The following is a 57,671-nucleotide window of genomic DNA, read 5'->3' on the forward strand; positions in this document are numbered from 1 at the left end:
GGGCCAGGGCCGAAGCCGCGGCCACCATCAGCACGGCTGCTCGTGCGCGGCCGCCGTCGAGGTAGCGGCGCAGGCGTCCCGAGACCAGGAAGCCGAGCACCATCGGCACGATCAGCACCGCCCCCGTCAGCAGGGCGCGGGCGGGTAGTTCGTCCACGTACGCGAGGATGGCCAGCGACTGGGCGGCGCTCAGGAAGAAGAACATCGCCAGCGTCGCCCGGATCTGCGGCCCCTTGGCGCTCTGATAGACGAGACCGATCGGCGGGCCGCCGATGCCCGTGGCGGTGCCGGTGACGCCGGAGACGAAGCCGGCCGAGGTGATCGTGAACCCGTTGCGCGGCACGCTCAGCGCCCGCGCGGTCAGCGCCACGGCGAGCAGCACCATGACCGCCACGAAGAGGCCCCTGGCCTGCACGGTGAAGGTGACGACGATGGCGCCCCCGATCACGCTGCCCGGCAGGCGGCCGAGCGCCGCGAACACGACCCCGCGCCAGTCCACCTTCCGCCATTCGACGGCCAGGGTGAACAGCGGGAGGACCAGGTTGACCACCTGCGCGGCGCCGGGCATGAGGTCGGGGACCAGCATAGTCAGCACCGGGACGGCGACCAGCCCGAGCCCGAAACCCACGCCGCCCTGCACGATCGCGCCCGCGAAAACCGCCAATCCTCCGACAACCAGGACCAACGCCACATCACCACCCATGCGGCAGAGTCAATCATCACACCGACCGCCGGCGTCTTCCGCCCTGTCACCGCTCCCGGTGTACGCCGCCCGTCCCAGGCTGAGGCCGCGTGTCCTGGGCAGGGTCGCGTCCCAGGCGGGCCCCGCGCGGGCGTTCTGCGACGATCGTGCGCCGCCTGGGCCGCTCGTGGGCGCGTCTGACGGCCGTACCGGGCGCCGGGGTGCCGGGAGGGCTTCCGCGCACCCCACGCGCGGCTGAGAGACACCTGTGCGACGCCGTACGCGACGAGAAAGCCGCCCCGCGGGGGTTGCCCACGGAGCGGCTCTCAGGTGTCGGGTGTTCCCCCGATACGGGCGCGTGAGGATCACGCCCAACCCCCAGCACGCAGGCCAAGGGCTTCCGGCTCCCGCCCGGCTCATGACCGGGCGGGAGCGAGGAAGACTCAGGTCACTTGGCGAGCAGCGAGCGCAGGACGTACTGCATGATGCCGCCGTGCCGGTAGTAGTCGGCCTCGCCGGGGGTGTCGATGCGGACGACCGCGTCGAACTCGACGTCGCCCGCCCTGACGTGCACCGTGCGCGGGATGCCGCCCTGGTTGAGCTCCTCGACGCCGGTGATGTCGAACGTCTCCTCGCCCGTCAGCCCCAGCGACTCGGCCGAGCCGCCCTCGGGGAACTGCAGCGGCAGCACGCCCATGCCGATCAGGTTGGAGCGGTGGATGCGCTCGTAGGACTCGGCGATGACCGCGCGCACGCCGAGCAGCGCCGTGCCCTTGGCCGCCCAGTCGCGCGAGGAGCCGGAGCCGTATTCCTTGCCCGCCAGCACCACCAGCGGGGTGCCGGCCGCGGCGTAGTTGACGGAGGCGTCGTAGATGAACGACACCGGCGCGTCGGGCTGGGTGAAGTCGCGGGTGTAGCCGCCCTCGGTGCCGGGCGCGATCTGGTTGCGCAGGCGGATGTTGGCGAACGTGCCCCTGATCATCACCTCGTGGTTGCCGCGCCGCGAGCCGTAGGAGTTGAAGTCCTTGACCTCGACGCCGTTGGCGCGCAGGTAGTCGGCGGCGGGGGTGCCGGGCTTGATGGAGCCGGCCGGGGAGATGTGGTCGGTGGTGACCGAGTCGCCGACCTTGACCAGGACGCGGGCGCCGGAGATGTCGGACACCGGCTCCGGCTTCTCCGGCATGCCGTCGAAGTAGGGGGCCTTGCGCACGTAGGTGGAGTCGGGGTCCCACTCGAAGGTGTCGCCGGTCGGGATCGGCAGCGAGCGCCAGTGGTCGTCGCCCTTGAACACGTCGGCGTAGTCGCGCTCGAACATGTCGCGGCCGATCGAGGAGTTGACCACCGCCGCGATCTCCTCGGGCGAGGGCCAGATGTCGCGCAGGTAGACGGGCTCGCCGTCGGCGCCGAGGCCGAGCGGCTCGGTGTCGAGGTCGAGGTCCATGGTGCCGGCCAGCGCGTACGCCACGACGAGCGGCGGCGAGGCCAGGTAGTTCATCTTGACGTCGGGGTTGATCCGGCCCTCGAAGTTGCGGTTGCCGGACAGCACCGCGGTGACCGCGAGGTCGTTGGCCTGGATGGCGTCGGAGATCTCCGGCAGCAGCGGGCCGGAGTTGCCGATGCAGGTGGTGCAGCCGTAGCCGACGAGGTTGAAGCCGATCTTGTCGAGGTACGGCTGGAGGCCGGAGCGCTCGAAGTAGCCGGTGACGACCTGCGAGCCGGGGGCGAGCGAGGTCTTGACCCACGGCTTGCGGTTGAGCCCCTTGTCGACGGCGTTGCGGGCGAGCAGGGCCGCGCCGAGCATGACGTAGGGGTTGGAGGTGTTGGTGCAGGAGGTGATCGCGGCGATGGAGACGATGCCGTGGTCGATCTCGAACGTGGTGCCGTCGGCCAGCGTGACGGGGACCGGCTTGTGCGGCCGGCCGCCGTTGGCGGTGGCGTTGGAGGCGGGCGCGTCGGAGGCGGGGAAGCTCTCCTCGACGGCCTCGTCGACGCCGTCGCTCACGTAGTTCTCGACGTCGTGGCGCCAGGCCCGCTTGGCGTCGGACAGCGCGATGCGGTCCTGCGGGCGCTTGGGGCCGGCGATCGACGGGACGACGGTGGCCAGGTCGAGCTCGATGTACTCGGAGAACACCGGCTCGGGCGAGGACGGGTCGAGCCAGAGGCCCTGCTCCTTGGCATAGGCCTCGACGAGGGCGATCTGCTCCTCGGAACGGCCGGTCAGGCGCAGGTAGTCGACGGTCTGGCCGTCGATCGGGAAGATCGCGCAGGTGGAGCCGAACTCGGGGCTCATGTTGCCGATCGTGGCCCGGTCGGCCAGCGGCACGGAGGAGACGCCCTCGCCGTAGAACTCGACGAACTTGCCGACCACGCCGTGCTTGCGCAGGATCTCGGTGATCGTCAGCACCAGGTCGGTGGCGGTGGCCCCGGCGGGCAGCTTGCCGCTGAGCTTGAAGCCGACCACGCGCGGGATGAGCATGGAGATCGGCTGGCCGAGCATCGCGGCCTCGGCCTCGATGCCGCCGACGCCCCAGCCGAGCACGCCGATGCCGTTCTCCATCGTGGTGTGGGAGTCGGTGCCGACGCAGGTGTCGGGGTAGGCCCTGGTGACGCCGTCGGCGTCGCGGGTCATGACCACGCGGGCCAGGTGCTCGATGTTGACCTGGTGCACGATGCCGGTGCCGGGCGGGACGACCTTGAACTCGTCGAAGGCGGTCTGGCCCCAGCGCAGGAACTGGTAGCGCTCGCGGTTGCGCTCGTATTCGCGCTCGACGTTGCGCTGGAAGGCGTCGGGGTGGCCGAAGTAGTCGACGATGACCGAGTGGTCGATGACCATCTCGGCCGGCGCCAGCGGGTTGATGCGGGCGGCGTCGCCGCCGAGGTCGCGCACGGCCTCGCGCATGGTGGCCAGGTCGACCACGCAGGGCACGCCGGTGAAGTCCTGCATGATGACGCGGCCGGGCGTGAACTGGATCTCCACGCTGGGCGCCGCCTTGGGGTCCCAGCCGCTCAGCGCACGGATGTGGTCGGCCGTGACGTTGGCGCCGTCCTCGGTGCGGAGAAGGTTTTCCAGCAGGATCTTCAGGCTGTACGGGAGGCGTGCGGCGCCTTCTACGGCATTCAGCCGGAAGATCTCGTATGCCGCGTCGCCGACGCGTAGCGTGTCACGGCTGCCGAAGCTGTTCGCGGACACGGTGATTCGCCTCCTCCATCAGACATGTGTTCAAACAGAATCCTGCCGCACTCCCTGACCGAGCAGGACGTTAGGTAAACCTAACTCACAGGTGGCGGCGGATCTCTCGACGTCAAGATATCTCTAGAGTATCTCGACATCAAGTTAAACGGGCGCCAGCCGCCAGAAGAGCAGTCCGATGATCGCCACGGACAGGATCGGGGCCAGGATCTTCTGCTCGAACGTCCGGCCCGTCTTGATGCCGATCTTCCACGGCAGCACGAACTTGGCCCCGAGCGGCCAGAGCACCGGACAGCCCCGCTCGGTCATGCAGTCGCCGACCACATGGATGAGGCAGCCGACCCCCACCGCCAGCCCCAGCCAGGCGTAACCCACGTCGAGGGAGCGGAAGACGGCGTAGAGCCCGGCGGTCATGCCGATGTTGATCATGGCGGACCCCATCTTGTTGCCCGGGATCCCCACACCGACCGCGCGCAGGGCCAGGCCGATGAGCAGCACGACCATGATGTCGCGGCCTAAGGGATAAGCGTCGGCCAGGAAGTGCGCGCCGACCCCGATCGCCACCGCGAAGAGCAGCGAGTGGGTGGCCCCGCGATGGCCGCCGGACAGCCAGGACACCACCTTGCTGAGCGCCCATGTCACGGGCCCGAACGTCTGCGCGATCGTCGCGCTCGGATGGTCGAGGTCGGGCAGCATCGCGGCGCCCGCGCAGATGATCGCCCCGGCGATCAGCTCGGCGGGACTGAGCGCGGTGGCCATGATCCCGGTTTCGATGAATCGTGACGACTCGTTGACCAGTGGCAGAGCGGCGAGAGGCGGAGCCAGCCCCAGCCAGGCGATGGCCCCGGTCATCGCGTGAGAGTGCCCCATCATGATCGGGACTGTACGGCAAAGAACCGCTTGACGCGCCGCGGCGGGCCGGAACGCTCCACGGCCGACAGGGGAATGTCGCGCAAACGCAGACGAGGTCGTCTCCGCGGCGACAGCACCCCCCAGCCCTGCCGACGCGGAACGACCTCGTCTGCTCTACACAACGAGCGTCTCCCCAATCCTGTTCCCGGATTCCGCAACTTTTTCGTGATCTGGCTCACGTCCGCAGCTCGCTTGCGAACGACATAGTATCGATATATCGTTGACGCATCGAGAACAGATCGCGATATGGGAGGAAGTAATGGTTCACAACATGACAGCAGGGTCACCTTGGCCCGGCGCACATGACTACAAGCGCGCGGCCCGCGAGGCGTTCCGGGCCATGGCCGATGCCTTCGAGCAGGTCGGCGGCCACCACCACGGCGGCCCCCACGAGCGGCGCCAGCGCGGCAGGAGGGGCGGGCCCGGCCCGTTCGACTTCGGGCGCGGAGGTCCGTTCGGGCCAGGAGGCCCGTTCGGTCCCGGCGGTCCGTTCGGCCCGGGCGGCGGCCCGTGGGGCGGCGGCCACCGAGGCTGGGGCGGCAGGGGCCGCAAGGCCAAGCGGGGCGACGTGCGCGCCGCGATCCTGGCCCTGCTCTCCGAGCAGCCGCGCAACGGCTACCAGATCATCCAGGAGATCGCCGAGCGCAGCGAGGGCGGCTGGAAGCCCAGCCCCGGCGCCGTCTACCCGGCGCTGCAGCAGCTCACGGACGAGGGCCTGGTCGTCTCGGAGGAGAACGAGGGCCGCAAGACCTTCCGGCTGACCGACGAGGGCCGTACCTACATCGAGGCGCACGCCGACGAGGTCCGCGCTCCCTGGGACGAGATGCGTCCGGACATCGACGACAACACCGCTGATCTCTGGCATATCGCCCGACAGTCGGCATTCGCCATGATGCAGGTTCTTCAGACCGGAAACGACGCACAAATCCGCGAAGCGCGTAAGACTCTGGTAGAGACCCGGCGCAAGCTCTACCAGATCCTGGCCGACGGCGACCCGGGCGAGGAGTGAGCGACCGCTCGGGAGGACGAGGAGCCCAGGCATGGACAGCAGCGAACTCCGCATCGGCGACGCCGAGCGCGAGCAGACCATGGCCGCTCTGCGCGAGAACTTCGCGCAGGGCCGCCTGACCCACGAGGAGCTCGACGAGCGCCTCGACCGGACGCTGGCCGCCAAGACGGCCCGCGACCTGGCCCAGGTGACGGCCGACCTGCCGGGTCAGCAGCCCGCCTACCGCGAGCAGGCCTCACCGTACGCGCCGCCGGCCGACCCGTACGGCATGGGCGACTGGCGGGCGGCGATGCACGCCCACCGGAACCAGATGCGGGCCGTGCACCACGACCACCGCGAGATGCACCGCGCCGCCCGGCAGGCCTGGCGCGACGGGATGCGCATGCATGGCCCGATGCGGGGGCCCATGAGAAGAGGGTACGGACCCCATCCCCTGGTGCCCGTGCTCTTCGTCCTCATGGTCCTCGGGCTGATCTTCGGCGGCTTCGGGGTGTTCAAGGCGCTGCTGGTGGTGTGGCTGGGGGCGCTGCTGTTCTCCCTGGTGCGCCGCCGTTTCCACCACCGCGGCTGACGGCCGCGCCCCGGTCGTTTTGGGCCTTGACCCGGTCAGAGGCTCACCTGATGATCTGGGCGGGTCTTCGACGCTAAGGGGAAATCCGCATGACCGAGCAGGGCACTCCGGTCCGCCAGACGAATCCGTTCGCCGCCGTCGCCGACGCCGACGGCCTCGTCCTGGACGTTCCGGAGTACCAGGCCTGGTTCGAACACGACCACGCGGCCTGCACGGAGCCGATGTGGAAGCTGGAGCGCGCGCAGGTCTTCTACGAGCCCGACGTGGCGAGCTGGCGGGCGATGATGGACGGCGACTGGGGGCGGTCGCTGGCGCTGATCGATCGGGTGGCCGGGCCGCTGGCCGACTATTTCCGGCACCGCCAGCCGGTCAGGCGGGTGCGGGTGGTCGAGTCACCCATCACCGCCTACCTGCAGTGGGAGATGCACATCCTGGCGTTACGGGCCCGCGCGGGCTCCCCCTGCCGGACGGTGCCGGCCGAGCGCGTCGCCGCCCTCGACCCCCTGCCCGAGCTGGTGATCTTCTCTCCGTCCCTCATGTACGAGGTCCTCTACGACCAGCACGGCGGAGGCAGGGGCGGCCGGCGGATCACCGACACGGAGGTCGTCGGCCCCTGCCTGCGGGCGGTGCGGGCGCTCTTCGACGAGGGCGAGGAGGTGGGCGCCTTCCACGAGCGCGAGGTCGTGCCGCTCCCGCCGCCGGTGATCACCGACGAGATGCGGGCCGCGCTGCCCGCCTACGCGCACCGTACCGAGGAGTTCAGGGTCTGACCGCACGACGCCGATGAGGGGGCGCTCCCGCAAGGAGCGCCCCCTCATCGGCGTCGACACGATTCTGCCAAGGGTGCATCCGTTGACCCAGATGTTGCAGTGTGACATTGTACTGCTTCAAGACAGCTTGTCACCTGCGGAAACATACGCACCATGAGATAGAGGTGCCTGTGAAATCACTGTCCATCCCCCGCCGGAGGCCGGCCATCGCCGCCGCCGCGCTCCTGAGCCTCGCTCTCGCGGGCTGCAACTCCGACGTCTCCCAGGTCTACTCCTCCAGCGCCCCGCCCAGCGGCAAGACGGGCCCGGTGCGCATCGCCCTGCTCGCCTCCTCCAGCCAGAACGGCTTCAACAAGGCCGTCTACGACGGCGCCGTGGCCAGGGCCAAGGAGTACGGCGACGTCGAGGTGACCGTCTTCGACGGCAAGTTCGACAGCCAGACCCAGTTCAACCAGGTCCAGAACGTCGCCAGTCAGGGCACCTACGACGGCATCGTGCTGGTGCCCAACGACAACGTCGGCATCGCGGCGGCGATCCCGGCCGCGGCCCAGGCCAAGATCCCGGTCGCCACCACGCTCTTCCCCGTCGGCCCCAAGCTGACCGAGCTGAAGCCGCAGGTCGAGGGCATCGTCTCCACGGTCGCGGCGAACACGGAGGAGAACTCCAAGAAGCTCGCGGAAGGCGTGGTGAAGTACTGCGAGGGCAAGGACCCGTGCCGGGTCGCGATCCTCATCGGCCAGCTCCAGTTCCCGTTCGACAACCTGCGCAACAAGGCGTACCGGTCGGTCCTGGACGGGCACGCCAACATCAAGGTCGTGGCCACGGGCCAGGGCAACTACGACCGCGACACCTCGCTCAAGGCCATGCAGAACATCCTCCAGGCCAACCCCAAGCTCGACGTGCTGCTGTCCAACGCCGACCAGCAGACCATCGGCGCGCAGGTCGCGCTGGAGAGCGCCGGCGTCGACCTGAGCAAGATGTACGTCACGGGCGGCGGCGGCAACCAGGAGGCCATCAAGCAGGTCCGCGCCGGCAAGTGGGCGGCCGACCAGGTCGACTTCCCCAACAGCATGGGCAAGGCCGCGCTTGAGCAGGTGGTGAACGCGGTGCGCGGCAAACCGGTCACGCCGGTCATCGACGCCAACACGCTGGGCCCCGTACCGGTGATCGTCACCAAGGAGATCCTGGGCGAGCACCCCGACTTCCAGGGCGAGTGGGCCGATTGATGCGGGGCGCGACCCCGGCGGTCACCGTACGCGACCTGTCCGTCCGCTTCGGCTCCACGCAGGCGCTCGACTCGGTGTCGCTGTCCCTCGCCGAGGGCGAGGTGCACGGCCTGGTCGGCGAGAACGGCGCCGGCAAGTCCACGCTCGGCAAGGTCATCGGCGGGCTCTACCAGCCGGACTCCGGCGAGCTTGAGGTGTTCGGCCGCCCGGTGCACCGCTGGGACACCAGGCGGGCGCAGGACGCCGGGTTGGTGATCATCGCCCAGGAGCTGTGCCTGGTCCCCGCCCTGACCGTGGCGGAGAACGTGTTCCTCGGCCGGGAGAGCCGCACGTTCGGCGTCCTGCACGCGGACCTGCGCGCCCGCTACCGGAAGCTGGAGGAGCTCTGCGGCTTCGGGCTCCCGCCCGACGCGCCGGTCGAGACGCTGCCGATCGCCGATCAGCAGAAGGTCGAGATCATGCGGGCCCTGGCCCGCGAGGCGCGGGTCATCGTGATGGACGAGCCGACGTCGTCGCTGACCGCCGACGAGAGCGAGCGCCTGCACGAGATCATGCGCTGGCTGCGCGAGCGCGGCACGACCGTCGTCTACGTCACCCACTTCCTGGACGACGTGCTCGGCAACTGCGACCGCGTCACGGTCATGCGGGACGGCCGGGTGATCAGGACGGCCCAGGCCGCGCGGGAGACCAAGGCGGGCCTGGTCGAGGCCATGCTCGGCGAGCCCGTCGACATGCTGCTGCCCGACCTGCCCGAAGCGCCGCCGCCGGAGACGGAGCCGGTGGCCGAGATGCGCGACGTGCGCGGCGCCGCCCTCAGGGGCGTGTCCCTGCGGGTCCGCCCCGGCGAGATCGTCGGCCTGGCCGGGCTGGTCGGAAGCGGGCGTACGGAGATCGCCCGGGCGCTGTTCGGCGGCGACCGGATCGAGTCGGGGCAGGTGCTGTTCCGCGGCGAGCCGGTCACGGACGCCTCGCCCCGGGCGTCGATCGCCCGCGGCATGGCCATGATCCCCGAGGACCGCCGCGCCCAGGGACTGGTGCTACCGCGCCCGGTCCTGGAGAACGTCACCCTGCCGCACCTGGGCCGCTTCACCCGCGCCGGGGTGCTGTCACGCCGGACCGAACGCGCCGCCGTGCGCGAGCTGGTCGAACGCCTCGGCGTCCGCCCGGCCGCGCTCGACGGCGACATCTCGGTCTACTCCGGCGGCAACCAGCAGAAGGTGCTGTTCGCCAAATGGCTGCTCGGCCGCCCGGAGTTCCTCATCCTCGACGAGCCCACGAGGGGCGTGGACGTGGGCGCCAAGTCCCGCATCTACCAGCTCATCGTGGAGATCGCCGCGGCCGGCACCGGCATCCTGCTCATCTCCTCCGAGCTGGAGGAGGTGGTCGGCCTCAGCCACCGGGTGCACCTCGTCCGCGGCGGCGCGGTCGTCGGCGAGGTGGCGGGGCCGGGCACGTCCGTGGACGAGATCCTGCAGCGCCTCTTCGAGGTCGAGCAGCCCCAGCCCCGGCAGTCGCCGACCGCCGGCGAAACGGAAACCGGAGGAAGGCCATGACCGCCACCGCATCGGCGCGAGCGGGATCCGGCGTCAACGTGCCGGCCCTGGTCCGCCACCACGCCGTCCTGATCATGCTCGTGGCGCTGTTCGTGGTGCTGAGCGTCTCGACGTCGTCGTTCCTCACACTCACGAACCTGCTCAACATCCTCAACCAGAACGCCCCGCTGGCGATCATCGCGGTGGCCGGGACGCTGGTCGTCATCTGCGGCGGCTTCGACCTGTCCACCGGGGCGATCTTCAGCGTCGCGAACGTGGTGGCCGCCTGGGTGGCGCTGCGCCTGAACAGCCCCGTGCTCGGCCTGATCGCCGCGCCGCTGGCCGGCGCCGCGCTGGGCCTGGTGAACGGGGTGGCGATCACCAGGCTGCGGATCCACTCGTTCCTGGCGACGCTGGCCTCCAGCCTCGTGTACGCCGGGCTGGCGGTGCTGATCACCGGCGGGTTCCTGATCAGCGTCCAGGCCACCGGGTTCACCGCGCTCGGGCGCGGCGGGATCGGCCCGGTCTACTACGCGATCGTCATCCTGGCGCTCTTCGCCCTGCTGTCAGGATTTCTGCTGAATCGCACTGCTTTCGGGAGGTACGTCCTGTCCGTCGGTGGCAACGCCGAAGCCGCCGAGCTGTCCGGCATCCGGGTGAACCGGATCAAGCTCTACACGTTCCTCTACAGCGGCCTGGCCGCCGGCATCGCGGCCGCCATCGGGGTGTCGCGGATCGGCACCGGACAGCCGCAGGCGGGCGACGGCATGCAACTGCTGGCCATCGCGGCGGTCATCCTCGGCGGCACCAGCATCTACGGCGGCGTCGGCGCGATCTGGCGCTCGGTCTGCGGCGTGTACCTGCTGGCGCTGATCGACAACGGGTTCGACATCCTCAACGCGAACCCGTTCTTCAAGGACCTGACGACCGGCGTGGTCATCCTGGCCGCGGTCGCGCTCAGCGTGGCGAGCAAACGCCGATGATCGAGCTGTCGGTCCTGGTGCTGCCCGACCGCGATCCCGCCGCCTTCGTGGCCGACGTACGGGCCGCGGAGGCGCTGGGCGTGCGCACCGTGTGGACCTACGACCATCTGACCTGGACCCCGCTGAAGGACCGGCCCTGGCACGCGGCCGTGCCGATGCTGGCGGCGGCGGCCGTGTCCACCTCCCGGGTACGCCTGGGCACGCAGGTGGCCACGCCCAACTACCGCCATCCGGTCACGTTCGCCAAGGAGATCATGACCCTCGACCACCTGAGCGGCGGCCGGCTGGAGATCGGCGTCGGGGCCGGCGCGGAGGGCGCGGACGCCGCCGTGCTCGGCGACCCGCCGCGATCGCCGCCGGAGCGGGCCGAGCGCTTCGCGGAGTGGCTCGGCCTGCTCGACCACCTGCTCACCCACGACGTCAGCACCGTGCACGGGCCGCGCTACAGCGCCGTCGAGGCCCGCCAGATCCCCGGCTGCCTCCAGCGCCCGCGCGTGCCCCTGACCGTGGCCGCGACCGGGCCCCGCGCGATGGCGCTGGCCGCCAGGCACGGCCAGTCCTGGGTGACCTACGGCGCCTACCGCCGGCGGGACGAGGCGGAGGACTGGTTCGCCGCGTTGGAGAAACAGGGGCGCGGGCTGGACGCGGCGCTCGACGCCGCCGGCCGGCCGCGGTCGGCGCCGCGCCGGATCGCACAGGTGGCGCTGGACATGACCTGGCCCTTCGAGAGCCCTGGCCGCTACGCCGACTTCACCGGCCGGTTGCGCGACACGGGCTTCCACGAGCTCACCCTGCACTGGCCGCGACCGGACGACGCGAGGGGGATGCCGTCCGGCGCTCTGGACCTCGTCGCGGCCACGCACCAATCATCCAGAAGGCCATCGAGGAAGGCGGAACGATGAGCAGGCTTGCGATCGACGTCGGCGGCACCTTCACCGACGTGGTGGAGCTGAACCCCGACACGGGCGCGCTCAGCTTCGGCAAGGTCCCCACCACGCCGGACGCGCCGGCCCGGGGCGTCATGGACGCCTTCGGCCTGGCCGAGTCCGGCACGCCGGCCATCACGATGTTCACGCACGGCACCACGCTGGGACTGAACGCGCTGCTCACCAGGACGGGAGCGCGCACCGCCGTCATCGGGACGAGGGGGTTCCGTGACGTCTACCTGCTCGGGCGCACCGACCGCAGGACCAATTATGACATCACCTACCGCAAGCCGCCCGCGCTGCTCGACCGGTACGACACCTTCGAGGTGCGCGAGCGGTGCCGGTTCGACGGGAGCGTGCACACGCCGTTCGACGACGAGGACGCCCGCCGGGTGGCCACGATCGTGGCGGAACGCGGGTACGGCTCGGTCGCGGTGGCGTTCCTGCACTCGTACGCGAACCCTGAGCACGAGCTGCGCATGCGCGAGGTGCTGGCCGAGGTCGCGCCCGGCGTGGCGGTCACGCTGTCGCACGAGCTGTCCAGGGAGTACCGCGAGTACGAGCGGACCAGCACCGCCGTGCTGGACGCGTACGTCAAGCCGATCGTGCACCGCTACCTGCGCGAGCTGGAGGGCGAGCTGGAAGGCGGCGGCTTCCGGGGCCGGTTCCTGATGACCCGCTCCGGCGGCGGCGCGATGACCGCGCAGGCGGCCCGCGAGCAGCCGGTGAGCCTCATCCTGTCCGGCCCGGCGGGCGGCGTGATCGGCGCGGCGGCGCTGTCGAGACTGCTGGACGAGCCCAACCTGATCACCATCGACATGGGCGGCACCAGCCTCGACGCCTCGCTGATCCTCGACCACGAACCTGTCCTCTACCAGGGCGCGGAGTTCGAGGGGCTGCCGATCAACACCCCGTCGCTCTACATCCACACCATCGGCGCCGGCGGCGGCTCCATCGCCTGGCTGGACGAGGCGGACGCGCTGCAGGTCGGCCCGCAGAGCGCGGGCGCGGCGCCGGGACCGGCCTCGTACGGCAGGGGCGGCACCGCGCCCACGTTCACCGACGCCGCCCTCGTGCTGGGCCACCTCGGCTCGGACAGCCCGCTGGGCGGCAAGCTCGCCCTGGACCGCGAGCTGGCCGACAAGGCGCTGCAGCCCATCGCCACCCGGCTCGGCCTGGCCCCCGAGGCGCTGGCCCGCGGCGTCGTGCAGATCTCCACCATGAAGATCATGGGCGCCGTCCGCGCGATCACGGTGGAGCTCGGGCGCGACCCGAAGGACTTCGCGCTGCTGTCCTTCGGCGGCGGAGGCGGCCTGGTGGCCGTCGAGGTCGCCAGGGAGCTGGGCATCTCGACCGTGATCGTGCCGCCGGGGCAGGGCGCGTTCTCCGCGTTCGGCATGCTGCTGGCGGACGTGCAGCACGACTTCGCCCGCACCGCCGTCACACCGCTGGCCGCGCTCGACGAGGCCGCCGCCGGCGCCGTCTACCGGGAGATGGAGGCGGCGGCGGTCGAGCAACTGGAGTCGGAGGGCTTCGGGCCGGACCGGCGCGCGCTGGCGCGCACGCTCGACGTGCGCTACCAGGGGCAGGAGCACTCGGTCACGGTCGCCTTCCCCGACGACCCGGCCACCTTCGCCGCCGCCGTGGAGTCCGCCTTCGCCGAGCTGCACGAGCGGCAGTACGGCCACACGATGGACGACCCGGTCGAGGTCACGACCCTGCGGCTGCGCGCCACCGGCACGGTCGATAAGCCCGAGCTCCCGACCGTGGCGGAGCGCACCTCCGGCGGGCCGCGGCCGGCCGGGACCCGCCCGGTCTACCTCTCACCGGACGAGCCGGCCGTCGAATACCGCGTCTACACGCGCGAGGAACTGCTGGCGGGCGACCGCGTCGCCGGACCCGCCGTGATCACCGAGCACACGGCCACGTCCGTCATCCACGCCGGCGACAGCCTGAGCGTCGGCCGCTACGGCGAACTGGTCATTTCCGTCAGCGACCGGACCGGGGGACAACAGTGAGCGAAACGACCACCACCGACTCGATCACCACGGACTCGATCACGACCGAGATCATCCGGCACGGCCTGCTCGCCGCCGCCGACGAGATGGCCCGCAACCTGTGCCGCACCGCGTACAACACGGTGGTGTACGAGATCCACGACTACGGCATCGGCATCCACGACGCCCAGGGTGACGTGGTGGCCGACGCGCCGGGCATCGCGGTGTTCACCCGCGGCAACGACCACGGCATCAAGCGGGCGGTCGAGTTCCTCGGCCGCGACGCGCTGGAGCCCGGCGACGTCTTCATCCTCAACTATCCGTACTGGGCCTCGGCCCACACCCTGGACCCGCTGGTCTTCGCGCCCATCCACCACGAGGACGAGCTGATCGGGTTCGCCTCCTGCCGGATCCACGTGCTGGACCTGAAGCAGAAGGACCCGGGATACGTCCTGGACTCCACCGACATGTACCAGGAGGGCCTGTTCTTCCCGTGCTCGAGGCTCTACCGGCGCGGGGTGCAGAACGACGACGTGTTCAACATCGTCCGGTTCAACAGCCGGATGCCCGAGCGCACCATCGGCGACATCCAGGCGCAGGTCTCCGCGTGCGTGACCGGAGTGCGCCGCACCCAGCAGATCGCCGCCAAGTACGGCGCCGGCGTGCTGAGCGCCGCGATGGACGCCATCAACGACCACGGTGAGCGGCTGGCCCGGCTGGCCCTGGCCAAGCTGCCGAAGGGCACCTGGACCGCGCACGACTTCGTGGACAGCGACGGCGTGGACGCCGACCGCCTGATCAGGATGAACGTCACCGTGACCATCGGCGACGACGAGATGGTGATCGACTGGACCGGCAGCGAGCGCGACGTCAAGGGCCCGATCAACCTGCCCGTCGGCCAGACCGAGGCGTTCTGCAGCCTCGTCTTCAAGGCGCTGACCACGCCGGACACCCCGGTCGTCGCGGGCAACTTCCGGCCGCTGCGGGTGGTCACCGAGCCAGGGTCGGTGATGCACGCCGTGCCGCCGATGCCGACGTTCACGCTGTGGACCGGGCTGCTCGGCGGCGAGGTCGTGCTGAAGGCGCTGGCCCAGGGCATGCCGGACCGCGTGCCCGCCTGCTCGGGCGGCGACGTGTGCTCGATGATGGGCCTCGGCGTCAACCCGCGCACCGGCGAGGCGTGGCTGGAGGCCACCAACGAGGCCGTCGGCTTCGGCGGGCACGCGGGCGGCGACGGCGAGGACGGCATCATGCACCTGTCGGAGCCCGGCTGCCGCAACAACCCGGTGGAGGTGCTGGAGACCAAGTCGCCGATGTTCATCGAGTCGTACGGCTACCGCCCCGACAGCAGCGGCCCCGGCCGGCACCGGGGTGGCGTCGGCGTCGGCCGTACGTACCGCTTCACCGCCCCCTCGACCGGCATCTGCCTGGTCTACAAGACCAGGACCAGGCCGTGGGCCATCGGCGACGGGATGCCCGGCGAGAGCAACCACGTCATCCTCAACCCCGGCACCGGCCGCGAGGTGGTGCAGGGCGGCAGCTACAACCGGCTGGAGGCGGACGAGGTGCTGGTCAACAACGCCGGCGGCGGGGGCGGGTACGGCGACCCGTTCGAGCGCGAGCCGGGCCGGGTGGCCGCGGACGTCCGCAACGGGTTCGTCAGCGTGGCGGGCGCGGCCCGCGACTACGGCGTGGCGGTGGACCCGGACACGTTCGAGGTGGACGCGGAGGCCACCGGACGGCTGCGCGCCGGCCGCTGAGGGCGCGCGCGTAAGGCGGGCCGGACGCCGGGAACCTCCCGGCGACCGGCCTCCTCAGCAGGTGTCCAGCCGGGCACAGGCCACGAAGTGGCCAGGTTCGGCCTCGGCCAGGCCGCCCGCGCCGCCGCCCCGCTCGTGGTAGAGGCAGGTCTCCACGGGCACGGCGTCGTCCCAGGTCTCGTGCAGGCGCGGCACCGCCGACAGCAGCTCGCGCGTGTACGGGTGCAGCGGGTCGCCGAAGACGCGCTCGGTCGGCCCCATCTCCACCACGCTCCCCCGCCGCAGCACCACCGTGCGCTCGGCGAGGTAGTTGCCGAGTGACAGGTCGTGCGTGATGTAGAGCACGCTCAGACCCCTGATCTTCAGCTCGGCGAGCAGGTTGAGCACGTCGATCCGGGTGGAGGCGTCGAGCATGCTGGTGATCTCGTCGGCGACCAGCAGCTTGATGTCCAGCAGCAGCGCGCGGGCGATGAGCAGCCGCTGGAGCTGGCCGCCGCTGAGCTGGTGCGGATACTTGCCGAGCACCTGCCCGGGGTTGAGGCGCACGTCGCGCAGCGACTCCTCGACCTTGGCCGTCCACTCCGGCCCGGAGACGGACGGGTAGTACGCCTCCTTGATCATGGTGAACACCCGGTCGGCCTTGAAGACGGGGTTGAAGGAGCTGAACGGGTCCTGGAAGATGCCCTGGACCCGCCGGTAGTACTCCTTGCCCGCCCGCACCGGCAGCCCGTCGAAGGTGATGGAGCCGCTGGTGACCGGGTTCAGGCCGAGGATCATCCGGCCGATGGTGCTCTTGCCGCTGCCGCTCTCGCCGATCAGGGAGACGACCTCGCCGGGGACGACCTCGAAGCTCACCCCCTGCACGGCCGCGACGCTCTTGCCGCCGAAGGCGCCGATCCGGAACTCCTTGGTGACGTCGTCGAGTCTCAGCATCAGGCCTTCCAGCAGGCTACGTGGTGGTCGGGGGCGAGCTCGGCCACCGGCGGCTCCTGCGCGCACTCCTCGCCCGCGATCGGGCAGCGGTCGCGGAACCGGCAGCCCGTGGGCGGGTCGAGCAACGACGGCGGGCTGCCGGCGATGCCTTCGAGCCTGCGCTCGGCGTAGCGGACGCCGACCTCGGGCAGGGAGTCGAGCAGCAGCCGCGTGTACGGGTGCCGCGGCGCCTTGACGATCACGTCGGCCGGGGCCTTCTCGGCGAGCTTGCCCGCGTACATGACCATGATCGTGTCGGCGATGTGGTGGGTGAGCGCGATGTCGTGGGTGACGAAGATCATGCTCTTGACGTAGCCGCTGTCGCGGAAGCCGAGCAGGGCGCGGGCCACGGCCTTCTGCGTGGAGACGTCGAGCGCGGAGGTGACCTCGTCGGCGATCAACAGGGACGGGTCGAGCAGGGTGGAGATGACCATCACCATGCGCTGCTTCATGCCGCCCGACAGCTCGATCGGGTAGCGGTCGAGCACCTCGCGGGGCAGGTCGACCTGGTCCATCCGGCGCTCCAGCTCGGCCGTGTCCAGGGTGGTGCCCCGGGATCTGAGCAGCTCGGTGACCATCCTGCGGATCTTGCGGGTGGGGTTGAGCGCGCTCATGGCGTACTGCGGGATGAGGGACACCTCGCGGAAGCGGAAGTCGTTCATCCGGCGGTCGTCGTCGATCGGCAGCTCGTGGCCGTCGAGCGTGACCGTGCCGCCGACGCGGCGCATGCGCCCGTCCATCCGGATGAGCGACTTGCCCAGCGTGCTCTTGCCGCAGCCGGACTCGCCGACCAGGCCGAGTATCTCGCCGTCGCCGAGTTCGAAGGTCATGCCGTCGAGGGCGCGCACATCCCCCTTGAGCGTCCTGTAGTACACCCTCAGCTCGCTGACCTGCAGACTCATGTCTCCCTCAGTTTCGGGTTGAAGACCTCGTCGAGCCCGACGTTGGCCACGTACAGGGCGCCCACGATGGCGGTGATGGCCGCTCCCGGCGGCACGAACCACCACCACATGCCGAGCTGGAGCGCGCTCCACTGGTTGGCGTTCTGCAACATCAGGCCGAGCGAGACCCCCTCGGTGGGTCCGAGGCCGATGAAGTCCAGCGAGGAGGCGATGAGCACGGATCCGCCGAACAGCAGGATGAACGTCATGAACAGGTAGGAGCTCATGTTCGGCGCGATCTCCCTGGCGATGATCTTGCCGGTGCCGGAGCCGCTCATCCTGGCCAGATCCACGAACTCGCGCGTACGCAGCGAGAACGTCTGCGCCCTGATCGCCCGCGCCGCCCACGGCCACTGCGTCAGCCCGATGAACAGGCCCTGCACGGCCACGCTGCGGATGCCCAGGTAGGCGTTGATGATCAGCAGCACGGCCAGCGTCGGGATGACCAGGATGACGTTGGTCAGCATGTTGAGCACCTCGTCCACGATCCCGCCGCGGTAGCCGGCCACGAAGCCGACGGACATGCCGATGACCGCCGCGATGCCGCCGCCGATCACGCCCACCACGAACGTGCTGCGCAGCCCGTGCACGAACTGCAGGAACACGTCCTGGCCGAACGTGGTCGTGCCGAACCAGTGCTCGCCCGACGGCGGGCTCATGGGCCGGGTGCCGTAGTCGTTGGGCACCCCCTCGAACAGCAGCGGGCCGAACAGGCCGAGCAACAGCAGCACGAGCACGATCCCGAACCCGGCCATCAGCTTGCCGTTGCGCACCGCGAAGTAGAGCGCCTCGCGGCGCACGCCCGCCGGCTCGCGCGGGGCGACTTCCTGGATCGTCGTCATGCCTGCGCACCCGCCATTCCCGCCCTGGTACGCGGATCGACCACGACGTAGACGATGTCGATGATGAAGTTGGCGATCAGCACGCCGAGCACGATGAACAGGAACGTGCCCTGCAGCAGGAAGAAGTCCTTGTTCTGGATGGCCTTCAGGATCAAGCTGCCGAGACCCGGATAGGCGAAGACGATCTCGGTGACCAGCGCCCCGGCCACCAGCACGCCCAGTTGCAGAGCCAGCCCGGTGATCTGGGGCAGGACGGCGTTGCGGAAGGCGTACCTGCGGATGAGCCTGGTGGGCGCGCCGAGCGCGGACAGGTAGCTGGAGTAGTCCGACTCCAGCTCATAGATGATCATGTTCCGCATGCCGATGGCCCAGCCGCCCAGCGCCACCAGGAACAGCGACAGGAACGGCAGCGCCCAGTGGTGCAGCAGGTCGAGCACGAACGTCCACGACCAGTTGGGCCGCATCGAGAAGCTGTAGCCGCCGGCCACCGGGAACCAGCCGAGCAGCACCCCGAACCCCCAGGCCAGCAGCACGGCCAGCCACATGTACGGCATCGCGGTCAGCACGTAGCCCACCGGCAGGACGGTGTTGTCGAGCAGCTTGCGGCGGGCGGCGTAGGCGCCGAACTGGTTGCCCACCACCCAGCTCAGCAGCACCGAGGGGACGATCAGCGCCAGTGTGTACGGCACCGCCTGGGTGATCACGTCGGCGACCGGCGTCGGGAAGAGCCAGATGCTGATCCCGAAGTCGCCCTGCGCGAGCGCGCCCCAGAAGTTGACGTACTGCTGCCACAGCGGCTGGTCCAGGCCGAACAGGTTGCTGTAGTAGGCCCGCATGGCCTCGACGGCCTGGGCGTTGGTGACGTTGGCCCGCGCGACCATGCTGGCGATCGGGTCGCCCGGCATGAAGCGCGGGATCATCCAGTTGACCGTGACGGCGACGAAGAAGGTCAGCCCATAGATGAGGAGTTTTCTACCGAAATAACGACGCACGTGTTCTTAGTCTCCGGGAGGGGCCCTCCGCCCCGGATCCCAGTGGCAGGTCTCGGGGCGGAGGGCCGGAGGATTCGTCCGGTCAGGTCGTCACGAGCCGGAGGGCTGCAGCTGGGTGAGCGTCTCGAAACCGCCCAGTTCCAGCCAGTTGCGCCACATCACGGCACCGGTCTTGGGCGCGCCGCCCGCGGCGGACGGCCAGTTCTTCCACACGCTGGTGCTGGACTGGGCCCACAGGCCGTTGTACCAGAGCGGGATGATCGGCATGTCGTCCAGATGGATCTGCTGGAGCTCCGAGATGATCTTCTGCATCCCCGCGGTGTCGTCGGTCTTGACCTGGTCGAGCTGCTCGACCAGCTCCCATGCCTTCTTGTTCTCGTAGCGGGCGAAGTTGACCGTGTTCTGCTGCTTCTGGATCGGCAGCTGGAACATGTACTCGTAGTACGTGTACGGCGAGTTCGACAGCTGCCGCTCGTTGTTGATGAGCAGGTCGAAGTCGCCCTTGGCCCGCCGCTCGACCAGGGCGTTGAAGTCGGGGAAGTCGGGCGTGATCTGGATGCCCACCGTCTTGGCGCTGGCGGAGATCGACCGGGCCGACTCCATCCAGTCGGTCCAGCCGGACGGGACGATGAGGCTCAGGCTGATCTTGGAGCCGTCCTTGTTCTCGACGTACCCGTCGCCGTCGCCGTCCTTGTAACCCGCGTCCGCCAGCAGCTTCTTGGCCTTGGCCGCGTCGAAGGTGAAACCGGAGGAGGAGACCACGTTCTGGTCCACGTACTTGTCCCACTGGGGCAGCAGGCCGGTCGGGCTGGCGGCCTTGACCAGGTTGCCGTACACGCCTTCGACGATCTTCTTGACGTCCACGGAGGCGGCCAGCGCCTTGCGGAAGGCCGGGTCGTCCATCGGCTTCTTGGTGGTGTTGGGCACCAGCCAGGCGGTGTTGGCCGAGAGCATGTAGGGCGGCTCGTTGTAGTACGTGGTCAGCCCGAAGTTGCCCTGCACCAGGTTGGCCACGCCGGGCAGGAAGTTGTTGCTGAGGTCGAGCCCCTTCTGCAGCAGCATGCCCATCGCGACCTCGTTGCTCGGGGTGGCGATGTCGACGATGTAGCGCGGCTTGGGCTCCATGCCGAGCGCCGACTTGCCCCACCAGTCGTCGCGCCGCTGCAGCACCACGCGGTCCTGGTCCTTGCTGAGGAACTTGTACGAGCCCGTGCCCACCGGGTTCTCGTTGATGCCGTCGAGCACCTCCTTCTCCGAGCGGCCCTTCCAGACGTGCTCGGGGACGATCGAGCGGCTGTAGAGCATGAAGTCCCACTGCTGGTAGTTCGCCTTGGAGAAGGTGAACTTCACCGTCTGGTCGTCGGTGGCCTCGACCGATTTCAGCCAGTTCCACAGGTGGTGGTACGGGATCGTCTCCATCTTGCCGAGCTCGAAGGAGAAGGCGACGTCCTTGGCGGTGAACGGCTGGCCGTCGGACCACTTGATCCCGGGCCGGAGCTTGACCTCGTACGTGGTGTCGTCGGTCCAGGCGCCGCTCGCCGCCAGCCACGGGCTCAGCTTGGCCGCGGTGGTGTCGTAGTGGAACAGCGTCTCGTACACCAGGCCCTTCGTGCCGACGGCCGAGTCCCATTCCCTGATGGGGTTGAAGTTGGGCGGCGGCCCCCACTGCGTGCCCGTGGTGTAGAGCGTCTCGTTGCGCGGCAGCTGGTCGGGGTTGGCCACCGCGCCCTGGCTGCTCTGCGGCTGGGAGGCCGACGGGGTCGGCGTGGATCCGCCGCCGGTGCAGGCCGCGGCGAGCAGGCCCGCCGCCACGAGCGGAATCAAGATCCGAGCCCGGTTACGCATCGCTTCTCTCCTTCCTCCGCGCACGGCGCGAAGGTTCGCACGTCTGGCTAGACACCCCGATGGGACGACCTCCGCCGGGCCACCCTGGGAGCGCTCCCAAGACTGAGGCGAAAGCCGGTGAGCGATCATTTTCGGTAGATGAATGAGGACTGAGGGATCCGCTGAACCGGATAAGTACCGCGAACGTAAATTCCACGTGACCGCGCCGTCAAGAGCCGTGACGTTTTCGAGACATGCTCCGGCAAACGCTCTCAACGGCCGGGATCCCCTCTGTGCAGGCACGATGCGGAACGGCCCGATTGACCGGTTCAACCCTTGGCGATCTTGCCAACCACGCGAGGTAGTCCGTCGTCCTACTTCTGTCACATATGCCAGAAAGGACTCAATGGTGAGACTTGTCCCCACAGCGGTCGCCACGATCGTGGCGATGGCGACGCTCGGCACGGCGCCCGCCCAGGCCGCGGTCCCCCGGCTGAAGATCGCGAAGATCTTCTACGACTCCCCGGGAACCGACAGCCGCTCCAACAGCTCGCTGAACGCCGAGTACGTCACCCTGCTCAACACCACCAAGCGGGCTCTGAAGCTCAAGGGGTGGAGCGTACGGGACAAGACGGGTTACACCTACACGTTCATGGCCGGCGTCGTCCTGAAGGCCAGGAAACGGATCACCCTCCGCTCCGGCCGGGGCACGGACGCGAACGGCCCGGGCGGCCGCATCGTGCACTGGAACCGCGACCGGTACGTCTGGAACAACGACCAGGACACCGCCTACGTCCGCGACCCCAAGGGCAGGCTCGTCGACTCGTGCTCCTACAAGGCCAGCACCGGGTCCGCCTCCGTCGGCTGCTGACCGCCCCGCCGCCCGCAGGGCCCCCTGCGGGCGGGGGCCTCACGGCCTGTACTCACCCAGCGCGGCCGGACGACCCTCACAGGCCGACTCCGGCCACTTTCGCGAAAGCGGTCACACCAGCCGGGTGACCTTGCCGGTGTCGAGCGAGTAATACCCGCCCACGATCTTGAGCTTCCGGCCGGCGATGCGCGAGGCGAGCAGTTCGCCGGCCTTGAGGTCGGCCACGACCTTGGTGGTGTTGATCCGGATCATCCGGTCCACGTCCCCGCGGGCCTGCTCATAGGCCGGTCGCAGGTCGGTGACGATGCGTTGCAGGTGGCCGGGAAGCTTGGCGCCCTCCTTGAGTGCGTGGGCAGCGGCGGTGACCGCGCCGCAGCGCTGGTGGCCGAGCACCACGATCAGAGGTGCGTCCAGTTCGGCGGGGCCGTACTCGATGGCGCCGGCGACGAGGGGGTCTACGGTCTGGGCGGCGCTGCGTACGGTGAGGATGTCGCCGATCCCCGCGTCGAAGACGATTTCCGGGGGGACGCGGGAGTCGATGCAGGTGACGACCACCGCGTACGGTTCCTGCTTCCTTGCGACCTCCGCGCGCCGGCCGAGGTCCTGGTGGGGGCGGGTGGAGGCGTCGGCGGCCCAGCGCCGGTTGCCCTCGCGCAGCTTCGCCCACGCCTCGTCCGGGGTGGCGGGCCGGCGCACGGAGGGTCGTGCGAGGCCGCGCGCCGGCCCGCCGTCTAACAGGACCCCTCCGGCGGCCAGTCCCGTGGCGAGCAGTACCGCACGGCGGCCCATGATCTTCTGAGACATGGGATCCAGTATGCAGTACACCGCATGTGCTTTGACTGCCGGGGTGCCGTCCTTGTCAGGCACGGCAGGGACCTACCTCGTACCTGCTACTCGCACAGCGTGACGGTCTCGGCGTCGCACTTGTCGGTGCCGTCACCTCCGTTGGCGCTGTCCAGCCCGGCGGCCCCGATCAGGACGTCGTCCCCCGCGAGCCCCGCCAGGCGGTCGTCGCCGTCCTGGCCGGCGGCCAGGTCCACGGCCGTGCCGCCGGCGAAGGTGTCGGAGCCCGACCCGAGCGCCACCCGCGAGCGCAGCGTGGTCCGGTTCCTGACGTCGTCGTCGCCGTCCCCGGTGCTCACCGCGATGAGGGTGACGCCGGTGGCCGGGCAGGCCGACTGGTTCTTGCTGATCGCCACGCAGGGCGCGGCCGGGATGACCACGTCCCCGTTGTTCTGCACGATCAGCCGGTTCCCGAGCTGGGTGACCGTGATCTCGTCGGACGCGGCGCCGGAGACGACCTGCAGCAGGCTGCCCGACACGCTCACGTTGGTGGTGGCGTGGGCCGGCCCGGCCACCGCCATCAGCGCGGCGGCCAGCGCCGCCCCCGCGGTGAGCGCGCGCACCCCGTGCCGGCGCAGGACGGTGGCTCTGGAGCGGCGCTCTGTCCCCCGTGTCGTACTCATGTATCCCCCTCTGTCGGATGACAGGCCGCCGCGATCGGCGGCCGGAGACGAGTACAACGTGGAACGGGACCTGCCCTCAGTGCCGGACCGGACAGGCCGTCTGTGGCGTTTTACCTGTGCGGAGAAGGGTGGTCAGAGCCAGCCCATGCGCTGGGCCGTGCGGATGGCCTCCAGCCGGTTCTGGGCGTTGAGCTTGGTCATGGCGCTGGACAGGTAGTTGCGTACGGTGCCCTCGGTCAGGTGCAGCTCGGTGGCGATCCTGGAGATCGTGGCCCCGTCGCCGGCCAGGCGCAGCGCGTCGCGCTCGCGTTCGGTCAGCGGGCTGTCGCCGGCGGCCATCGCGGCGGCGGCCAGCTCCGCGTCCAGGTAGCGGCCGCCCGACTGGACCTTGCGGATGGCCATGGCCAGCTCTTCGGCCGAGGCGTCCTTGCCGAGGAAGCCGCTGACGCCCGCCGCCATGGCCCGGCGCAGGTATCCGGGGCGGCCCAGGCTCGTCAGGATGACGATCTTGCACTGGGAGCTGATCCGCTCGGCCGCGCTCAGCCCGTCCATGCCGGGCATCTCGATGTCGAGCACGGCCACGTCGGGCCGGTGTTCCGCGACGGCGGCCACGACCTCGTCGCCCCTGCCCACCTGGGCGACGACCTCGATGCCGTCCTCCAGGTCGAGCAGGGCGGCGATGGCCCCGCGGATCAGGTGCTCGTCGTCGGCCAGCAGCACGCGCGTGGTCATGCCGGCACCGCCGCCCTGAGCCGGTAGCGGCCGTCCGCGGTGGACTCGGCCTCCAGGGTGCCGCCCGCCGCGCGTACCCGCTGGGCCAGCCCCGCCAGGCCGTTGGGCGCGTGTTCGCCCGCGGGCCCGCTCACGCCGTCGTTCGACATCTCCAGCACCCCATCCTCGATCGTGATCGTGCAGCGTTCGGCCCTGCTGTGCTTGAGGACGTTGGTCACGCCCTCGCGGACGACGGTGGCCAGCAGCGTCCGCGTCTCCGGCGGCAGCGCGCCGGTGTCGGCGCGCACGGTGCAGCGCACGCCGGCCGCCTCCAGCACCGCCCGTACGCTGGCCAGGACCTCGTCCAGGTCGATGGCCCGGTAGTTCTGCACGACGGCGCGCACCTCGCGCAGCGACCGCCTGGCCAGGTCGCGCACCTCGAACATCTCGGCCGCGGCCGACTCCCGGTCAGAGGCGAGCGCCCCTTCGGCCCGCTCGGTCCGCCGCGCGACGTCGGCGAGGCTCTGGCCGAGCAGGTCGTTGAGGTCACGGGCGAAGCGCAGCCGCTCCTCCGAGACCGCCAGCCTGGCCAGCGCCTCCTCACCCTCGTGCGCCTCCGTGGTCAGGCGCCAGAGCGCCAGGTTGGCCCACACCACGGCCAGGCAGATCACCGTGAACAGGGTCTGGACCAGCATCAGCAGGGAGACGATCCACCCGCCGATCCACCACACGAACAGGTTGGCCAGCACGATCGAGGCGAAGCCCACCACGATGGCCACACGCTTGCGGACGAAGGGCGCGAGCAGCCCCAGCCAGGTGGGGATCGCCCAGATCTGCGCGAAGAGGATCAGCAGCGCCACGGCGAGCACCCCGGTGACCGCCAGCACGACGGTGGGCCGCCTGCCGCCCTGCACCGCGATCCGGAACGGACGGGTGCTGAGCACGTTGAAAGTGAGCAGCACGACGACACCGCCCAGTACCGCGAGCGGCGGCATGCCCTGCTGCCAGTTGAGGTAGAAGGCGTAGTAGCCGAGCATGGGGAAGATCAGGATGATGTCCGTGCAGTAGACGATCAGCCAGCGGACCCTGGTCAGCTTGGAGGCGTTCCTGATCCGGTCCCACGCCTTCACGCCGGCACCGCCGCGCGCAGCAGGAACTCCCCGTCCTTCGTGGGCTCGGCGGAGAACGAGCCACCGGCCGTGATCAGCCGCTCGGACAGGCCGAGCAGGCCGTTGCCGGGCGTGGCGGACCGCTCCCCCACCCCGTCGTTGACCATTTCGAGCACGCCTCCGTCGATCCTGATCGCGCACCGGGTGGCCGCGCTGTGCTTGAGGACGTTCGTGCCGCCCTCGCGCACCGCCCAGGCCAGCAGCGTCCTGGCATCCGGTGACAGGTCGTCGAGCCGGGTCTCGATCACGCAGCTCGCGCCCGCCGCCTCCAGCGCGGTGCGTACGCCCGCGAGCTCCTCCTCCAGGTCGAGCGCCCGGTAGTCGTGCACCGCCTGCTGCACCTCGAACAGCGACTTGCCGGCCAGCCGGCGCACCATGGCCATCTCGGCCGCGGCACGGTCGACATCCTCGGCGGCGTCCTTGGTGGCGAGCTTGGCGGCCAGTTCGCTCTTCAGCGTGATGACCGACAGGCTGCGGCCGAGCAGGTCGTGCAGGTCGCGGGCGAAGCGCAGCCGCTCTTCGGCCACGGCCAGCCGGGCCCTGGCCTCCCGGCTCTTGTGCGCGTCCCTGATCACCCACCAGAGCCAGCGCCACACCAGCATGCCCAGGACCATGATCGTGCAGTTGAACGCCGCGACGGCCAGCAGGCTCGGCCACGCCTGCCCGTCCTGCGCGACGTAGGAGGACAGGAGCAGGACCACGGTCACCGCGAGCAGCACCGTCGGCCACGGCCGCAGATAGAGCGAGGCCAGCGCCACCCACAGCAGGGCCGCGTCCACCCACGTCGTCGTCATGTCGCTCGTGTGCGGCAGCACCGGCACCAGGGCGGCCGCGCACGCCCCGCTGACCAGCAGCAGCGCCGACGGCCTCGGCCGGTGTTCGAAGGCCCGCCGCATCAGCACGGGGAAGAGGCCGAAGGCGCCCATCAGCAGAAGGACGGCGAACACCGCCCTGAGCGGCGCCAGCCGTCCCTGGACCGTCATCACGACGCTCCAGGACGCGTACATGAGGAAGACCAACCCCAGCGAGGCGTCCATCCAGTACAGCAGGAGCTTCTTCGCGGTCTCAGGACGTGTCGCCATCACGCCCTCCCCCGCCGCCTGAATCCTTCCCCGGTCAGCGGAATCCTACCTATAGGGCGAGGTACGCCAAAGAATGCGCGACACGTCCGGCTCAGGGGTGACTCCGCGCAACGACAGCCAGGCCAGCCCGTGGTGGGCGGCGTAGGCGGCCAGCTTGCGGGCGTCGAGCTCGCTCAGGTCGTCCCGGCCCGCCAGCACCGGCGTCAGCGCGATGCGCCGCCATGCCTCGCCGGGCTCCGCCAGGCCCTGGGCCCGCGCGATCTGCTCTCCGGCCGCCCGAACGGCGTCGGCCACCCGGCCCAGGCGGGCGCCCCGCGTGGTGCCGGGCTCGATGGGGGCCAGGAGGTTGACGGTGGCGACCTCCGCGCCTGCCTGGCGGGTGGCACGCAGCATGGCCACGTCGCCGGGAGTGAGCCCGTCGTGCCGCAGCGGCAGCGTGAAGCTGACCCGGAGCCGCCGTTCGCGCTGCACGGCCTGGATGGCGCGGGCCCGGCGCAGCACGGCGCCCCTGTCGGCGCTGTCGCGGACCTCGAAGGCGAGCTCGGCGGCGTCGAAGGCGCCGACCACCCGGCGGTAGGCGGCGCTCAGGCCGCCCGGCCTGGTGCAGGCGGCGGCCAGCTCGCGGCCTCCCGGGCCGCCGAGCACGGGGGCCGCGTCGCCGCCCATGGCCCTGAGCCTGGCGAGCCGGCCCGCCATCGGGCTCCTGCGCGGGCCGGCCTGGCCGCTCCACCTGGGCGTGCAGCCGTCGCCGCCGGCGACGAGGTGGCCGAGCGCGTACCGGCGGACCCCGGTACGGCGGGACTCGGCGGGCAGGTCGAAGCCCGGCTGCCTGGCCAGGTCCACAAAGCCGACGAACCCGACAAACGCTGCGGGCGGCTCGCCGGCCTGGGCCGGTAAGGGCGCGGGCGTGGCGGGCGGGCGCGCGGCGGGCGGGCGTGACGGGGAGACGGCGCCCGCCGGGAGCATCCTGATCGCCACTGCGGTGGCGGTGGCGAGCAGTAGGGCTCCGAGCAGGGCGAGCGGGCGCGGGAGCATGCCCGGCTCCCTCTTGTGCCGAGACATGTGGCCACCCCAGGTGGTCGATCGGCTACGGAACGGCGCTGGCGGGTGGAACGCTAGCAACCCCGCGCGGCGGCGCGCGGGCCTTTTCCGGTACGCGTCCGTTGTGTGCGGATAATGTGCACATGAAGTTGCGGATCTTCACCGAGCCCCAGCAGGGCTCCACCTACGACGACCTGCTGTCCGTCGCCCAGGCCACTGAAAGGCTGGGTTTCGACGCATTCTTCCGTTCTGACCACTACGCGCGCATCAACCCCGGCGACCCGGGCGCCGGCTCGTCGGACGCCTGGATCACCCTGGCCGGCCTGGCCCGCGAGACGTCCAGGATCCGCCTGGGCACGCTGGTGACGCCGGCCACGTTCCGGCTGCCGGGGCCGCTGGCGATCAGCGTGGCCGGGGTGGACCAGATGAGCGGCGGCCGGGTGGAGCTGGGTCTCGGCACCGGCTGGTTCGACACCGAGCACGCGGCGTACGGCATCCCGTTCCCGCCGGTGGGCGAGCGGTTCGCCCGGTTCGAGGAGCAACTGGAGATCATCACCGGTCTGTGGACGGCGGAGAAGGACTACTCCTTCGAGGGCAGCTACTACCGGCTGGCCGACTCGCCCGCGCTGCCCAAGCCGGTGCAGTCGCCGCGCCCGCCGATCATCGTCGGGGGCTTCGGGGCCAAGCGCACGCCCCGGCTGGCGGCCACGTACGCGGACGAGTACAACCTGCCGTTCCACACCCTGGCCGACACCGGCGCGGCCTTCGACCGGGTGCGCGCGGCGTGCGAGCGGACCGGGCGCACGCTGACGCTGTCGGTGGCGCAGACCACCGTGGTCGGGGCCGACGAGGCCGAGATCGAGCGGCGCGCCGCCGCCATCGGCGAGGACGCGGGACGGCTGCGCGAGAACGGCCTGGCGGGCACCCCGGCCGAGGTTGTGGAGAAGATCGGGAAGTTCGCCGAGCTGGGGGCGGAGCGGTTCTACCTGCAGATCCTCGATCTGCAGGACCTGGAGCACCTGGAGCTGATCGCCGCCGAGGTGCTGCCGCACGTGGAGTAATCGATTGGACACTTCGCGGCGTTCCGGCAGACTTGGCCCGTGCTTCTGACGATTTCGACCACCGGCTCGCCCCCCGCCAGGCCCGCGACCGACCTCGGTTTCCTCCTGCACAAGCATCCCGAGCGCGTGCAGGAGTTCGGGCAGTCGTTCGGCACCGCCACGGTGTTCTATCCCGAGGCGGGCGACGAGCGCTGCACGGCCGCGCTCATGCTGGAGGTCGATCCGATCGCGCTGGTCAGGTCGCGTGGCAGGAACTCGCCCGACTTCACCCTGTCGCAGTACGTCAACGACCGGCCCTACGCGGCTTCCTCGCTGCTGTCCGTGGCGCTGGCCGACGTCTTCAGGACGGCTCGGGCGGGCCGCTGCAAGGCCCGGCCCGAGCTGCCCGGCCGACCGCTGCCGCTGGAGCTGCGCCTGCCCGCGCTGCCCTGCCGGGGCGGCCCCGAGCTGGCGCGGCGGCTGTTCGAGCCGCTCGGCTGGGAGGTGGACGCCCGGCCGGTGCCGCTGGACGAAGGCTTTCCCGAATGGGGCGACTCCCGTTATGTCGGGCTGACCCTGCGCGGCACCGCGCTCCTGTCCGACGCGCTCAACCACCTGTACGTGCTGCTGCCGGTCCTCGACGACGCCAAGCACTACTGGATCGCGCAGGACGAGGTCGACAAGCTCATCAGGGCGGGCGAGGGCTGGCTGCACGGCCATCCGGAGCGTGGCCTGATCTCCCGGCGCTACCTCGGCCGGCGCTGGGCCCTGGCGCGTACGGCGCTGTCGCGGCTGGCCGAGCTGGGCGACGAGGTGGAGGAGGAGCTGGAGCCGGCGGTCGAGGAGGACGCCCCGGCCGAGACCACCGCCTCCGACGAGGCGGCCGCCGCCGAAGCCGAGGCCGCCTCCGTACCGGAAGGTGAGACCGCCTCCGTACCGGAAGGTGAGGCCGCCGCAGGCCCGGGGGCCAGGCCGAAGCCGCTCAACCTCAAGCGGCGCGAGGCCGTGCTGGCCAAGCTGGAGGAGCTCGGCGCGTCCAGCGTGATCGACCTCGGCTGCGGCCAGGGCGAGCTGGTCGGTGCGCTGCTGTCGCGGCCCAGGTTCACCAAGGTCGGCGGCATGGACGTCTCGCCGATGGCGCTCACCATCGCCGCCCGCAAGCTGCGCCTGGAACGCATGCCCGACGCCAAGCGCGCCCGGCTCACCCTGTTCCAGGGCGCGCTCACCTACACCGACAAGCGGATGACCGGCTACGACGCCGCCGTCCTGATGGAGGTGATCGAGCACGTCGACCCGTCACGCCTGCCCGCGCTCGAACGGGTCGTGTTCGGCCGCGCCAAGCCCCTCCACGTGCTCGTCACCACCCCCAACATCGAGCACAACGTCCGCTACGAGTTCCTGACCGGGCTGCGCCACCCCGATCACCGCTTCGAGTGGACCAGGGCCGAGTTCGCCGCCTGGGCCGCCCGGGTCGCCGATCGGTACGGCTACCAGGTCGCCTTCGAACCGGTCGGCGACGACGACCCCGAGGTCGGCCCGCCCACCCAGATGGGAGTGTTCACCCGTGATCAGCGTTCCTGAGCTCTCCCTCGTGGTGCTCGTCGGCGTGTCCGGCAGCGGCAAGTCCACGTTCGCGAGCAGGCACTTCAAGTCCACCCAGGTCATCTCCTCCGACTACTGCCGCGGCCTGGTCTCCGACGACGTCAACGACCAGTCGGCCACCCCTGCGGCCTTCGACCTGCTGCACCACATCGTCGGCGTGCGCCTGGCCAGGGGCCTGCTCACGGTGGTCGACGCGACCAACGTCCAGTACCAGGCCCGCAGGAGCCTCATCGACCTGGCCAAGAAGCACGACGTGCTGGCCGACGCGATCGTCCTCGACGTGCCCGAGGAGCTGGCGATCGAGCGCAACGCCGGCCGGCCCGAGCGCGACTTCGGCGCCGGCGTGGTGATCCGGCAGCGCAAGGACCTGCGCCGCTCGCTCGGCAAGATCCAGCGCGACGGGTTCCGCCGCGTGCACGTGCTGCGGGGTCCCGAGGAGATCGACCAGGCCGTGATCACGTACGAGAAGGCGTGGTCCGACCGGACGGAGCTGACCGGCCCGTTCGACATCATCGGCGACGTGCACGGCTGCCGCTCGGAGCTGGAGACGCTGCTGCGCGAGCTGGGCTGGCGCTTCGACGGGCCGCTGCCGTGGCATCCCGAGGGCCGCACGGCCGTGTTCGTCGGCGACCTGGTGGACCGTGGCCCCGACACGCCGGGCGTGCTGCGCCTGGTCATGGACCTGGTCGAGGCCGGCACCGCGATCTGCGTGTCGGGCAACCACGAGCAGAAGCTGGTGCGCGCGCTCAACGGCCGCAAGGTCACCGTCGCGCACGGCCTGCAGGAGTCGCTCGACCAGCTCGCCGCGCAGCCGCCCGAGTTCGTGGAGCGGGCCAGGACGTTCATGGACGGCCTGCTCAGCCACTACCGGCTCGACGGCGGCCGGCTGGTGGTCGCGCACGCGGGCCTGAAGGAGGCCTACCACGGCCGCGCCTCCGGCCGGGTGCGCTCGTTCGCCCTCTACGGCGACACGACCGGCGAGACCGACGAGTACGGCCTGCCGGTGCGTTACCCGTGGGCCGACGAATACCGGGGCCGGGCCATGGTCGTCTACGGCCACACGCCCACGACCAGGCCGGAGTGGGTCAACAACACGATCTGCCTCGACACCGGCGCCGTGTTCGGCGGCCACCTGACCGCGCTGCGCTACCCGGAGCGCGAGATCGTCCAGGTTCCGGCGGAGAAGGTGTGGTACGCGCCGGCCAAGCCGCTCGGCGACGCGGCCCGCGACCCCGGCATGCTCGACATCGACGACGTGATCGGCACCCGGCACGTGGAGACGCGCTTCGCCACCACGGTCAAGGTCAGGGAGGAGAACTCCGCCGCCGCGCTGGAAGTCATGAGCCGCTTCGCGGTCGACCCGCGCTGGCTGGTCTACCTGCCGCCGACCATGGCCCCGCCGGAGACCTCCCGCCTCGACGGCTACCTGGAGCACCCGCACGAGGCGTTCGAGGAGTTCGCCGGCGCCGGGGTGGGCGAGGTCGTGTGCGAGGAGAAGCACATGGGCTCGCGGGCCGTGGCCGTGCTGTGCCGCACTCCCGAGGTGGCCCAGGCCAGGTTCGGGGTGGGCGACGGGAGCGCGGGCGCCCTCTACACCCGTACCGGGCGGCCGTTCTTCGCCGACACCGGGCCGCTGATCGACCGGCTGCGGGAGGCGTGCGAGCCGCTCTGGGCGGAGCTGGGCTCCGACTGGGTGGTGCTCGACTGTGAGCTGCTGCCCTGGTCGGCGAAGGCGGGCGAGCTGATCAGGTCGCAGTACGCCTCGGTCGGGGCGGCGGCCCGCGCCGCGCTGCCCGAGCCGGAAGCGGCGCTGGAGACGGCGGCCGGGCGCGGCCTGGGTGTGAGCGAGTTGCTCGACCGCACCCGGCGCCGTACCGGCAACGCTGCCCTGTTCCGCGACGCCTACGCGCGTTACTGCTGGCCGGTCGACGGCCTGGAGGGGATCAGGGTGGCGCCGTTCCAGATCCTGGCCTGCGAGGGGCGGGCCACGGCTCTGGAGCCGCACGCCTGGCACCTGTCCACGCTGGCGCTGCTCGACTCGCCGCTGATCACCACCACCCGGCACGTCTTCGTCACCCTCGACTCCGCCGAGTCGCGGGCCGAGGCGACCGCCTGGTGGGAGGAGCTGACGGCGGCCGGCGGGGAGGGCATGGTGGTCAAGCCCGCCGTGCCCACGCCCGGCCGGGTGCAGCCGGGGGTGAAGGTGCGCGGGCGCGAATACCTGCGCATCATCTACGGCCCCGACTACACCGAGTCGCTCGACGTGCTGCGCCGGCGTTTCCTCGGCAAGAAGCGCTCCCTGGCGCTGCGCGAATACGCGCTCGGCCTGGAGGCGCTGTCGCGGCTGGCCGACGGCGAGGCGGGCTGGCGGGTGCACGAGCCGGTCTTCGCCGTGCTGGCACTTGAATCGGAGCCGGTCGACCCGCGGCTGTGATCGCGAATACGAGGGTGATCGCAGGGTAGTTCCCCGACCATTCAGGGGAAGGACCGGCATGGCTACTCAGTACACCCACAACGAGCATCTCGGTCATGTCGTGTTCATCACGGCGGCAGCCGCGATCGGCGGGTTCCTGTTCGGCTACGACAGCTCCGTCATCAACGGTGCGGTGGTCGGGATCCAGCAGCACTTCAGGGTGGGCGCGGTCGAGACCGGGTTCGTGGTGGCCATCGCGCTGCTGGGCTCGGCCCTGGGTGCCTGGGCCGGCGGCGGGCTGGCCGACCGGTGGGGGCGTACGCGCTCGATGCAGGTGGCGGCCATCCTGTTCGCGATCAGCTCCATCGGCCAGATGTTGCCGTTCGCGGTCTGGGATCTGGCGTTCTGGCGGGTGGTCGCGGGCTTCGCGATCGGCATGGCGTCGGTGCTCGGGCCCGCGTACATCGCCGAGGTGGCCCCGCCCGCCTACCGGGGGCGGCTGGGATCGTTCCAGCAGCTCGCCATCGTGCTCGGGATCGCGGTGTCGCAGCTGGTCAACTACGTGATCGCGCGGGTGGCCGGGGGCAAGGTCAACAACGTGCTGCTCGGGCTTGAGGCCTGGCAGTGGATGCTGGGCGCCTGCGTCGTACCGGCCCTGCTGTATCTGCTGTTCGCCCTGAACATCCCCGAGTCGCCGCGCTACCTGATCATGTCGGGACGCACCCAGCAGGCCCGCCGGGTGCTGGCCGAGGTCGAGGGCGACGACGTGGACCTCGACTCCCGCATCTCGGAGATCCAGCACGTGCTGCGCACCGAGCGGGTGCCCGGGCTGAAGGACCTGCGCGGCAGCGCGCTGGGGCTGCTGCCGATCGTGTGGATCGGCATCGTGCTCTCCGTTTTCCAGCAGTTCGTCGGCATCAACGTGATCTTCTACTACTCGTCCGTGCTCTGGCAGTCGGTCGGGATCAACCAGAGCGACTCGCTGCTGATCAGCTTCTCCAGCTCGATCATCAACATCATCGGCACGTTCATCGCGATCTCGCTGGTCGACCGGATCGGGCGCAGGCCGCTGCTCATGATCGGCTCGGCCGGCATGGCGATCTCGCTGGCCACCGCGGCGTGGGCGTTCAGCTTCGCCGGGGGCGTGGGCGAGTCGGTCTCCCTTCCCGACCCGCAGGGCGCCGTCGCCCTCATCGCGGCCAACCTGTTCGTGCTGTTCTTCGCGCTGTCGTGGGGCGTGGTGGTCTGGGTGCTGCTCGGCGAGATGTTCCCCAACCGCATCCGCGCCGCCGCCCTGGGCGTCGCGGCGGCTGCTCAGTGGATCGCCAACTGGCTGATCACCGTGTCGTTCCCGGCCATGTCGGAGTGGAACCTGCCGCTGACGTACGCCATCTACGCCCTGTTCGCCCTGCTGTCGTTCCTCTTCGTGACCAAGTGGGTCAGAGAGACCAAGGGCCGCAAACTCGAAGACATGGGCTAGTCTCCGGCACGTGCTCGACGACGTTCTCGGCCCCTCGCTCGACGTGCTGTTCTGCGGCATCAACCCCGGCCTGATGTCCGAGGCCACCGGCCGCCACTTCGCGCGGCCGGGCAACCGCTTCTGGCCGGCGCTGCACCTGTCCGGCTTCACGCCGCGCCTGCTGGCTCCGGCCGAGCAGCACCTGCTGCCCTCGTACGGGCTGGGCATCACCAACATCGTGCCCCGGGCCAGCGCCAAGGCGTCGGAGCTGACCAGGGAGGAGCTGGCGCGGGGCGGGGCCGAACTGGCTCCGAAGGTGGCCCAGGTGGGCCCGAAGGTGCTGGCCGTCCTCGGCATCTCGGCCTACCGCACGGCCTTCGCCCGCCCCAAGTCGGTCATCGGGCCGCAGGACGAGCCGGTCGGCGGGGTCCGGGTGTGGGTGCTGCCGAACCCGAGCGGCCTCAACGCCCACTGGACGGTCGCCACGATCGCCGGGGAGATGGCCCGCCTGCGCGCGTCCCTGTGACGACGGTCCCGCCTGTCATGTGCCGGCGCTCCCGGGACGGCGCTGTTTCAGGTTACGGCGCTGCACGTGGCAGCGCCTTTCGTGACGGCGCGGGCTCGCCGGCGAGGGTCAGGGTGAGGGTGCTGCTTGGTTCCGGCGGGTCGTGCGCCCGCCGGGCCCTGTCCGCGCTCGCCGGTGAGCCCGGCCGTCCGCGCGCGTCCACATCGAGGACGGGCGCGGCGTGCGTCCCCTGTGCGTCAGCGTGCGGCGAAGTCCTGGGTCCAGTAGATCTTGCCCTTGGAGTCCTTCACCGCGCCGACCCCGATGAGGTTGTACTTGCAGTTCATGATGTTCGCCTTGTGGCCGGAGCTGTTCATCCAGGCCTGGACGACCGAGGCGGGGCTCGTCTGTCCCGTGGCGATGTTCTCGGCCCAGCCGGAGCCGCCGGTGAAGCCGGCGCCCTTGATGCGGTCGAGGAAGCTGCGCCCGTCCTGCGAGGTGTGGCTGAAGTAGTTCTTGGCCGCCATGTCGGCAGAGTGCCCGTGAGCCGCCTCGCGCAGCTGCGGGTCGTGCTTGAGAGCCGAGCAGCCGCCCTTGGCGCGCTCGGCGTTGGTCAGCCTGACGACCTCGTTCTCCTCGGCGGAGCCCACGCCGCCGGACGCCGGAGGCGGGGTGGTGGGGGTGCGGGTCGGCGTGGGGACGGGCGTCCCGGGCGACGTCGCGCTCGGGGAGGGCGTCGGAACGCCGCTGCCCGGGGTGCAGGCCAGCCTGACGGCCCGCGACTTGACGGTGCGCCCGCGGTAGTCGGTCGCGGTCGCGTAGTAGGTGCCGGGGGCGCAGGGCAGCGCCAGCGTGAGCCGGCCCTTCCTGGTGGCGCCGCTCTTGACGACCCGGTCGGGACCGGGGACGGCCCGCTGGATGCGAATGCGCAGCAGCGCCGGGGTGAAGCAGCCACGGCGGACGGCCGACGTCTGGATCTTCAAGGTGTCGCTGACACTCGGCTTGAGCACGCTGACGCGACACCGCGCCGCCTCCGTCGTCGCGGCGGCCTCGGCCGCGCTCACGGGTGCGGCGATCGCGGCCAGGCTGACGGCTGCGGCGAGTACCCCAAGGGGTCTACGCATAGGGGTCTTCCTCCAGTTGCGGTAGACGCTGGATGGCACCGCATTCTGTCGGGACCGATACTGATTTGTCATCAAAACTGGGACATTTTCCTAAGGCGGAAGTAAACCCGAGTGACGGCTGAGGCGTCTGCGCAGACCACAGGGTGAGGACCGGAACCCCGGCGGGCACGCGCGAAACGGCCCCCGCACCACAGGTACGGGGGCCGAGGTCACGGCGCGATCACGTGAGCCGAATCACTCGCGGCCGAGCAGCGCCACGCACTCCACGTGATGGGTCATCGGGAAGGCGTCGAAGGCCCGCAGGTCGGACAGCGCGTAACCGCGCTCGGCCAGCCAGGCCAGGTCGCGGGCCAGCGTGGCCGGGTCGCAGGAGACGTACACGATGCGCAGGGCCTCCAGCGAGGCGATCCGGTCGACCACGTCGCGGCCCAGCCCGGCCCTGGGCGGGTCGACCACGACGAGGTCGGCCCGTTCGATCTGGAAGCGGTCGAGCGCCTCCTCCACGCGTCCCCGCTCGATCCTGGCCTGCGGCAGGTCGCGCAGGTTGGCGCGGGCGTCACGGACGGCCGCGGCCTCCGACTCCAGCCCGAACACCGCCCCCTCGGGCCCCACGGCCTCGGCCAGCCCGGCCGCGAACAGCCCGACCCCGCAGTAGAGGTCGAGCGCCCACTCCCCCGGCTCCGGCGCCGCGTACGCCAGCACCGCGTCCAGCAGCGTCTCTGCGGCCCCTGGATGCACCTGCCAGAAGCCGCTGCCGGCGACCCGGAACTCCCGGTCGCCCACCTGCTCGTGCAGCACCCCCGAACCGCGCCGGGGCACCGTGCGGCCCTTGCCCTGGTCGAGCAGGATCGAGGCGGGCGCCTCCAGGTCGGGCACGGTCACGCTGCGCCGCGGCCTGGGCGCGACCACCACGGCCCGGTCGCCGCCCGAGGAGGCGATGACCTCGACCCCGGCGGCGCCCGGCCACAGGTGCTCCTCCACGCCGACCGCCTCCACCTCGGGGTGAGCGATCAGGCAGGCGTCGACGACCTCGACGTCGTGCGAACGGTGCCGGCGAAACCCCAGCTCGCCCCCGGCGGTGGCGGCGAACTGCACCCGCGTGCGCCAGCCGAGCCCGTCCTTCGCGCCCGGCACCTCCTCGACGACGACCTCGCGCTCGATGCCCGCCAGCCGGCGCAGCTGCTCGGCCACGACCTGCGCCTTCAGCCGCCGCTGCGCCTCGGGCGTGGCGTGCTGCCAGTCGCAGCCGCCGCAGCGCCCCGGCCCCGCGTACGGGCACGGCGGCACCACCCGGTCGGGCGATGCCTCCAGGATCTCCACGGCGTCGGCCCGCAGGAAGCGGGTGGTCTCCTCGGTCACCTCGGCGATCACCCGCTCGCCCGGCAGGGCATGCCGGACGAACACCACCCGCCCTTCGTGGCGCGCCACACACCAGCCGCCGTGGGCGACCGGACCTACCGTCAGCTCGAGAGATGCCTGTTCCACACCCGACACCCTAGCGTCCACCCGCTATGACCACTTGTCCGACTTGGTCAACTACCCTAGGTGACCGTGGACAGGTCGAGGGTGGTGCGACGGCGGCTCGGCTTCGGCGGCACGCTGCTGGCCACGCTGTTCGCCTGCGCCTCGCTGACGCCGTCGCTGCTGCCGCGCACCTGGCTGTACCAGGGCGTGATGGGGGCGGTGACCGGCATCCTCGGTTACGCGGCCGGCGCCGGGCTGGGGGCCCTCGGGCGGGCCGTGATCCCGTACCGGCCGCCCGAGCGGTGGCGGCGGATCGCCTGGCAGGTCCTGCTCGGCGTGTGCGCGGGACTGATCGTGGTGACGCTGTCGTACAGCCTGGACTGGCAGCGCGACCTGCGGGCGCTCATGGGCATGGACACCGAGATCGCCTGGTTCCCGCCGCTGATCCTGGGCGTGACGCTGGCGCTGTTCGCGGCGGCGCTGCTGGCCGCCCGCCTGGTCCGGCTGGGCGGGCGGCGGCTGAACGCCTGGCTCGACCGGTACGTCCCCGTCTACGTCGGCCACGTCATCGGCGTGCTCGTCATCGGCCTGCTGGTGGCGGTCGTGGCCAACGACGTGCTGTTCAACGGGTTCGTGGCCAGGATGAGCGACATCTCGTCCGTGGCCAACGAGGGCACCCATCCCGGCGTGCGCAGGCCCGTGTCGGCGTACGTGTCGGGCGGACCTGGCTCGCTCGTCACCTGGGAGTCGCTCGGCAGGGAGGGCCGCCGCTTCACCGGCACCGCCGCGACCCCGGCCCGGCTCGCCGCCTTCTCAGGACGGCCCGCCGCCGAGCCCATCAGGGTTTACATCGGGCTTGACAGCACCACCTCGCCGCGGGCCCAGGCGGCGCTCGCGGTGCGCGAACTGGAACGCACAGGAGCGTTCGGCCGCCCGGTGCTGGCCGTGCTGGGCACCACCGGGACCGGCTGGGTGGATCCGCGCATCGCCGACACCCTGGAGTACCTGTACAACGGGCGCTCGGCCATGGTCGCGCTGCAGTACTCCTACCTGCCGAGCTGGGTGTCGTTCCTGGTCGACCGGGACAAGGCGGCGGCTTCCGGGCGGGCGCTGTTCGAGGCCGTACGCGAGCGGTGGGCCCGGTTGCCCGCCGGGTCGCGGCCGAAGCTGCTGCTGTCGGGCGAGAGCCTGGGGTCGTACCAGATGGAGAAGTCCTTCCGCGACCCGCGCGACCTCGTGGCCAGGGCGGACGGCGCGGTGTTCGTGGGCCCGCCGAACGCCAACCCCATCTGGAGCCACCTCACCGCCGCCCGCGACCCCGGCAGCCCCGTCTGGCGGCCCGTCTACCAGCGCGGCAGGACGGCGAGGTTCGCCCAGTATCCGGTGGACCTGTCCCGGCCGGGCGCTCCCTGGCCGCCGCCGCGCGTGGTCTATCTGCAGAACGCCTCCGACCCCGTGGTGTGGTGGTCGCCGCGGCTGATCTACCACAGGCCGGCCTGGCTGGAGGGCCCGCGGGGGCCGGGCGTGAACCCGCAGATGAACTGGTTCCCGCTGGTCACGTTCTGGCAGGTGCTGGTGGACATGGCGGTGGCGCTCGACGTGCCGCCGGGGCACGGCCACCGCTACGGCGCCAACATCGTGGACGGCTGGGCCGCCGTCGCCGCGCCGCCGGACTGGAACGCCGGCGACACGCGCCGCCTGCGCGCGTGGATCAGCGCGAGGTGATCTGACCGTCGTCCTTGACACTCTGGTGCCACGGACGGCGCACGGCCCCGGGCGCGAACGGCTCGGGCCGGCCGAGCAGCCGGTCGGAGGAGTGCAGCTGCCACGGCACGCTGGTCACCATGACCCCCGGTTTGAACAGCAGCCGCGCCTTCAGCCGCAGCGCGCTCTGGTTGTGCAGCAGGTGCTCCCACCAGTGGCCGACCACGTACTCGGGGATGAAGACGGTCACCACGTCGCGCGGCGAGCGCCTGCGCAGGGTCTTGACGTAGTCGATGATCGGCTGCGTGATCTCGCGGTAGGGGGAGTCGAGCATCTTGAGCGGCACCGGGATGCCGCGCCGCTCCCACTCCTCCTGCAGCTTGCGGGCCTCCTCGCCCTCGACGCCGACGGTGATCGCCTCCAGCGTGGAGGGCCGGGTGGCGCGGGCGTAGGAGATCGCGCGCATGGTCGGCTTGTGGATCTTCGAGACCAGCACGATCGCGTGGTTGCGCGCGGGCAGCATGGCCGGCTCGTAGTCCTCGGTGAGCTCCAGCTCGGCCGCCACGTTGTCGTAGTGGCGCCTGATCCCCTTCATCATGAGGAACAGGATCGGCATCGCGATCACCACGATCCACGCTCCGACCAGGAACTTCGTCAGCAGCACCACGATCAGCACCAGCCCCGTCATGACTCCGCCGAAGAAGTTGATCACGCGCGAGCGGTGCATCTGGTGCCGCGTCTTGGGGTCGGTCTCGGTCTTCAGGTGGCGGGTCCAGTGGATGACCATGCCGGTCTGGCTGAGCGTGAAGGAGACGAAGACGCCGACGATGTAGAGGTTCAGCAGGCGGCTGACGTCGGCGTCGAACCCCCACAGCAGCAGGCAGGCCGCCAGGGCCAGGATGATGATGCCGTTGGAGAAGGCCAGCCGGTCGCCGCGCGTGTGCAGCTGGCGCGGCAGGTAGCGGTCCTGGGCCAGGATCGAGCCGAGCACGGGGAAGCCGTTGAAGGCCGTGTTGGCGGCCAGGAAGAGGATCAGCGCGGTCACCGCCGAGATGAACACGAAGGGCAGCGACCCGCCCCCGAACACCGCGTCGGCCACCTGGGAGATGATCGGCTGCTGGTAGTAGCCGGGCCCGACGGGCGTGCCGTCCGGCCGCAGCAGGTCCTCGGCGACCACGGACGGCTCGGCCACCTTCACCCCCGAGGCCAGGCCGAGCGCGATGATGCCGCCGAACATGGTGATCGCGACCAGGCCCATCATGAGCAGCGTGGTGGCGGCGTTCTTGCTCTTGGGCTTCCTGAACGCGGGCACGCCGTTGCTGATGGCCTCGACCCCGGTCAGCGCGGCGCAGCCGGAGGAGAACGCCCGCAGCACCAGGAAGGCCGCGGCGAAGGCCGTCAGGTTGGTCTGCTCGGGCGCGATGCTGAAGTGGGCGCTCGGCGCCCGGATCTCCTCCCCCAGCGCCAGCAGCCGGAAGCCGCCCCAGGCGATGAGGAACAGCACGGAGAACATGAACGCGTACGTGGGGATGGCGAAGGCGACGCCGGACTCGCGGATGCCGCGCAGGTTGACCACCGTGAGCAGGACGACGATGGCGATGGCGACGGCCGGCTTGTGCTGGCCCACGAACGGGATCGTGGCGCCCACGTAGTCGACGCCGTTGGCGACCGACACCGCGACGGTCAGCACGTAGTCGACCATGAGGGCGCTGGCGACGGTGAGCCCGGCGTTCTTGCCGAGGTTGGTGGTGGCGACCTCGTAGTCGCCGCCGCCGCTGGGGTAGGCGTGCACGTTCTGCCGGTACGACGCCACCACGGTGAGCATCACGACCACGACGGCCACCGCGACCCAGGGGCTGTAGGCGTAGAAGGAGACGCCGGCGAGCGACAGGATGACCAGGATCTCCTGCGGAGCGTAGGCCACGGAGGAGAGCGCGTCACTGGCGAAGACCGGCAGGGCGATCCGTTTGGGGAGGAGTTGCTCGTGGAGCTGCCCGCTGCGCAGGGCGCGCCCCACGAGCAAGCGTTTGACAAGATCTGTTATCTTCGCCACGTAACCAGATGCTAGCCCCACGCCGACGACCTAAACGAGGCGCTCCCCCATCGGTCCATACTGGTGTCGAGCAATCGGCCGACCGCGGAAGTGCGGGGGGAAATGCATATAGTGATCATGGGGTGTGGCCGGGTCGGATCGACCCTCGCCCACATCCTCGAAGACAGCGGACATTCCGTCGCCATCATCGACCGTGACCCGCAGGCGTTCCGCCGCCTGCGCGCCGGTTTCCGGGGTAGGCGGGTGACCGGCGTCGGCTTCGATCGCGACGTGCTCACCGAGGCCGGCATCGAGTCCGCCACCGCCTACATCGCCGTCTCCAGCGGAGACAACTCCAACATCATCTCCGCCCGGGTGGCCCGCGAGACGTTCGGCGTCGACAACGTGGTGGCCCGCATCTACGACCCCCGCCGCGCCGAGGTCTACCAGCGGCTGGGCATCCCCACCGTGGCCACCGTGCGCTGGACCGCCGACCAGATCATGCGCCGCATCCTGCCCGAGGGCGCCGAGCCGCTCTGGCGCGACCCCTCAGGCACCGTCGTGCTCGCCGAGGTCACCGTCCACCCGTCCTGGATCGGCACCCGCGTCCACGAGCTCGAAGCGAGCGCCAGGACGCGCGCCGCCTTCATCAACCGCATCGGCGAGGCCGTGACCATCGCCGACGACACCGTGGTGCAGGAGGGCGACGTGCTGCACGTCATCGCCGCCGAGAACGACATGGATCGGATCAACAAGGTGCTCGCCGCGGCACCGGAAGAGGACCACTGATGCGCGTCGCCATCGCCGGAGCCGGCGCCGTGGGCCGCTCCATCGCGGCCGAGCTCCTGGAGAACGGCCACCAGGTCCTGCTCATCGACGTCGACCCCCGAGCCATCAAGATCGACAGCGTGCCGCGCGCCGAGTGGCTGCTGGCCGACGCCTGCGAGATCGCCTCACTCGACGAGGCCGGCCTGAACAACTGCCACGTCGTCGTCGCCTCCTCCGGCGACGACAAGGTCAACCTGGTCGTCTCCCTGCTGGCCAAGACCGAGTACGGCGTGCCGCGCGTGGTCGCCAGGATCAACCACCCCAACAACGAGTGGCTGTTCAACGAGTCGTGGGGCGTCGACGTCGCCGTCTCCACGCCGCGCCTGCTGAGCGCGCTGGTGGAGGAGGCGGTGAGCGTCGGCGACCTGGTCCGGCTGATGACGTTCCGCCAGGGCCAGGCGAACCTGGTGGAGCTGACCCTGGCGGACGACGCGCCGGTGGTGGGGCAGCGGGCGGGCTCGGTGCCCTGGCCGGTGGACTCGGCGCTCGTGGCCATCCTGCGGGAGGGCCGCGTGCTGGTCCCGACGGCGGACGATCCGCTGGAGGCGGGGGACGAACTGCTCTTCGTCGCCAACCAGGAGGTGGAGCAGGAGCTGGCCCACCTCCTCTCGCAGCACTGAGCGAGCCCGGCTCCCCCGCCGGGGGAGCCGGACGTGACGATGCCGGTTCAGGGCTCAGGGCTCAGGGCTCAGGGCTCAGGGCTCAGGGCTCAGGGCTCAGGCGAAGAAGTCGATCAAGGTGCGGGTCATCCATTCGGGCGCTTCCTCAGGCAGGAAATGCGCCGCACCCGGTGCGACGGCGCCGGTGGTGTTCGAGGCGACCTGCCGCACCGCCTGCTCGACGCCATCGCCCATGCCATATTCGCCCCCGATGGCCAGAGCCGGAATGTCCAGCGGCCCCTCGGCGGCCAGCGCGACCACCTGGTCCCCGGACTCTCCCGCGCGGTAGAACTCGAAGCTCGCGTGCAAGGCGGCGGGGTCGCGCAGGGCATCGACGTAGACGTCGACCGCGGCTTGCGGGATGGCCTCGGGAGACGCGGCTTTGGTGGCGAACTGGTAACCGAAGTAGATCTCCTCGCGGCCGGACACCATGCGCTCGTTGATCTCGGCCAGACGGTTGAAGACGAAGTGCCAGGCCAGCTCGTTGACCTCGGGAGGCATGAGCAGCGGGGGCATCGGGGTGAAGCCGGCGAGGACGGCCTCGGCCAGCACCAGCTTGCTCACCCGGTCGCGATGGCGGGCGGCGAGCACGTAGCCGACCATCATCCCCATGTCGTAGCCCGCGACGTGGTACCTGTCGTGACCCAAGGAGGTCATCAGGCCGGCCATGTCGTCGGCCAGCGTGACCGCGTCGTACCCGCTGGCCGGCTTGCTACTGGCACCCATGCCGCGCATGTCGGCGGCCACGACCGTGAAGTGCTCGGCGAGAGCGGGCATCACCAGCCGCCAGCCGTACCAGAACTGCGGCCACGCCGGCAGCAACAGCAACGCCGGGCCGGACCCGCCGACCACGGCGTGCAGTTCGACGCCGTTGACGTCGACAGTGCGGCTGGCGAAGATCTCGCCGAATCCGGCGGGCAGGTGTGGGACGGCGTCCGCGGTGAAAGGCATCGGTGTCTCCTCGTACCGGACCCAGCCATAAGCGGATGAGTCATCCGTTTCACCGTAGCATAATCGGATAAAGTATCTGTTTATGCTGTGGGTATGACCACCCCGCCGCCAGGGAGCCCGGCCTCAGGACTGCGGGTCGTCCTTGCCGAGCGACAACCCGTGCTCGTTCGCGAAGACCCGGCGGCACAGGCCGTGGCAGAACCCGTACACGGTGCCCTCGTGGACGAGCGTCAGGGCGGAGTCGCCGAGGTCGACGCCCATGCCGCAGATCGGGTCGATCACCCTGCCGGGCGGCTGCTCCGGCACGGGGGCACGCTGCGCGGCGCCGTCACGGTAGGGGCGTGAGACCAGCTCCGTGAGGTCCAGGCTGCTCATGACCCGGCCGAGGATCCCGATGCCGCCCTCGGTGACGCCCTCCGTGAGGATGATCGCGTGCGGTTCGCGCCGCACCCGGTCCGGGTCGCGCCCCGCGGCCCGTTCGGTCTCGCCGAGGGCCTCGGTGACGACGCGCACGACGTGCTCGCACATCTCCTTGCGCCACGACGCGGGAACCGTCACGCGCACCACGTAGCGCGGCGGGTCCGCGGGGTCCGCCGCCGGCCGCTCGCCGAGCACCCACGTGGCCGGCTCGTGCAGGAGCACCTGCGTGATCGTGCGCTGGGCGTCGATGATCTCGATGGCGTGGCTGTCGTCCTCGACCATCAGCCTGTCGATGAGCCCGCGGCCCAGCGCCTGGCGTTCGTCCTCGCCCAGCGCGTTCCTGGGCACGAAGACCTCGATGAGCAGCATCGCGCGTTCAACCCTCTCAACCGGACGTCCGGACGGACCTCCAGAGTGCCCCGTGGGGGTATACGAGGGCATCACGCAGCAGATGCATTGATTTTGTACTGCGAGCGAAGTATTCACGGCCCGACCCGCGTCCTCTCTGTCGTGTCTACCGTTCATACAAGCAGATACAACTAGTAGACGTGTGCGTTCGACAACGTCTAGTATTCCTATGTGACGCTGCGTCGCTGATCGACCACGAATCACTCATCACCTCACCGCATCCCCGCTTCCCAGCGGTCGGCGGAGCGGTGCCCGCAGCCGGGCGCCCCTCCCCCTGCCGACCGCCGTCCCGCCACGCCCTGCGGCATCTCCGTGCCCGCAGCACGAACGACCTTGGAGGTCGGCTTGGCCATTGAGGAGTACCACGGACTGCATGCCGAACCCCCGGAGCGGGGCTCCGAGAAGATCGTCTGGTATCCCGTCACGGCCAGACATCCCTCGGTGCGGGTCAAGGCCCACACGTGCGAGGCGGAGCCGGTGGTGTACGAGTTGTGCGCCGCGGGCGGCCTGATGCACATCCGCCGGACCGACCGGAGGGGCAAGGAGGTCGTGGTCACGGAGACCAACTGGGTCAAGGCGGCCGAAGCACTGAAGATGTGGGGCGTCCTCGTCCAGGACGACCCACTATGACCAGGCAAGAGGATCCAGGGGACGAACTGGAAGGAGCCGGCCCGCCGACCCGACGCGAGAACGAGGCGCCATGGCCCAGAACGCCGACCCGGCGTCCGGTCAGGTCAGACCCGCAGGCCGCCGCGGCTGGCGCCGACGATCGCGGGGACCGCGGCCAGCAGGAGGGCGGCGGCGGTCATGGCGAAGGCGGCGATGGCGCTTCTCAACATGGTGGTGCCTCGATCTGAGCTGAAGTGACCGTTCACCAGCCGTCCTACCCGCGCGACCGGCTCAGGACGGCAACGCCCAGGCCCAGAGCTCTTTACCGCAGGCCCCACTCAGCCCGCAGTCCCGCCAGGGCCTCGTGGAAGCCGGGGAAGGTCTTCTTCACGCACCCGGGGTCGTCCAGGGTGATCCCCGGGGCGCGCAGTCCCGCCACAGAGAACGACATCGCGATGCGGTGGTCGCCGTGGCAGGCGATCTCGGCCGGCCGGGGCGTGCCGGGCTGGATCTCGATCCAGTCGCGGCCCGTACTCACCTCGATGCCGAGGCGGCGCAGGTTCTCGGCGCACGCCTCCAGCCGGTCGCACTCCTTGACCCTGATGTTGTGCACGTCCTCGATCCGTACGGGGCCGTCGGCGAAGGGGGCGATGGCGGCCAGCGTCGGGACGGTGTCGGAGATGTCGCGCATGTTCACCGTCAATCCCCGCAGCGTGCCCGTACCGGTGACCGTCACCGCGTCGTGCGACAGGTCGACGGTCGCGCCCATCCGCCGCAGGACCTCGGCGAAGCGTACGTCGCCCTGCATCGCGCCGGAGCCCAGCCCCGGGATGGTGACGCTGTTGCCGGTGAGCGCGGCGGCGGCGAGCGGGTAGCTCGCGGTGGAGGCGTCCGGCTCGATCGCGTAGCCGGCCACGGCGGTGTACGGCCGCGCGGGCACGTGGAACGTCTCGCCCTCCCGCCGCACCTCGACCCCGAAGCTGCGCATCATCGCCAGGGTGATCTCCACGTACGGCGCCGACACCAGATCGGTCACCGTGATCTCCAGCCCCTCGGCGGTGAGCGGCCCGACGAGCAGCAGCGCGGTCAGGAACTGTGACGACAGGCCGGCGTCCAGCGTGATCCGGCCGCCCTTGACCCCGTCGGCCCGCACGGTCAGCGGATGGTGCCCCTCCTCGCCCTCGTGCGTCAGGTCCACCCCGAGCTCGCGCAGCGCCCGCGTGAGCGGCCCGAGCGGGCGCCGGCGCATCTGGGCGGAGGCGTCGAAACGGTAGACGCCGCGCCCGGCCGCGACGAGCGCGGGCAGGAAGCGCGCTGTGGTGGCGCCGTCGCGGCAGTACACCTCCGCCCCCGCCACCGGCGGCCCCTCCGGGCGCCCCTCGATCGTCCACGCCTCCGGCCCGCGCTCCACGCGGTAGCCGAGCGCGATCAAGCCCTCCGCGAAACCTTCCGTGTCGTCGGAGAGCAGCGGCCGGCGCAGCACGGTCGTGCCGCTCGCGGCGGCGGCGAGGAACAGGGCACGGGCGGTGACGGACTTCGAGCCGGGAACGTGCATGAGGGTCATGGCAAGAAGCCTAGGACCCGCTCGATCCCGGGCCGCCGCCGGTCAAAGTTCGCCGCGCATTCACCCCCCACGGCCGAATACCCGGATTCCTCCGGGTAGGGGCAGGATCATGCGCTACAACGTGCTGGCCTGCGACTACGACGAGACTCTGGCGAAGGGCGGCCAGGTCGCGGAGGAGACGATCAAGGCGCTCGAACGGCTGTCCCGCGCCGGGTTCAAGCTCCTGCTCGTCACCGGCCGCCAGCTCGACGACCTGCTGAACGTCTTCCCGCACCCCGCCCTGTTCGACCTGATCGTGGCCGAGAACGGCGGCCTGCTGTACGACCCGCGCCAGCGCACCTGCGACGTCCTGGCCGCTCCCCCGCCGGCCGAGCTGGCCGGCCGGCTGCGCGAGCAGGGCGTGCACCCGCTCGGGGTCGGTCAGGTGCTGGTCGCCACCCGCGAGCCGTACGACGTCCAGGTCCTCGCGGCGATCCGCGAACTGGGCCTGGAGCTGCAGGTCGTCTACAACAAGGGCGCCGTCATGGTGCTGCCCCCGGGCGTGAACAAGGCCAGCGGCCTGATCGCCGCCCTCGACCGGCTGTCGGTGTCGCGGCACAGCGTGGTCGCGGTCGGCGACGGCGAGAACGACCACGCGTTCCTGACCGCCGCCGAGTGCGGGGCCGCGGTCGCCAACGCCCTGCCCGCCCTCAAGGACGCCTGCGACCTCGCCCTCGACGAACCCGACGGGCACGGGGTCGCCCACCTGGCCGGCCGACTGCTGGCCGGTGACCTGGACGCCATGGAGCTCCCGCGCCACCACGTCCTGCTCGGGCACGCGGACGGCGAGGAGGTGCGGCTGCCCACGTACGGGATGGGGCTGCTGGTGGCGGGACCGTCCGGGAGCGGCAAGTCCACGGTCACCACGGCGCTGCTCGAACGGCTCGTCGGCGACGGCTACCAGTGCGTCGTCGTGGACCCGGAGGGCGACTACGCCGAACATCCGGGCGTCACGGTGCTCGGCGACCCGGACCGGGTGCCCGGCGTGGACGAGGTGCTGCACGTGCTGGAGCAGCCCGATCACAGCGTCGTCGTCAACCTGATCGGGCAGCAGCTGCGCGACCGGCCGGCGTACTTCGCCGAGCTGCTCCCCCGCCTGACCGGGCTGCGGGCCAAGCTGGGGCATCCGCACTGGCTGGTGCTCGACGAGGCGCACCACCTGATGCCCGCCGAGGTACGCGACGTGCCGCTGCGGCATCCCGGCGACCTCGGCGCGCTGCTGATGATCACCGTGCATCCCGACGCGCTGAGCCCTGACGCGCTCCGGCTGGTGACCAGCACGGTGGCGGTGGGCAAGGAGCCGCGGAACACCCTGGCCGCGTTCGCCACGGCCCGCGGCCGCGACGTCCCCTCGCTGCCCCCGTCACCGGAGGACGAGCAGGCGGGTGACATCGCGCTCTGGCACGACGCCGACGGGCACGCGCGGCGGCTCACGCTCGCGCCCGCCCGCGCCGAGCGGACCCGGCACCGGCGCAAGTACGCGGCGGGCACCATGGCCAAGGACAAGAGCTTCTACTTCACCGGGCCCGAGAACCGGCTGCGGCTGCGCGCCAGGAACCTGCACACGTTCGTCGAACTGAGCGACGGGGTGGACGACGACACCTGGCTGCATCATCTGCGGCGCCGCGACTGCTCGGCGTGGATCCGCGAGAGCCTGGGGGACGCCGAGCTAGCGGAGGAGGTGGCGGCGGTGGAACGTGAGGCGGACGGCCTGGAGCCGCGCGAAAGCCGCCGCCGCGTCGCCGACCTCATCGGCGAGCGCTACACCCTCCCGGCCGAACCGACAGCTTTCGACCCCGACCACCAGGACCGCTGATCCACAGCCGCCGGCGGTCGGACAACGGCCGGCGACCGCGGAGGCGGCATGAGCATGGTGTCAGGCGGGTGCGACCGGAGGCTTGATCGGGGTGCGGCCCCGGCCGAGCATCCAGAGCATGGCGCCCAGCGCGGCCACCTGGAGCGGCCAGCCCATCACGATCTTGGCGAACCCGAGCGCCGCCACCGCCTCGTCGCCACCGCCGAAGAGGTAGACCGGCCCCTGCACCGCCACCCGAACCGCGCAGGGCAGCATGAGCAGCCAGGTCAGCCGCGTGCACAACCGCACGATGCCCTGGTCCTTGTGCCAGGCGGTCGGGTCACCGGTGACCGAGCCGATCAGGAACCCCACGACCGGCCACCGGGCGACGATCGAGATGAGCATGCCGACCATGTACGTGGCGTTCCACAGGATTCCGGGAAGGAAGTAGTCTTTCGCGTCACCCGTACGGCTGGCGAAGAACGCCCCGATCGCGATGCCGATCAGGCTGTTGATCACGAACTGCGGCGTGGACCGCTGGATGATCCGTACGAGCAGCAGCAGCACCGACAGCGTGATGCTGATGATGAGCGACAGCTTCAGATCTTCGGACAGGATCCACGACATCGTGAAGGCGATCGTCGGGACCGCCGCCTCGATGATGCCGCGCACCCCGCCGAAGGCCTTGGCGAGCTGGGCTCGCACCGCCGCCTCGACGGTGTCGTGGGCGACCTCTTCAGCCTCAGCACTCACCTGATCAACTCCCTGGGCGCAGCTCGTAACGCGGATTGAACATCACCTTGCGCCCGTCCTGCATGCTGACCAGGCCCTCGGCCTTGACCGTGCGGCCGGGCTCGATGCCGGCGATCTTGCGGCGGCCGAGCCAGACCAGGTCGATCACGTCGGACCCGTCGTAGAGCTCGGCCTCCAGAGCCGGGGCGCCGCCCCTCGGGCGCAATGTCACCGTACGTAGCGTACCCGCCACGCAGAAGCGGCGGCGCCCGCCACACGAGACGATCGGGGTCGCGCCGACCTCGTCGGCGTCCTCCCGCAGCTCCTGGGCCTCGATCTCGGACTGGCTGGTGGCCAGCCGACTGAAGAACCCACGCAATCCCCCGCGTTTCGGGGGCTCTGCCGTACTCATGATGGTTCAGCCTATGTGATATCAGCCCTCAGCGAATCTCGCTGATTTCAGGTCCTCGTTTGAACGGGTTGAGCGTCGGCCGCTCGTCGCCCTCGCCGCCCGGCTGCTCGTTGGGCCGGCGCAGCGGGATCGCCTCCTCACGCGCCATCGGCTCGTCCCCGCGCACGACCACGACGTCCTTGATGAAGTCGATGTACGCCTCGGCGACGCTCTCGTCGGCCGCCGCCTTGCCGGAGATCACCGCCAGCAGGAACCAGCGCGGGCCGTCGATGCCGAGATAGCGGGCCGGCCGGGTCTCGCCGTCGGTCCGCATCTCGCCGGCCAGCTCGCTGCCGAACGGCCCCTCCCGCTCCTCCAGGTGCTTGGCCTGGGCCAGGATCTTCGTCTTGATCTCGTCCCAAAGGCCCGAGCTGCGCGGCGCGGCCAGGGCCTGCAGCTGCAGCGAGCTGTCCTCGTACAGGACGACCACGCCGACGTGCTGGTCTCCCACGGAGGCCAGCCGCACGTCGAAGTCCGCGTTGTGCGGCAGCCGGAGGCCGCCCAGGTCGATCCGGTCGGTCTCAGGGTGGGGCTCGTCGGCGTCCCACGGGCCGGACTCGCGCGTGGGGGCGGCCGACTCCTGCTCGCCCACCTGCTCCGGCTGCTCACGACGACGACGTCGGAACACGTTCCTCACTCTCCCTGCTCATCGGACCGGTCCCCCGGCCCTGCGTCCGTACGGCCGGTTCCCCGGCCTGATGGTCCGTACGACCGGCTTACCGGTCTGATGTCCGTACGACCGGTCACCCGGCCTGTGCCTGCCGAGCTGCCTGCCGCGCCCGAAACCGGCACAGACGTGGCACCTCGGCTCAGCGTCCCGTCGAGCCGAAGCCGCCCGCGCCGCGCGCGGACGGCGGCAAGCGCTCGGTCTCGGTGAAGGCCGCGCGTTCCACCCGCTGGATCACGAGCTGGGCCACCCGGTCACCGCGCCGCAGGCTGAACGGCTCCTTGACGTCGGTGTTGATCACCGTCACCTTGACCTCGCCCCGGTATCCGGCGTCGACCGTGCCGGGGGCGTTGACCAACGTGACGCCGTGCCGTGCCGCCAGCCCGGAACGCGGATGGACGAACGCGGCATACCCCTCGGGCAGGGCGATCGCCACCCCAGTGCCGACGACGGCCCGCTCACCCGGCATCAGCTCGACGTCCTCGGCCGAGCAGAGGTCGGCGCCGGCGTCTCCCGGATGGGCGTACGACGGCGGCGGCAGCCCGGGATCGAGCCGCTGGATGAGGACCTCTACGTCGCTCAAGGGTTCACCTCGTAGTCCTGATGGTCGGCGGCGGTGACGGCCAGATCGGCGTGCTTGGCGAAGTGTTCCATGTTCACCTCGATGAACAGCGCTGCCGCGCGGACGGCGACCGGTCCGTCTGGAGCGCCGATACGCCCCTCAGCCTCAAGGTACGCCTTTCTGCCCGCGATGCCGTTGCACCAGGCGCGCAGGTGGAGTGTCGTGCCCACGGGAACAGGGAGGAGGTAGTCGGTCTCCAGTCGTCCTGTCACATAGGGCTTGTGCAGCAGGTAGACGGACATTCCGATGACTTCGTCCATGGCGGTGGCCAGCACCCCGCCGTGCGCCAGCCGGGGCGCGCCCTGGTGCGCCTCGCCCACGGTGAACTCCGCCTCGACGGTGGCGCCGTCGGGGGTCCGCGCCGTCAGGTGCAGCCCCGTGGGGTGCGCGGGGCCGCAGGCGAAGCACTGGTCGTAGTGGGAGACGAGAGCGCTGCCCGGCGACGGCGCGCCGGGCTGCGCCTCGGGCAGATTCGCGCCCGGCGGCGGGGTGGTGAGGGAGGAACGCGTCACGGGTGACGAGGTTACTCCGTGTCGCCTGGCCCTCCGTCCACTACGAGGCGCTGTCGGCGTCACGGGTCGGTGGGTCTTCCTCCCGTGACGGGCGGCCGCCCTGCGGCGGGCGATGCTCGTGGCGCCACAGGCGTTCCTCGCCGCGTGCCCCCGGGCCTTCGCCGGGTGCCCCCGGGCCCTCACCGCCCGGCCCCGGGCCGTCGCCAGGAGGAGCGGGGGGCGGGGGGCCGTCTGGTGGGTGGTCGTCGGGGCCCGGCAGCAGCGCGCGGGGTTTGTGTCTCAGCTCGGGCAGCGCCCGGTAGATCACCGCCGCCACCGGGACGGCCACGGCGGCGCCCGCGATGCCGGCCAGGATGCCGCCCACGGCCAGCACCAGGATGATCGCCAGCGGATGGAAGTTGAGCGCCCGCCCGACGATCAGCGGCTGCAGCACGTGGTTTTCCAGCTGCTGCTCGACGACGAGGATGCCGAGGAAGATCAGCGCGTAGACGAGCCCCTTGGCGCCCAGCGTGACCAGGGTCGCGACCGTGCCGGCGAAGAAGATGCCGACGATGGGGATGAAGCTGGCGAAGAAGATCAGCACGGCCAGCGGCGCCCACAGCGGCACCCCCATGCCGGCCAGCACGATGCCCATGATCACACCGTGCACGGCGGCGACCGCCACGGTGCCCTGGACGTAGTGGGAGAGCGTGGCCCACGCGGCCCGGCCCGCCCTGTCGACGCGCGGCGCGACCCTGCCGAAGGCCCGCAGGAACCACGACCAGATCCGGTCGCCGTCCTTGAGCAGGAAGAACGTCACAAACAGGAGCAGCACGATCGACGCCAGCACCTCGACGGCCACGGCGCCGGCGGACAGCACGGTGCCGGTGATGGCCGTGCGCTGCGCGTTGACCATGGCCGCGATCTCGTCGACGTAGTCGGTGATCTGCGCTTCCCGAAGGTGCAGCGGGCCGGTGATCAGCCACTCCTGCACGGTCCTCGCGGTCTGCTGGACCTGCTTGACCAGGTTGGGGAACTCCTCGCTGGCCCGCGCGCCGACCAGCCACCCCGTGCCGGTGAGCACGGCCAGGGCCACCAGCATGGTGATCCAGGTGGCGTAGATGGGGCGCATGCCCGTGTCGCGCAGGCTTCTGGTCAGCGGGAACAGCAGGGCCGTGAGCAGGAGCGCGATGGCCACGGGCAGGGCCACGAAGGACAGGGCGGCGATGGCCTGGACGAAGTAGTTGACGACCACGCCGATGAGGATCAGGCATGCGCACCACGCGGCCGTCCTGGCCAGGACGGGTGGCACGAGCTTGGTCGGTGGGTCGGGCAGCACGTGTTCAAGACTGGCATGTCCGAAGGCCGGATGCGCGCGGATAACGGGCCGGGCAGCTCAGAGCGTAAACCGCGCGGCCTGGTTCCGCCATTCGGATTGAGCGGTTTGTCGGGTGAGATCGGGTCTGGGCAAGGGGTGGGGTGCGTGGCACCGTCGTGCTCATGAAGGCTGTGGTGGTCCTCACCGTGCTGGCGTCCCTCCTCGCCGCCCCCGCCCCCGCGTACGCCTCCGGCGCCGATCTGGCGCTGGACGTGCTCTCCAGCGCCGCCGACCAGGTCACCGGCGGCGACGCCCTGATCAGGGTCCGCCATGCCCGCGGCGCGAAACTCAAGGTGCTGCGTAACGGCGAGGACGTCACCTCGGTCTTCGAGCAGACGGGCGACGGGCTGACGGGCCTGGTGACGGGCCTGCGGGACGGGGACAACACGATCACCGCGGTGGCCTGGCCGCACCTGCGCAGCCTGCGGGTGCGCAACCACCCGGTCCAGGGGCCGGTCTTCTCGGGCCCGCACCAGTACCCGTTCTTATGCAAGACGGAACGCAGCGGGCTGGGGCCGCCTGTCGTGGACAACCAGGACGGCCAGGGCATGCGCGTCAGCGGCGGCTGGAGCAGGGACTGCTTCGCGCCCGTCGTGGAGGACCGCCTGTACCGCTCCACGGACGGCACGTACAAGCCGATGCCGGACGGACGCCCCGCCGACCTGGCGACGACCACGCTGCTGGACGGCCGGACGGTGGACTTCGTGGTCAGGCGGGAGCGCGGCGTGGTCAACCGCTTCATCTACTCGATCGCGATGCTGGAGAACGGCTGGAACGGCCGGGCGATGTACCGCTTCGACGGCGGCGTCGCGATCGGCCACGACCAGGGCACGCTGGGCGGCTCCGCCCTCGACCCGTACGGCCTGGGCAAGGGGTACGCGATCCTGCACTCGTCCGGCACCCGTACCTCCACCCACTACAACCTGATCCTCGGCGGCGAGACGGCTTTGATGGTCAAGGAGCGCTTCATCGAGCGGCACGGCCCGCCGCTCTACACGGTGGGCGTCGGCGCCTCGGGCGGCGCGATCCAGCAGTACGTGTACGCCCAGAACCACGGCACGCGGGTGATCGACGCCGCCATCCCGCAGTACTCGTATCCGGACATGGTCACCCAGACCATCCACGTGGGCGACTGCGAGCTGCTCGAACGCTACATGGACCGCAATCCGCGCTGGGCCAGGTGGGACGACAGGACGGCCCTGATCGGCATGAACGCCAGCGACACCGTGGCCAACCCGTACACCGGCCGGCCCGGCTCCGACGAGTGCGTCAACGGCTGGCGCGGCCTGACCCCGCTGTCCATGAACCCGCTGTGGACCTCCAACGACGACCCCGAGTGGCAGCGGATGGACCCGCCGGGCGTCAAGGACACCGTGCACTGGACCCACTGGGACGACCTCAAGCACGTCTACGGCGTGGACGCCACCGGCTACGCCCGCTCGACCTGGGACAACGTGGGCGTCCAGTACGGGCTGAAGGCGCTCGTGGACGGCGTCGTCACGCCGGAGGAGTTCCTGGACGTCAACGCCGCGGCGGGCTCGTGGAAGGAGTCGGCCGACATGGTGCAGGAGGGCTGCCCGTTCGTCCGCTCCGCCTGCCCCGCCGACCTCGACCCGTGGAGCGCCCGCAACATGAGCCTCGGCGACCCGGCCCCGAGGCGCGCCGGCGACCCTGTGGCGATCAGGAACGTGGAGCGCAGCGGCCTGGTGTTCCGCGGCGACATCGACCTTCCGGTGATCGACTGGCGCCACTATCTGGAGGACCGGCTCGACATGCACAACGCGCACCAGTCGTTCGCCTCCAGGAAGCGCATGCTGGATCACGACGGCCAGGCGGGCAACCAGGTCATCTGGTTCACCGACGCCCGCCCTGACGGGCCGGCGTTCGACCAGACGCCCGAGGCGCTGCGGGTGATCGACGAGTGGATGGCCAACATCAGGAGACATCCGCGCCGCGGGGTCGTCGGCAACAAGCCGGCCCAGGCCGTGGACCGCTGCTTCGCCACCGACGGCACCCAGATCGCGGCCGGCCCGAACGTCTGGGACGGCGTGCTCGACCGCCGCTCCCCCGGCGCCTGCACCCGGCGCTTCCCCCTCTACTCGACCACGCGGATCGTGGCGGGCGGCCCGATCGAGGGCGGCGTCTACAAGTGCCGCCTGCAGCCGGTCGACCGTGCCATCGCCCGCGGCCTGTACGGCTCCTGGCGGCCCACGGCGGACCAGCGGGCCCGCCTGAAGCAGATCTTCCCGACGGGGGTGTGCGACTACTAGGCACAGCGCGGCGGGCCGACGGAGTCTCGTTCTCCACTGATCGGCGCGAACCGACCGGTTATAGGGTGACCTGCCATGGGCACCCACCGCCGCCCCGCCACCGAGGCAGAGGCCCGCGCGCTGGCCTCCTCCGTACGGTTGCGCATCCTGCGGCTCTGCCTCGACCGAGCACTCACGAACAAGGAGATCGCCGGCCTGCTGGACGCCAACCCGGCCACGACCCTGCACCACGTACGCAAGCTGGTCGAGACCGGCTTCCTGGTGGCCGGGCCGAGCCGCCCCGGCCCGCGCGGCTCCACCGAGATCCCCTACCGGGCCACCGGCAAGTCGTGGGAGATGGACGTCCGCGAGGGCGGCGTCACGGGCGCGAACACCGAGCTCCTGGACGCCTTCGTGGCGCAGGCGAGGCTGTCGGAGCACGTCGAGGAGGGCGACCTCGACCGACTGGCGCTCAGGCTCACGCCCGAGGGGCACGCTGAGTTACGCCGGCGGCTGCGCGAGGTGCTGGACGACTTCCGCGCCCGCGTCCCGGCGCCGGACGGGCAGGCGTACACGCTGTTCCTGGCCTTGCATCGCGCGGAAGACCTCTGATGCCCGAGCCGGGCCGACGGGATGCGATCGGCCCGGCCGCACCGGTCAGTCCAGGTGGACCTCGACCTTGAACGCCTCACCATGCTCCAGGACGAACTCCTCGACGTTCCCCGCCGCGCACAGATCGTCCTGCGCCTGCCGCACCAGCTCCGCCTCGGGCGCCCACACGGTCAGCCGCGAGACCTCGGCCCGCATCGACTGCTTGGCCTCCGACTTGGCCTTGCGCACCTGCCCGAGCACCTCGGAGGCCACGCTCAGCACCGCGGGGTCGCCCGTGCCGCGTTCGACGACCGGCCAGGAGGCGTGGTGGACGGAGCCGTCGCGCCACCACGACCACACCTCTTCCGTCACGAACGGCAGGAACGGCGCGAACAGCCGCAGCAGCACGTCGAGGGCCTGCCGCAGCGCCGCGTGGGCCGAGGCGGAGGCGGGGCCCGACTCGTAGGCCCGCGCCTTGACCAGCTCCAGGTAGTCGTCGCAGAACGCCCAGAAGAACCGTTCGACCGCCTCGATCGCCCGGGTGTGGTCGTAGCCCTCGAACGCCTCCGTCGCCTCCTTGACGACGTCGGCCAGCGCCGCCAGCATCGACCGGTCCAGTGCCTCGGTGACCTCACCAGCGCCGGCGGCGTCCGTGTCGTCCGCGGCCAGCCCGAGCACGAACTTCGACGCGTTGAGGATCTTGATGGCCAGCCGCCGCCCGACCTTGAGCTGCCCGGTGTCGAAGGTGGTGTCGACGCCGTAGCGCCCGTTGGCCGCCCAGTAGCGCACGGCGTCGGAGCCGTGCTGCTCCAGCAGGTCGATCGGGGTGACCACGTTGCCCTTGGACTTGGACATCTTCTTGCGGTCGGGGTCGAGGATCCACCCCGAGATGGCCACGTCGCTCCACGGCAGCGTGCCGAACTCGTAGTGGGCCCTGACCACGGTCGAGAACAGCCAGGTGCGGATGATCTCGTGGGCCTGCGGCCGCAGGTCGGCCGGGAAGACCCGCCCGAACAGGTCGTCGTCGGTGCCCCAGCGGCCGGCGATCTGGGGGGTCAGCGACGAGGTGGCCCAGGTGTCCATGACGTCGGGATCGGCCATGAAGCCGCCGGGCACGCCGCGCTGGTCCTCGGTGTAGCCCGGGGGCACGTCGGAGGACGGCTCGACGGGCAGCATGTCCTCGGTGGGCAGGATCGGCGCGTCGTGGACGGGCTGCCCCGACTCGTCGATCGGATACCACACCGGGAACGGCACGCCGAAGAAGCGCTGGCGGGAGATGAGCCAGTCGCCGGTGAGCCCTTCGACCCAGTTGTCGTAGCGGACCCGCATGTGCGGCGGGTGCCAGGTCAGCTCGCGCCCGCGCTCCAGCAGCCGCCTGCGCAGCTCCTCGTCCCGTCCGCCGTTGCGGATGTACCACTGACGGGTGGTGACGATCTCAAGCGGCTTGTCGCCCTTTTCGTAAAATTTCACCGTGCGCTGCACCGGCCGGGGCTCGCCTTCGAGGTCACCGGACTCGCGCAGCAGCTCCACGATGCGCTCGCGGGCGCTGTGGACGGTCTTGCCGGCCAGCTCCTTGTACGGCTCCGCCTCCACGCCGTCGGGCGGCTCGGGCAGCAGCCGCCCGTCCCAGCCGATGACCGGCCGGGTCGGCAGGTGCAGCTCGCGCCACCACGTGACGTCGGTGATGTCGCCGAACGTGCAGATCATCGCGATGCCGGTGCCCTTGTCGGGCTCGGCCAGACGATGGGCCAGCACCGGCACCTCGACCCCGAACAGCGGCGTCAGCACCGAGGTGCCGAACAGCTCCTGGTAGCGCTCGTCGTCGGGATGGGCGACCAGCGCCACGCAGGCGGGGATGAGCTCGGGCCGGGTGGTCTCGATGAAGACCGGGCCCTTCTCACCGTAGAAGGAGATCTTGTGGAAGGCGCCCGGCCACTCGCGGTCCTCCAGCTCGGCCTGGGCCACGGCGGTGCGGAAGCTGACGTCCCAGAGGGTCGGCGCCTCGGCGAGGTAGGCCTCGCCGCGCAGCAGGTTGCGCAGGAACGCGCGCTGGGAGACCGCCCGCGACTCGTCGCTGATCGTGGTGTAGAGCAGCGACCAGTCGACCGACAGCCCGACCCGCCGCCAGACCTCCTCGAACGCCTGCTCGTCGATGGCGGTCAGCTGCTGGCACAGCTCGACGAAGTTGCGCCGCGAGATGGAGATGTCTCGCTTGCCGGGTTTGTCCGGCGGGGTGAAGCCGGGGTCGTAGGGCAGCGAGGGGTCGCAGCGCACGCCGTAGACGTTTTGCACGCGGCGCTCGGTGGGCAGGCCGTTGTCGTCCCAGCCGATGGGGTAGAAGACGGCTTTGCCGATCATCCGCCGGTAGCGGGCCATGATGTCGGTGTGGGTGAAGGAGAAGACGT

The 57,671-nt window shown here is 70.8% G+C and carries 49 protein-coding genes (2 of these 49 cut by a window edge); 22 read left to right on the plus strand and 27 right to left on the minus strand.

Annotated elements, in window-relative coordinates:
• The 3 genes from ABFX54_RS02270 to ABFX54_RS02280 form a co-directional block, all read right to left on the minus strand.
• A protein-coding gene (locus ABFX54_RS02270; RefSeq protein WP_346101169.1) for a sulfite exporter TauE/SafE family protein crosses the window boundary here: on the minus strand, positions 1–664 show its 5' portion. It extends 41 nt beyond the left edge of the window; 664 of the gene's 705 nt are visible here — the first part of the coding sequence; its start codon is at positions 662–664; its stop codon lies off the left edge, out of view.
• A 466-nt stretch (positions 665–1,130) separates the two neighbouring features.
• Complete coding sequence (gene acnA, locus ABFX54_RS02275) at positions 1,131–3,878, minus strand: aconitate hydratase AcnA (protein WP_428834487.1); 2,748 nt, start codon at positions 3,876–3,878, stop codon at positions 1,131–1,133.
• Between the two features lie 138 nt (positions 3,879–4,016).
• On the minus strand, positions 4,017–4,745 hold the full coding sequence (locus ABFX54_RS02280) for a metal-dependent hydrolase (RefSeq protein ID WP_346101171.1): 729 nt from the start codon (positions 4,743–4,745) through the stop codon (positions 4,017–4,019).
• Between the two features lie 310 nt (positions 4,746–5,055).
• Between ABFX54_RS02280 and ABFX54_RS02285 the strand changes: the two genes are divergently transcribed.
• From ABFX54_RS02285 to ABFX54_RS02325, 9 genes are all read left to right on the plus strand, one after another.
• Positions 5,056–5,793, plus strand: a complete 738-nt coding sequence (locus ABFX54_RS02285; RefSeq protein WP_346101172.1) for a PadR family transcriptional regulator — start codon at positions 5,056–5,058, stop codon at positions 5,791–5,793.
• Positions 5,794–5,824: 31 nt separating this feature from the next.
• Complete coding sequence (locus ABFX54_RS02290) at positions 5,825–6,364, plus strand: DUF1707 SHOCT-like domain-containing protein (protein WP_346101173.1); 540 nt, start codon at positions 5,825–5,827, stop codon at positions 6,362–6,364.
• An 89-nt stretch (positions 6,365–6,453) separates the two neighbouring features.
• Positions 6,454–7,134 carry a DUF6879 family protein gene (locus tag ABFX54_RS02295; protein WP_346101174.1) on the plus strand — a complete coding sequence of 227 codons (681 nt, stop codon included), beginning with the start codon at positions 6,454–6,456 and terminating at the stop codon, positions 7,132–7,134.
• A 170-nt stretch (positions 7,135–7,304) separates the two neighbouring features.
• On the plus strand, positions 7,305–8,360 hold the full coding sequence (locus tag ABFX54_RS02300) for a sugar ABC transporter substrate-binding protein (protein ID WP_346101175.1): 1,056 nt from the start codon (positions 7,305–7,307) through the stop codon (positions 8,358–8,360).
• Complete coding sequence (locus ABFX54_RS02305; RefSeq protein ID WP_346101176.1) at positions 8,360–9,913, plus strand: sugar ABC transporter ATP-binding protein; 1,554 nt, start codon at positions 8,360–8,362, stop codon at positions 9,911–9,913. The genes ABFX54_RS02300 and ABFX54_RS02305 overlap by 1 nt, the downstream gene beginning before the upstream one ends.
• A complete protein-coding gene (locus ABFX54_RS02310) occupies positions 9,910–10,875 on the plus strand; it encodes an ABC transporter permease (protein WP_346101177.1) in 966 nt (321 codons plus the stop codon). The genes ABFX54_RS02305 and ABFX54_RS02310 overlap by 4 nt, the downstream gene beginning before the upstream one ends.
• Positions 10,872–11,777, plus strand: a complete 906-nt coding sequence (locus tag ABFX54_RS02315; RefSeq protein ID WP_346101178.1) for an LLM class flavin-dependent oxidoreductase — start codon at positions 10,872–10,874, stop codon at positions 11,775–11,777. The genes ABFX54_RS02310 and ABFX54_RS02315 overlap by 4 nt, the downstream gene beginning before the upstream one ends.
• Entirely contained in the window at positions 11,774–13,819 is a 2,046-nt protein-coding gene (locus ABFX54_RS02320; RefSeq protein WP_346101179.1) for a hydantoinase/oxoprolinase family protein, read from the plus strand. Before ABFX54_RS02315 ends, ABFX54_RS02320 begins: the two co-directional genes overlap by 4 nt.
• On the plus strand, positions 13,816–15,558 hold the full coding sequence (locus ABFX54_RS02325) for a hydantoinase B/oxoprolinase family protein (RefSeq protein ID WP_346101180.1): 1,743 nt from the start codon (positions 13,816–13,818) through the stop codon (positions 15,556–15,558). The genes ABFX54_RS02320 and ABFX54_RS02325 overlap by 4 nt, the downstream gene beginning before the upstream one ends.
• A 54-nt stretch (positions 15,559–15,612) precedes the next feature.
• On the opposite strand, the gene ABFX54_RS02330 is transcribed toward ABFX54_RS02325, so the two are convergent.
• The 5 genes from ABFX54_RS02330 to ABFX54_RS02350 form a co-directional block, all read right to left on the minus strand.
• Positions 15,613–16,491 carry an ABC transporter ATP-binding protein gene (locus tag ABFX54_RS02330; RefSeq protein WP_346101181.1) on the minus strand — a complete coding sequence of 293 codons (879 nt, stop codon included), beginning with the start codon at positions 16,489–16,491 and terminating at the stop codon, positions 15,613–15,615.
• Complete coding sequence (locus ABFX54_RS02335) at positions 16,491–17,432, minus strand: ABC transporter ATP-binding protein (protein ID WP_346101182.1); 942 nt, start codon at positions 17,430–17,432, stop codon at positions 16,491–16,493. Before ABFX54_RS02335 ends, ABFX54_RS02330 begins: the two co-directional genes overlap by 1 nt.
• Positions 17,429–18,313: an ABC transporter permease gene (locus ABFX54_RS02340; RefSeq protein WP_346101183.1), complete on the minus strand. Its 885-nt coding sequence runs from the start codon at positions 18,311–18,313 to the stop codon at positions 17,429–17,431. Before ABFX54_RS02340 ends, ABFX54_RS02335 begins: the two co-directional genes overlap by 4 nt.
• The gene (locus ABFX54_RS02345) at positions 18,310–19,305 is read right to left on the minus strand and encodes an ABC transporter permease (RefSeq protein WP_346101184.1); all 996 of its coding nucleotides are present in this window, start codon (positions 19,303–19,305) and stop codon (positions 18,310–18,312) included. The genes ABFX54_RS02340 and ABFX54_RS02345 overlap by 4 nt, the downstream gene beginning before the upstream one ends.
• A 90-nt stretch (positions 19,306–19,395) precedes the next feature.
• A complete protein-coding gene (locus tag ABFX54_RS02350; protein ID WP_346101185.1) occupies positions 19,396–21,150 on the minus strand; it encodes an ABC transporter substrate-binding protein in 1,755 nt (584 codons plus the stop codon).
• A 385-nt stretch (positions 21,151–21,535) separates the two neighbouring features.
• Between ABFX54_RS02350 and ABFX54_RS02355 the strand changes: the two genes are divergently transcribed.
• Positions 21,536–22,000 (plus strand): lamin tail domain-containing protein, encoded by a 465-nt coding sequence (locus tag ABFX54_RS02355; protein ID WP_346101186.1) that lies wholly within the window; start codon positions 21,536–21,538, stop codon positions 21,998–22,000.
• 111 nt (positions 22,001–22,111) lie between these two features.
• Here the strand turns inward: ABFX54_RS02355 and ABFX54_RS02360 are convergent, their stop codons facing one another.
• The 6 genes from ABFX54_RS02360 to ABFX54_RS02385 all read right to left on the minus strand — a co-directional run bounded on the left by ABFX54_RS02360 (position 22,112) and on the right by ABFX54_RS02385 (position 27,490).
• Entirely contained in the window at positions 22,112–22,804 is a 693-nt protein-coding gene (locus ABFX54_RS02360; RefSeq protein WP_346101187.1) for a carbonic anhydrase, read from the minus strand.
• Between the two features lie 86 nt (positions 22,805–22,890).
• On the minus strand, positions 22,891–23,466 hold the full coding sequence (locus ABFX54_RS02365) for a hypothetical protein (protein WP_346101188.1): 576 nt from the start codon (positions 23,464–23,466) through the stop codon (positions 22,891–22,893).
• A gap of 132 nt (positions 23,467–23,598) precedes the next feature.
• Positions 23,599–24,198, minus strand: coding sequence for a response regulator transcription factor (locus tag ABFX54_RS02370; RefSeq protein WP_346101189.1), 600 nt, complete (start codon positions 24,196–24,198; stop codon positions 23,599–23,601).
• Positions 24,195–25,307 carry a sensor histidine kinase gene (locus tag ABFX54_RS02375; RefSeq protein ID WP_346101190.1) on the minus strand — a complete coding sequence of 371 codons (1,113 nt, stop codon included), beginning with the start codon at positions 25,305–25,307 and terminating at the stop codon, positions 24,195–24,197. Before ABFX54_RS02375 ends, ABFX54_RS02370 begins: the two co-directional genes overlap by 4 nt.
• Complete coding sequence (locus ABFX54_RS02380) at positions 25,304–26,428, minus strand: sensor histidine kinase (RefSeq protein ID WP_346101191.1); 1,125 nt, start codon at positions 26,426–26,428, stop codon at positions 25,304–25,306. Before ABFX54_RS02380 ends, ABFX54_RS02375 begins: the two co-directional genes overlap by 4 nt.
• 45 nt (positions 26,429–26,473) lie before the next feature.
• A complete protein-coding gene (locus tag ABFX54_RS02385) occupies positions 26,474–27,490 on the minus strand; it encodes a glycoside hydrolase family 18 protein (protein ID WP_346101192.1) in 1,017 nt (338 codons plus the stop codon).
• Positions 27,491–27,612: 122 nt separating this feature from the next.
• Between ABFX54_RS02385 and ABFX54_RS02390 the strand changes: the two genes are divergently transcribed.
• The 5 genes from ABFX54_RS02390 to mug are packed head-to-tail and all read left to right on the plus strand — an operon-like array spanning position 27,613 to position 34,509.
• Complete coding sequence (locus ABFX54_RS02390; RefSeq protein WP_346101193.1) at positions 27,613–28,530, plus strand: LLM class F420-dependent oxidoreductase; 918 nt, start codon at positions 27,613–27,615, stop codon at positions 28,528–28,530.
• A 39-nt stretch (positions 28,531–28,569) separates the two neighbouring features.
• Positions 28,570–30,090, plus strand: a complete 1,521-nt coding sequence (locus ABFX54_RS02395) for a 3' terminal RNA ribose 2'-O-methyltransferase Hen1 (RefSeq protein ID WP_346101194.1) — start codon at positions 28,570–28,572, stop codon at positions 30,088–30,090.
• Positions 30,074–32,545 (plus strand): polynucleotide kinase-phosphatase, encoded by a 2,472-nt coding sequence (locus ABFX54_RS02400; RefSeq protein WP_346101195.1) that lies wholly within the window; start codon positions 30,074–30,076, stop codon positions 32,543–32,545. The genes ABFX54_RS02395 and ABFX54_RS02400 overlap by 17 nt, the downstream gene beginning before the upstream one ends.
• 58 nt (positions 32,546–32,603) lie before the next feature.
• The gene (locus ABFX54_RS02405; protein ID WP_346101196.1) at positions 32,604–34,004 is read left to right on the plus strand and encodes a sugar porter family MFS transporter; all 1,401 of its coding nucleotides are present in this window, start codon (positions 32,604–32,606) and stop codon (positions 34,002–34,004) included.
• A 10-nt stretch (positions 34,005–34,014) separates the two neighbouring features.
• Positions 34,015–34,509 carry a G/U mismatch-specific DNA glycosylase gene (mug, locus tag ABFX54_RS02410; RefSeq protein WP_346101197.1) on the plus strand — a complete coding sequence of 165 codons (495 nt, stop codon included), beginning with the start codon at positions 34,015–34,017 and terminating at the stop codon, positions 34,507–34,509.
• 236 nt (positions 34,510–34,745) lie between these two features.
• Here the strand turns inward: mug and ABFX54_RS02415 are convergent, their stop codons facing one another.
• Both ABFX54_RS02415 and ABFX54_RS02420 read right to left on the minus strand, forming a co-directional pair.
• Positions 34,746–35,612: a CAP domain-containing protein gene (locus ABFX54_RS02415; protein ID WP_346101198.1), complete on the minus strand. Its 867-nt coding sequence runs from the start codon at positions 35,610–35,612 to the stop codon at positions 34,746–34,748.
• A gap of 234 nt (positions 35,613–35,846) precedes the next feature.
• A complete protein-coding gene (locus tag ABFX54_RS02420) occupies positions 35,847–37,097 on the minus strand; it encodes a class I SAM-dependent RNA methyltransferase (protein ID WP_346101199.1) in 1,251 nt (416 codons plus the stop codon).
• Positions 37,098–37,163: 66 nt separating this feature from the next.
• On the opposite strand from ABFX54_RS02420, the gene ABFX54_RS02425 reads away from it, so the two are divergent.
• The gene (locus ABFX54_RS02425) at positions 37,164–38,801 is read left to right on the plus strand and encodes an alpha/beta hydrolase (RefSeq protein ID WP_346101200.1); all 1,638 of its coding nucleotides are present in this window, start codon (positions 37,164–37,166) and stop codon (positions 38,799–38,801) included.
• Here ABFX54_RS02425 and ABFX54_RS02430 read toward each other — a convergent pair.
• Positions 38,788–40,833 carry an APC family permease gene (locus tag ABFX54_RS02430; RefSeq protein WP_346101201.1) on the minus strand — a complete coding sequence of 682 codons (2,046 nt, stop codon included), beginning with the start codon at positions 40,831–40,833 and terminating at the stop codon, positions 38,788–38,790. The genes ABFX54_RS02425 and ABFX54_RS02430 overlap by 14 nt on opposite strands.
• A gap of 102 nt (positions 40,834–40,935) precedes the next feature.
• On the opposite strand from ABFX54_RS02430, the gene ABFX54_RS02435 reads away from it, so the two are divergent.
• Positions 40,936–41,601, plus strand: a complete 666-nt coding sequence (locus ABFX54_RS02435; RefSeq protein WP_346101202.1) for a potassium channel family protein — start codon at positions 40,936–40,938, stop codon at positions 41,599–41,601.
• Positions 41,601–42,260 carry a potassium channel family protein gene (locus tag ABFX54_RS02440; protein WP_346101203.1) on the plus strand — a complete coding sequence of 220 codons (660 nt, stop codon included), beginning with the start codon at positions 41,601–41,603 and terminating at the stop codon, positions 42,258–42,260. The genes ABFX54_RS02435 and ABFX54_RS02440 overlap by 1 nt, the downstream gene beginning before the upstream one ends.
• Before the next feature lie 96 nt (positions 42,261–42,356).
• Here the strand turns inward: ABFX54_RS02440 and ABFX54_RS02445 are convergent, their stop codons facing one another.
• Together ABFX54_RS02445 and ABFX54_RS02450 are read right to left on the minus strand one after the other, a co-directional pair.
• Positions 42,357–43,250, minus strand: coding sequence for an alpha/beta fold hydrolase (locus ABFX54_RS02445; protein ID WP_346101204.1), 894 nt, complete (start codon positions 43,248–43,250; stop codon positions 42,357–42,359).
• 123 nt (positions 43,251–43,373) lie between these two features.
• Complete coding sequence (locus ABFX54_RS02450) at positions 43,374–44,039, minus strand: hypothetical protein (protein WP_346101205.1); 666 nt, start codon at positions 44,037–44,039, stop codon at positions 43,374–43,376.
• A gap of 384 nt (positions 44,040–44,423) precedes the next feature.
• Here ABFX54_RS02450 and ABFX54_RS02455 point away from each other — a divergent pair, with 384 nt between their 5' ends.
• The gene (locus ABFX54_RS02455) at positions 44,424–44,708 is read left to right on the plus strand and encodes a hypothetical protein (RefSeq protein WP_346101206.1); all 285 of its coding nucleotides are present in this window, start codon (positions 44,424–44,426) and stop codon (positions 44,706–44,708) included.
• Between the two features lie 301 nt (positions 44,709–45,009).
• On the opposite strand, the gene aroA is transcribed toward ABFX54_RS02455, so the two are convergent.
• Positions 45,010–46,251, minus strand: coding sequence for a 3-phosphoshikimate 1-carboxyvinyltransferase (gene aroA, locus ABFX54_RS02460; protein WP_346101207.1), 1,242 nt, complete (start codon positions 46,249–46,251; stop codon positions 45,010–45,012).
• 109 nt (positions 46,252–46,360) lie between these two features.
• Here aroA and ABFX54_RS02465 point away from each other — a divergent pair, with 109 nt between their 5' ends.
• Positions 46,361–48,106, plus strand: a complete 1,746-nt coding sequence (locus tag ABFX54_RS02465; RefSeq protein ID WP_346101208.1) for an HAD hydrolase family protein — start codon at positions 46,361–46,363, stop codon at positions 48,104–48,106.
• Positions 48,107–48,166: 60 nt separating this feature from the next.
• On the opposite strand, the gene ABFX54_RS02470 is transcribed toward ABFX54_RS02465, so the two are convergent.
• The 6 genes from ABFX54_RS02470 to ABFX54_RS02495 form a co-directional block, all read right to left on the minus strand.
• The gene (locus tag ABFX54_RS02470; RefSeq protein WP_346101209.1) at positions 48,167–48,838 is read right to left on the minus strand and encodes a DUF3159 domain-containing protein; all 672 of its coding nucleotides are present in this window, start codon (positions 48,836–48,838) and stop codon (positions 48,167–48,169) included.
• A gap of 4 nt (positions 48,839–48,842) precedes the next feature.
• Positions 48,843–49,229 carry an OB-fold nucleic acid binding domain-containing protein gene (locus ABFX54_RS02475; RefSeq protein ID WP_043614113.1) on the minus strand — a complete coding sequence of 129 codons (387 nt, stop codon included), beginning with the start codon at positions 49,227–49,229 and terminating at the stop codon, positions 48,843–48,845.
• A 28-nt stretch (positions 49,230–49,257) separates the two neighbouring features.
• Positions 49,258–49,896, minus strand: a complete 639-nt coding sequence (locus tag ABFX54_RS02480) for a DUF3710 domain-containing protein (RefSeq protein WP_346101210.1) — start codon at positions 49,894–49,896, stop codon at positions 49,258–49,260.
• Positions 49,897–50,077: 181 nt separating this feature from the next.
• On the minus strand, positions 50,078–50,518 hold the full coding sequence (gene dut / locus ABFX54_RS02485; RefSeq protein ID WP_346101211.1) for a dUTP diphosphatase: 441 nt from the start codon (positions 50,516–50,518) through the stop codon (positions 50,078–50,080).
• Entirely contained in the window at positions 50,515–51,069 is a 555-nt protein-coding gene (locus tag ABFX54_RS02490; protein WP_346101212.1) for a PaaI family thioesterase, read from the minus strand. Before ABFX54_RS02490 ends, dut begins: the two co-directional genes overlap by 4 nt.
• A gap of 40 nt (positions 51,070–51,109) precedes the next feature.
• A complete protein-coding gene (locus ABFX54_RS02495) occupies positions 51,110–52,387 on the minus strand; it encodes an AI-2E family transporter (RefSeq protein ID WP_346101213.1) in 1,278 nt (425 codons plus the stop codon).
• A 161-nt stretch (positions 52,388–52,548) separates the two neighbouring features.
• Here ABFX54_RS02495 and ABFX54_RS02500 point away from each other — a divergent pair, with 161 nt between their 5' ends.
• Both ABFX54_RS02500 and ABFX54_RS02505 read left to right on the plus strand, forming a co-directional pair.
• Positions 52,549–54,696: a DUF6351 family protein gene (locus tag ABFX54_RS02500; protein ID WP_346101214.1), complete on the plus strand. Its 2,148-nt coding sequence runs from the start codon at positions 52,549–52,551 to the stop codon at positions 54,694–54,696.
• Positions 54,697–54,771: 75 nt separating this feature from the next.
• The gene (locus ABFX54_RS02505) at positions 54,772–55,287 is read left to right on the plus strand and encodes an ArsR/SmtB family transcription factor (RefSeq protein ID WP_346101215.1); all 516 of its coding nucleotides are present in this window, start codon (positions 54,772–54,774) and stop codon (positions 55,285–55,287) included.
• Positions 55,288–55,332: 45 nt separating this feature from the next.
• Here ABFX54_RS02505 and valS read toward each other — a convergent pair whose 3' ends face one another.
• On the minus strand, positions 55,333–57,671 hold the 3' portion of the coding sequence (valS, locus tag ABFX54_RS02510) for a valine--tRNA ligase (protein WP_346101216.1). The gene runs 187 nt beyond the window's last position; only the last 2,339 of its 2,526 coding nucleotides appear in the window; its start codon lies beyond the right edge, outside the window — the gene reads right to left on this strand; the stop codon is at positions 55,333–55,335.

Origin of the sequence: Nonomuraea maheshkhaliensis (assembly GCF_039529435.1) — a bacterium.
GTDB lineage: Bacteria > Actinomycetota > Actinomycetes > Streptosporangiales > Streptosporangiaceae > Nonomuraea > Nonomuraea maheshkhaliensis.

Excerpts from the sequence above, each read along its gene's own strand:
- ABFX54_RS02350 (WP_346101185.1), bottom strand. The coding sequence starts at position 21,150 with ATGCGTAACCGGGCTCGGATCTTGATTCCGCTCGTGGCGGCGGGCCTG.
- ABFX54_RS02365 (WP_346101188.1), bottom strand. The coding sequence starts at position 23,466 with ATGAGTACGACACGGGGGACAGAGCGCCGCTCCAGAGCCACCGTCCTG.
- ABFX54_RS02500 (WP_346101214.1), top strand. The coding sequence starts at position 52,549 with ATGAAGGCTGTGGTGGTCCTCACCGTGCTGGCGTCCCTCCTCGCCGCC.
- ABFX54_RS02505 (WP_346101215.1), top strand. The coding sequence starts at position 54,772 with ATGGGCACCCACCGCCGCCCCGCCACCGAGGCAGAGGCCCGCGCGCTG.
- ABFX54_RS02340 (WP_346101183.1), bottom strand. The coding sequence starts at position 18,313 with ATGACGACGATCCAGGAAGTCGCCCCGCGCGAGCCGGCGGGCGTGCGC.
- ABFX54_RS02445 (WP_346101204.1), bottom strand. The coding sequence starts at position 43,250 with ATGCCTTTCACCGCGGACGCCGTCCCACACCTGCCCGCCGGATTCGGC.
- ABFX54_RS02360 (WP_346101187.1), bottom strand. The coding sequence starts at position 22,804 with ATGTCTCAGAAGATCATGGGCCGCCGTGCGGTACTGCTCGCCACGGGA.
- ABFX54_RS02335 (WP_346101182.1), bottom strand. The coding sequence starts at position 17,432 with ATGAGTCTGCAGGTCAGCGAGCTGAGGGTGTACTACAGGACGCTCAAG.
- ABFX54_RS02290 (WP_346101173.1), top strand. The coding sequence starts at position 5,825 with ATGGACAGCAGCGAACTCCGCATCGGCGACGCCGAGCGCGAGCAGACC.
- ABFX54_RS02310 (WP_346101177.1), top strand. The coding sequence starts at position 9,910 with ATGACCGCCACCGCATCGGCGCGAGCGGGATCCGGCGTCAACGTGCCG.
- ABFX54_RS02390 (WP_346101193.1), top strand. The coding sequence starts at position 27,613 with ATGAAGTTGCGGATCTTCACCGAGCCCCAGCAGGGCTCCACCTACGAC.
- ABFX54_RS02465 (WP_346101208.1), top strand. The coding sequence starts at position 46,361 with ATGCGCTACAACGTGCTGGCCTGCGACTACGACGAGACTCTGGCGAAG.
- aroA (WP_346101207.1), bottom strand. The coding sequence starts at position 46,251 with ATGACCCTCATGCACGTTCCCGGCTCGAAGTCCGTCACCGCCCGTGCC.
- ABFX54_RS02305 (WP_346101176.1), top strand. The coding sequence starts at position 8,360 with ATGCGGGGCGCGACCCCGGCGGTCACCGTACGCGACCTGTCCGTCCGC.
- ABFX54_RS02370 (WP_346101189.1), bottom strand. The coding sequence starts at position 24,198 with ATGACCACGCGCGTGCTGCTGGCCGACGACGAGCACCTGATCCGCGGG.
- ABFX54_RS02450 (WP_346101205.1), bottom strand. The coding sequence starts at position 44,039 with ATGCTGCTCATCGAGGTCTTCGTGCCCAGGAACGCGCTGGGCGAGGAC.
- ABFX54_RS02330 (WP_346101181.1), bottom strand. The coding sequence starts at position 16,491 with ATGCTGAGACTCGACGACGTCACCAAGGAGTTCCGGATCGGCGCCTTC.
- ABFX54_RS02315 (WP_346101178.1), top strand. The coding sequence starts at position 10,872 with ATGATCGAGCTGTCGGTCCTGGTGCTGCCCGACCGCGATCCCGCCGCC.
- ABFX54_RS02415 (WP_346101198.1), bottom strand. The coding sequence starts at position 35,612 with ATGCGTAGACCCCTTGGGGTACTCGCCGCAGCCGTCAGCCTGGCCGCG.
- ABFX54_RS02355 (WP_346101186.1), top strand. The coding sequence starts at position 21,536 with ATGGTGAGACTTGTCCCCACAGCGGTCGCCACGATCGTGGCGATGGCG.
- ABFX54_RS02385 (WP_346101192.1), bottom strand. The coding sequence starts at position 27,490 with ATGTCTCGGCACAAGAGGGAGCCGGGCATGCTCCCGCGCCCGCTCGCC.
- ABFX54_RS02440 (WP_346101203.1), top strand. The coding sequence starts at position 41,601 with ATGCGCGTCGCCATCGCCGGAGCCGGCGCCGTGGGCCGCTCCATCGCG.
- ABFX54_RS02280 (WP_346101171.1), bottom strand. The coding sequence starts at position 4,745 with ATGATGGGGCACTCTCACGCGATGACCGGGGCCATCGCCTGGCTGGGG.
- ABFX54_RS02475 (WP_043614113.1), bottom strand. The coding sequence starts at position 49,229 with ATGAGTACGGCAGAGCCCCCGAAACGCGGGGGATTGCGTGGGTTCTTC.
- ABFX54_RS02380 (WP_346101191.1), bottom strand. The coding sequence starts at position 26,428 with ATGGCGACACGTCCTGAGACCGCGAAGAAGCTCCTGCTGTACTGGATG.
- ABFX54_RS02285 (WP_346101172.1), top strand. The coding sequence starts at position 5,056 with ATGACAGCAGGGTCACCTTGGCCCGGCGCACATGACTACAAGCGCGCG.
- ABFX54_RS02295 (WP_346101174.1), top strand. The coding sequence starts at position 6,454 with ATGACCGAGCAGGGCACTCCGGTCCGCCAGACGAATCCGTTCGCCGCC.
- ABFX54_RS02405 (WP_346101196.1), top strand. The coding sequence starts at position 32,604 with ATGGCTACTCAGTACACCCACAACGAGCATCTCGGTCATGTCGTGTTC.
- ABFX54_RS02320 (WP_346101179.1), top strand. The coding sequence starts at position 11,774 with ATGAGCAGGCTTGCGATCGACGTCGGCGGCACCTTCACCGACGTGGTG.
- ABFX54_RS02435 (WP_346101202.1), top strand. The coding sequence starts at position 40,936 with ATGCATATAGTGATCATGGGGTGTGGCCGGGTCGGATCGACCCTCGCC.